At 65.4% G+C, this 53225-nt stretch carries 60 protein-coding genes (1 of these 60 cut by a window edge); 33 read left to right on the forward strand and 27 right to left on the reverse strand.

Features of this window, described 5'->3' with window-relative positions:
- Together AC1RLU_RS09280 and AC1RLU_RS09285 are read left to right on the forward strand one after the other, a co-directional pair.
- Window positions 1-285, forward strand: the final stretch of a protein-coding gene (locus AC1RLU_RS09280) for a DMT family transporter (RefSeq protein ID WP_492795136.1). The gene continues 618 nt to the left of window position 1, outside the view; only the last 285 of its 903 coding nucleotides appear in the window; the start codon falls outside the window, past its left edge; its stop codon occupies window positions 283-285.
- A complete protein-coding gene (locus tag AC1RLU_RS09285; RefSeq protein WP_492795138.1) occupies window positions 282-1463 on the forward strand; it encodes a multidrug effflux MFS transporter in 1182 nt (393 codons plus the stop codon). Before AC1RLU_RS09280 ends, AC1RLU_RS09285 begins: the two co-directional genes overlap by 4 nt.
- Window positions 1464-1486: 23 nt before the next feature.
- Here the strand turns inward: AC1RLU_RS09285 and AC1RLU_RS09290 are convergent, their stop codons facing one another.
- Window positions 1487-2353, reverse strand: coding sequence for an NAD(P)-dependent oxidoreductase (locus tag AC1RLU_RS09290; protein WP_492795140.1), 867 nt, complete (start codon window positions 2351-2353; stop codon window positions 1487-1489).
- A 133-nt stretch (window positions 2354-2486) separates the two neighbouring features.
- Here AC1RLU_RS09290 and map point away from each other — a divergent pair, with 133 nt between their 5' ends.
- Window positions 2487-3239: a type I methionyl aminopeptidase gene (gene map, locus AC1RLU_RS09295; protein ID WP_091855674.1), complete on the forward strand. Its 753-nt coding sequence runs from the start codon at window positions 2487-2489 to the stop codon at window positions 3237-3239.
- A gap of 7 nt (window positions 3240-3246) precedes the next feature.
- On the opposite strand, the gene AC1RLU_RS09300 is transcribed toward map, so the two are convergent.
- The 4 genes from AC1RLU_RS09300 to AC1RLU_RS09315 form a co-directional block, all read right to left on the reverse strand.
- A complete protein-coding gene (locus AC1RLU_RS09300) occupies window positions 3247-3963 on the reverse strand; it encodes an ABC transporter permease (protein WP_091855675.1) in 717 nt (238 codons plus the stop codon).
- Window positions 3960-4670, reverse strand: coding sequence for an ABC transporter permease (locus AC1RLU_RS09305; protein WP_061964335.1), 711 nt, complete (start codon window positions 4668-4670; stop codon window positions 3960-3962). The genes AC1RLU_RS09300 and AC1RLU_RS09305 overlap by 4 nt, the downstream gene beginning before the upstream one ends.
- A gap of 74 nt (window positions 4671-4744) precedes the next feature.
- On the reverse strand, window positions 4745-5518 hold the full coding sequence (locus AC1RLU_RS09310; protein WP_492795143.1) for a transporter substrate-binding domain-containing protein: 774 nt from the start codon (window positions 5516-5518) through the stop codon (window positions 4745-4747).
- Window positions 5519-5717: 199 nt separating this feature from the next.
- Complete coding sequence (locus tag AC1RLU_RS09315) at window positions 5718-6920, reverse strand: MFS transporter (protein WP_492795145.1); 1203 nt, start codon at window positions 6918-6920, stop codon at window positions 5718-5720.
- Window positions 6921-7099: 179 nt separating this feature from the next.
- On the opposite strand from AC1RLU_RS09315, the gene AC1RLU_RS09320 reads away from it, so the two are divergent.
- Window positions 7100-7774, forward strand: coding sequence for a spermidine synthase family protein (locus AC1RLU_RS09320; RefSeq protein WP_091856146.1), 675 nt, complete (start codon window positions 7100-7102; stop codon window positions 7772-7774).
- Window positions 7775-7789: 15 nt separating this feature from the next.
- On the opposite strand, the gene AC1RLU_RS09325 is transcribed toward AC1RLU_RS09320, so the two are convergent.
- From AC1RLU_RS09325 to AC1RLU_RS09335, 3 genes are read right to left on the reverse strand one after another with little or no spacing between them, the layout of a single operon-like run.
- A complete protein-coding gene (locus tag AC1RLU_RS09325; RefSeq protein WP_492795147.1) occupies window positions 7790-8569 on the reverse strand; it encodes a hypothetical protein in 780 nt (259 codons plus the stop codon).
- The gene (gene speB / locus AC1RLU_RS09330) at window positions 8566-9618 is read right to left on the reverse strand and encodes an agmatinase (protein WP_113586031.1); all 1053 of its coding nucleotides are present in this window, start codon (window positions 9616-9618) and stop codon (window positions 8566-8568) included. Before speB ends, AC1RLU_RS09325 begins: the two co-directional genes overlap by 4 nt.
- Window positions 9619-9636: 18 nt before the next feature.
- Complete coding sequence (locus AC1RLU_RS09335; RefSeq protein ID WP_492795149.1) at window positions 9637-10149, reverse strand: GNAT family N-acetyltransferase; 513 nt, start codon at window positions 10147-10149, stop codon at window positions 9637-9639.
- Window positions 10150-10337: 188 nt separating this feature from the next.
- On the opposite strand from AC1RLU_RS09335, the gene AC1RLU_RS09340 reads away from it, so the two are divergent.
- From AC1RLU_RS09340 to AC1RLU_RS09350, 3 genes are all read left to right on the forward strand, one after another.
- Entirely contained in the window at window positions 10338-11423 is a 1086-nt protein-coding gene (locus tag AC1RLU_RS09340) for a TRAP transporter substrate-binding protein (protein ID WP_492795151.1), read from the forward strand.
- Between the two features lie 244 nt (window positions 11424-11667).
- Window positions 11668-12762 carry a TRAP transporter substrate-binding protein gene (locus AC1RLU_RS09345; protein WP_492795153.1) on the forward strand — a complete coding sequence of 365 codons (1095 nt, stop codon included), beginning with the start codon at window positions 11668-11670 and terminating at the stop codon, window positions 12760-12762.
- 137 nt (window positions 12763-12899) lie between these two features.
- On the forward strand, window positions 12900-13283 hold the full coding sequence (locus AC1RLU_RS09350) for a porin family protein (protein WP_113586028.1): 384 nt from the start codon (window positions 12900-12902) through the stop codon (window positions 13281-13283).
- Window positions 13284-13292: 9 nt separating this feature from the next.
- Here the strand turns inward: AC1RLU_RS09350 and AC1RLU_RS09355 are convergent, their stop codons facing one another.
- The 6 genes from AC1RLU_RS09355 to AC1RLU_RS09380 form a co-directional block, all read right to left on the reverse strand.
- Window positions 13293-13919 carry a uracil-DNA glycosylase family protein gene (locus AC1RLU_RS09355; RefSeq protein ID WP_492795155.1) on the reverse strand — a complete coding sequence of 209 codons (627 nt, stop codon included), beginning with the start codon at window positions 13917-13919 and terminating at the stop codon, window positions 13293-13295.
- Complete coding sequence (locus AC1RLU_RS09360; protein WP_061964351.1) at window positions 13916-14383, reverse strand: hypothetical protein; 468 nt, start codon at window positions 14381-14383, stop codon at window positions 13916-13918. Before AC1RLU_RS09360 ends, AC1RLU_RS09355 begins: the two co-directional genes overlap by 4 nt.
- Window positions 14383-14850, reverse strand: a complete 468-nt coding sequence (locus tag AC1RLU_RS09365) for a hypothetical protein (RefSeq protein ID WP_492795156.1) — start codon at window positions 14848-14850, stop codon at window positions 14383-14385. The genes AC1RLU_RS09360 and AC1RLU_RS09365 overlap by 1 nt, the downstream gene beginning before the upstream one ends.
- Window positions 14850-15461: a glutathione S-transferase family protein gene (locus tag AC1RLU_RS09370; protein ID WP_492795158.1), complete on the reverse strand. Its 612-nt coding sequence runs from the start codon at window positions 15459-15461 to the stop codon at window positions 14850-14852. Before AC1RLU_RS09370 ends, AC1RLU_RS09365 begins: the two co-directional genes overlap by 1 nt.
- Before the next feature lie 96 nt (window positions 15462-15557).
- Window positions 15558-16010, reverse strand: a complete 453-nt coding sequence (locus AC1RLU_RS09375; RefSeq protein WP_492795159.1) for a hypothetical protein — start codon at window positions 16008-16010, stop codon at window positions 15558-15560.
- A 99-nt stretch (window positions 16011-16109) separates the two neighbouring features.
- Entirely contained in the window at window positions 16110-16661 is a 552-nt protein-coding gene (locus tag AC1RLU_RS09380; protein ID WP_492795160.1) for a thermonuclease family protein, read from the reverse strand.
- Window positions 16662-16748: 87 nt separating this feature from the next.
- On the opposite strand from AC1RLU_RS09380, the gene AC1RLU_RS09385 reads away from it, so the two are divergent.
- On the forward strand, window positions 16749-18266 hold the full coding sequence (locus tag AC1RLU_RS09385) for a sensor histidine kinase (protein WP_492795162.1): 1518 nt from the start codon (window positions 16749-16751) through the stop codon (window positions 18264-18266).
- 91 nt (window positions 18267-18357) lie between these two features.
- Window positions 18358-19476 carry a D-alanine--D-alanine ligase family protein gene (locus tag AC1RLU_RS09390; protein ID WP_492795164.1) on the forward strand — a complete coding sequence of 373 codons (1119 nt, stop codon included), beginning with the start codon at window positions 18358-18360 and terminating at the stop codon, window positions 19474-19476.
- Here AC1RLU_RS09390 and cobT read toward each other — a convergent pair.
- Entirely contained in the window at window positions 19473-20492 is a 1020-nt protein-coding gene (cobT, locus tag AC1RLU_RS09395) for a nicotinate-nucleotide--dimethylbenzimidazole phosphoribosyltransferase (protein WP_492795166.1), read from the reverse strand. The genes AC1RLU_RS09390 and cobT overlap by 4 nt on opposite strands.
- A gap of 115 nt (window positions 20493-20607) precedes the next feature.
- Between cobT and AC1RLU_RS09400 the strand changes: the two genes are divergently transcribed.
- Both AC1RLU_RS09400 and AC1RLU_RS09405 read left to right on the forward strand, forming a co-directional pair.
- Window positions 20608-21453 carry an adenosylcobinamide-GDP ribazoletransferase gene (locus AC1RLU_RS09400; protein ID WP_492795168.1) on the forward strand — a complete coding sequence of 282 codons (846 nt, stop codon included), beginning with the start codon at window positions 20608-20610 and terminating at the stop codon, window positions 21451-21453.
- A complete protein-coding gene (locus AC1RLU_RS09405; RefSeq protein ID WP_091855687.1) occupies window positions 21450-21626 on the forward strand; it encodes a DUF1289 domain-containing protein in 177 nt (58 codons plus the stop codon). The genes AC1RLU_RS09400 and AC1RLU_RS09405 overlap by 4 nt, the downstream gene beginning before the upstream one ends.
- A 2-nt stretch (window positions 21627-21628) precedes the next feature.
- Here AC1RLU_RS09405 and AC1RLU_RS09410 read toward each other — a convergent pair whose 3' ends face one another.
- From AC1RLU_RS09410 to AC1RLU_RS09435, 6 genes are all read right to left on the reverse strand, one after another.
- On the reverse strand, window positions 21629-22111 hold the full coding sequence (locus tag AC1RLU_RS09410) for a GNAT family N-acetyltransferase (RefSeq protein ID WP_492795171.1): 483 nt from the start codon (window positions 22109-22111) through the stop codon (window positions 21629-21631).
- Between the two features lie 11 nt (window positions 22112-22122).
- Complete coding sequence (locus tag AC1RLU_RS09415; protein ID WP_061964365.1) at window positions 22123-22962, reverse strand: sulfite exporter TauE/SafE family protein; 840 nt, start codon at window positions 22960-22962, stop codon at window positions 22123-22125.
- A gap of 99 nt (window positions 22963-23061) precedes the next feature.
- Window positions 23062-23784, reverse strand: a complete 723-nt coding sequence (locus AC1RLU_RS09420) for a DUF1428 domain-containing protein (protein ID WP_492795173.1) — start codon at window positions 23782-23784, stop codon at window positions 23062-23064.
- Window positions 23785-23877: 93 nt separating this feature from the next.
- Window positions 23878-24630 (reverse strand): DUF899 domain-containing protein, encoded by a 753-nt coding sequence (locus AC1RLU_RS09425; protein WP_492795175.1) that lies wholly within the window; start codon window positions 24628-24630, stop codon window positions 23878-23880.
- Between the two features lie 71 nt (window positions 24631-24701).
- Entirely contained in the window at window positions 24702-25136 is a 435-nt protein-coding gene (locus tag AC1RLU_RS09430; RefSeq protein ID WP_492795177.1) for an SRPBCC family protein, read from the reverse strand.
- Window positions 25137-25159: 23 nt separating this feature from the next.
- The gene (locus AC1RLU_RS09435; protein ID WP_061964374.1) at window positions 25160-25504 is read right to left on the reverse strand and encodes an ArsR/SmtB family transcription factor; all 345 of its coding nucleotides are present in this window, start codon (window positions 25502-25504) and stop codon (window positions 25160-25162) included.
- A 939-nt stretch (window positions 25505-26443) separates the two neighbouring features.
- Between AC1RLU_RS09435 and AC1RLU_RS09440 the strand changes: the two genes are divergently transcribed.
- From AC1RLU_RS09440 to AC1RLU_RS09480, 9 genes are all read left to right on the forward strand, one after another.
- Window positions 26444-27106, forward strand: coding sequence for a GntR family transcriptional regulator (locus tag AC1RLU_RS09440; protein WP_492795179.1), 663 nt, complete (start codon window positions 26444-26446; stop codon window positions 27104-27106).
- A 66-nt stretch (window positions 27107-27172) separates the two neighbouring features.
- Entirely contained in the window at window positions 27173-28150 is a 978-nt protein-coding gene (locus AC1RLU_RS09445; RefSeq protein WP_492795181.1) for a Bug family tripartite tricarboxylate transporter substrate binding protein, read from the forward strand.
- A 55-nt stretch (window positions 28151-28205) separates the two neighbouring features.
- Complete coding sequence (locus AC1RLU_RS09450; RefSeq protein WP_492795183.1) at window positions 28206-29183, forward strand: Bug family tripartite tricarboxylate transporter substrate binding protein; 978 nt, start codon at window positions 28206-28208, stop codon at window positions 29181-29183.
- 126 nt (window positions 29184-29309) lie between these two features.
- Window positions 29310-30362, forward strand: a complete 1053-nt coding sequence (locus AC1RLU_RS09455; protein WP_492795185.1) for a CapA family protein — start codon at window positions 29310-29312, stop codon at window positions 30360-30362.
- Between the two features lie 68 nt (window positions 30363-30430).
- Window positions 30431-30937 (forward strand): chromate transporter, encoded by a 507-nt coding sequence (locus tag AC1RLU_RS09460; protein ID WP_492795187.1) that lies wholly within the window; start codon window positions 30431-30433, stop codon window positions 30935-30937.
- The gene (locus AC1RLU_RS09465) at window positions 30934-31467 is read left to right on the forward strand and encodes a chromate transporter (protein ID WP_492795189.1); all 534 of its coding nucleotides are present in this window, start codon (window positions 30934-30936) and stop codon (window positions 31465-31467) included. The genes AC1RLU_RS09460 and AC1RLU_RS09465 overlap by 4 nt, the downstream gene beginning before the upstream one ends.
- 33 nt (window positions 31468-31500) lie before the next feature.
- Window positions 31501-31977 carry a tripartite tricarboxylate transporter TctB family protein gene (locus AC1RLU_RS09470; protein ID WP_492795190.1) on the forward strand — a complete coding sequence of 159 codons (477 nt, stop codon included), beginning with the start codon at window positions 31501-31503 and terminating at the stop codon, window positions 31975-31977.
- 1 nt (window position 31978) lies between these two features.
- Complete coding sequence (locus AC1RLU_RS09475; protein WP_492795192.1) at window positions 31979-33493, forward strand: tripartite tricarboxylate transporter permease; 1515 nt, start codon at window positions 31979-31981, stop codon at window positions 33491-33493.
- On the forward strand, window positions 33493-34884 hold the full coding sequence (locus AC1RLU_RS09480) for an MmgE/PrpD family protein (RefSeq protein WP_492795194.1): 1392 nt from the start codon (window positions 33493-33495) through the stop codon (window positions 34882-34884). Before AC1RLU_RS09475 ends, AC1RLU_RS09480 begins: the two co-directional genes overlap by 1 nt.
- Before the next feature lie 448 nt (window positions 34885-35332).
- Here AC1RLU_RS09480 and AC1RLU_RS09485 read toward each other — a convergent pair whose 3' ends face one another.
- A complete protein-coding gene (locus tag AC1RLU_RS09485; protein WP_492795196.1) occupies window positions 35333-36421 on the reverse strand; it encodes a LacI family DNA-binding transcriptional regulator in 1089 nt (362 codons plus the stop codon).
- A 225-nt stretch (window positions 36422-36646) separates the two neighbouring features.
- On the opposite strand from AC1RLU_RS09485, the gene AC1RLU_RS09490 reads away from it, so the two are divergent.
- The 4 genes from AC1RLU_RS09490 to AC1RLU_RS09505 all read left to right on the forward strand — a co-directional run bounded on the left by AC1RLU_RS09490 (window position 36647) and on the right by AC1RLU_RS09505 (window position 41448).
- The gene (locus tag AC1RLU_RS09490; protein ID WP_492795198.1) at window positions 36647-38176 is read left to right on the forward strand and encodes an ABC transporter substrate-binding protein; all 1530 of its coding nucleotides are present in this window, start codon (window positions 36647-36649) and stop codon (window positions 38174-38176) included.
- Window positions 38177-38229: 53 nt separating this feature from the next.
- Complete coding sequence (locus AC1RLU_RS09495) at window positions 38230-39171, forward strand: ABC transporter permease (protein ID WP_492795200.1); 942 nt, start codon at window positions 38230-38232, stop codon at window positions 39169-39171.
- A gap of 62 nt (window positions 39172-39233) precedes the next feature.
- Window positions 39234-40058 carry an ABC transporter permease gene (locus AC1RLU_RS09500; RefSeq protein WP_492795202.1) on the forward strand — a complete coding sequence of 275 codons (825 nt, stop codon included), beginning with the start codon at window positions 39234-39236 and terminating at the stop codon, window positions 40056-40058.
- A 43-nt stretch (window positions 40059-40101) separates the two neighbouring features.
- The gene (locus tag AC1RLU_RS09505) at window positions 40102-41448 is read left to right on the forward strand and encodes a class-II fumarase/aspartase family protein (protein ID WP_492795204.1); all 1347 of its coding nucleotides are present in this window, start codon (window positions 40102-40104) and stop codon (window positions 41446-41448) included.
- A gap of 254 nt (window positions 41449-41702) precedes the next feature.
- Here the strand turns inward: AC1RLU_RS09505 and AC1RLU_RS09510 are convergent, their stop codons facing one another.
- A complete protein-coding gene (locus AC1RLU_RS09510) occupies window positions 41703-42497 on the reverse strand; it encodes a DUF4394 domain-containing protein (protein ID WP_492795206.1) in 795 nt (264 codons plus the stop codon).
- A gap of 188 nt (window positions 42498-42685) precedes the next feature.
- On the opposite strand from AC1RLU_RS09510, the gene AC1RLU_RS09515 reads away from it, so the two are divergent.
- Both AC1RLU_RS09515 and AC1RLU_RS09520 read left to right on the forward strand, forming a co-directional pair.
- Window positions 42686-43246, forward strand: a complete 561-nt coding sequence (locus AC1RLU_RS09515) for a sigma-70 family RNA polymerase sigma factor (RefSeq protein ID WP_492795208.1) — start codon at window positions 42686-42688, stop codon at window positions 43244-43246.
- A complete protein-coding gene (locus AC1RLU_RS09520) occupies window positions 43243-43965 on the forward strand; it encodes an anti-sigma factor (protein WP_492795210.1) in 723 nt (240 codons plus the stop codon). Before AC1RLU_RS09515 ends, AC1RLU_RS09520 begins: the two co-directional genes overlap by 4 nt.
- Before the next feature lie 41 nt (window positions 43966-44006).
- Here AC1RLU_RS09520 and AC1RLU_RS09525 read toward each other — a convergent pair whose 3' ends face one another.
- From AC1RLU_RS09525 to AC1RLU_RS09535, 3 genes are read right to left on the reverse strand one after another with little or no spacing between them, the layout of a single operon-like run.
- Window positions 44007-45242 (reverse strand): class I SAM-dependent methyltransferase, encoded by a 1236-nt coding sequence (locus tag AC1RLU_RS09525; RefSeq protein WP_492795212.1) that lies wholly within the window; start codon window positions 45240-45242, stop codon window positions 44007-44009.
- Complete coding sequence (locus AC1RLU_RS09530) at window positions 45239-46042, reverse strand: DUF1365 domain-containing protein (RefSeq protein WP_492795213.1); 804 nt, start codon at window positions 46040-46042, stop codon at window positions 45239-45241. The genes AC1RLU_RS09525 and AC1RLU_RS09530 overlap by 4 nt, the downstream gene beginning before the upstream one ends.
- A complete protein-coding gene (locus tag AC1RLU_RS09535) occupies window positions 46039-47352 on the reverse strand; it encodes an NAD(P)/FAD-dependent oxidoreductase (RefSeq protein ID WP_492795214.1) in 1314 nt (437 codons plus the stop codon). Before AC1RLU_RS09535 ends, AC1RLU_RS09530 begins: the two co-directional genes overlap by 4 nt.
- On the opposite strand from AC1RLU_RS09535, the gene AC1RLU_RS09540 reads away from it, so the two are divergent.
- The 6 genes from AC1RLU_RS09540 (at window position 47336) to AC1RLU_RS09565 (ending at window position 51645) form a co-directional block, all read left to right on the forward strand.
- Complete coding sequence (locus tag AC1RLU_RS09540) at window positions 47336-48127, forward strand: hypothetical protein (protein WP_492795215.1); 792 nt, start codon at window positions 47336-47338, stop codon at window positions 48125-48127. The genes AC1RLU_RS09535 and AC1RLU_RS09540 overlap by 17 nt on opposite strands.
- 31 nt (window positions 48128-48158) lie before the next feature.
- A complete protein-coding gene (locus AC1RLU_RS09545; protein WP_492795216.1) occupies window positions 48159-48527 on the forward strand; it encodes a DUF2147 domain-containing protein in 369 nt (122 codons plus the stop codon).
- 73 nt (window positions 48528-48600) lie between these two features.
- On the forward strand, window positions 48601-49203 hold the full coding sequence (locus AC1RLU_RS09550) for a sigma-70 family RNA polymerase sigma factor (RefSeq protein WP_492795217.1): 603 nt from the start codon (window positions 48601-48603) through the stop codon (window positions 49201-49203).
- On the forward strand, window positions 49200-49826 hold the full coding sequence (locus AC1RLU_RS09555) for a ChrR family anti-sigma-E factor (protein ID WP_061971494.1): 627 nt from the start codon (window positions 49200-49202) through the stop codon (window positions 49824-49826). The genes AC1RLU_RS09550 and AC1RLU_RS09555 overlap by 4 nt, the downstream gene beginning before the upstream one ends.
- A gap of 44 nt (window positions 49827-49870) precedes the next feature.
- Window positions 49871-50626 carry a DUF1295 domain-containing protein gene (locus tag AC1RLU_RS09560; RefSeq protein ID WP_492795219.1) on the forward strand — a complete coding sequence of 252 codons (756 nt, stop codon included), beginning with the start codon at window positions 49871-49873 and terminating at the stop codon, window positions 50624-50626.
- Window positions 50623-51645, forward strand: a complete 1023-nt coding sequence (locus tag AC1RLU_RS09565) for an SAM-dependent methyltransferase (RefSeq protein WP_492795220.1) — start codon at window positions 50623-50625, stop codon at window positions 51643-51645. Before AC1RLU_RS09560 ends, AC1RLU_RS09565 begins: the two co-directional genes overlap by 4 nt.
- Window positions 51646-51663: 18 nt before the next feature.
- On the opposite strand, the gene AC1RLU_RS09570 is transcribed toward AC1RLU_RS09565, so the two are convergent.
- Window positions 51664-52077: a DUF2177 family protein gene (locus AC1RLU_RS09570; RefSeq protein WP_492795221.1), complete on the reverse strand. Its 414-nt coding sequence runs from the start codon at window positions 52075-52077 to the stop codon at window positions 51664-51666.
- Between the two features lie 142 nt (window positions 52078-52219).
- On the opposite strand from AC1RLU_RS09570, the gene AC1RLU_RS09575 reads away from it, so the two are divergent.
- A complete protein-coding gene (locus AC1RLU_RS09575; protein WP_492795222.1) occupies window positions 52220-53065 on the forward strand; it encodes an alpha/beta hydrolase in 846 nt (281 codons plus the stop codon).
- The last annotated feature ends 160 nt before the right edge of the window (window positions 53066-53225 follow it).

A 53225-nucleotide genomic window follows, 5' to 3' on the forward strand; every position in this document is an offset into this window, starting at 1 on the left:
CGGCTGGAAACCGCCTATATCGCGCTCGCCGCCGTTCTGGTGACGATCGGCACCTTCTTCATCATCAGCGCCTTCCGGCGCACCGATGTCGGCGTGATCTCGCAATATCGCTACGCCATCATCGTCTTCGCGACCGTGCTGGGTTACGTCGTCTGGGGCGACGTGCCGGATCTCTACGCCGCCATCGGCGTCGCGCTCATCGTCGGCAGCGGCCTCTACACCATGCATCGCCAGCGCGTGCGGCCGGATTCCAACCTGAAGCTCACGCGAAAGCCGGCGGCGTGACGGCGGCGGTCAAGCCGACACTCGCGATCCTCGTCGCGATCTCGGCGCTGCAGCCGATCGCGCTCAACCTGCTCGCCCCGGCCACGCCGGCGCTCGCCCGGCATTTCACCACGAACTACGCCACCATCCAGCTCACGCTGACGCTGTTCCTGGTCGCCGTCGCCGTAACGCAGCTCATCATCGGGCCGCTATCGGACCGCTTCGGACGCCGCCCCTGCGTCAATGCGGGCGTGGTCCTGTTCGTGCTGGGCTCGGTGCTGGGGGCGCTCGCTCCCTCGACCCATATCCTGCTGATCGCGCGGGTGCTGGAAGGGGCCGGCGGCGGCGCGGTCTTCGCCTTGTCGCGCGCCATCATCCGCGACACCGCCGATCGCGACCATGCCGCGAGCCAGATCGCCACAGTCACCATGGTGATGGTGGTGGCGCCGATGCTCGCGCCCTGGCTCGGCGGCCAGATCGAGACCGCCTTCGGCTGGCGCGCGATCTTCTGGTTCATGACGCTGTTCGGCGTCGCCGTGCTCGTCTTCACGCTCGCGCGCCTGCCCGAGACGGCGCCCAATCTCGGCCGGCAGAGCTCACTGCTCGGCGTCTTCCGCGTCTTTCCGGAGCTCGTGCGCAACCGCGACTTCATGCTGAACGTCGTGGCGGGATCGTCTGCGTCCTCGGCCTTCTTCGTCTTCATCGCAGCGACGCCCTATATCGTCGTCGAGACGATGGGCCGCGGCTCGGACGTCTACGGCGCCTATTTCATCCTGAATGCGCTCGGCTACATGCTCGGCAATTTCGCGATGTCGCGGCTGGCGGTGCGCGTCGGCACGCAAACGATGGTGCGCCGCGGCCTCGTGATTTCCTTCATCGGAACGGCCGTGGCGATGGCCCTGTCGTTCACGCCCTGGTGGTCGCCATTGGCGCTGTTCCTGCCTCTGGCGCTGAACGCGGCCGGCAATGGCATGACCATCCCCGGCGCGACGGCCGAAGCGCTGTCGGCCCGCCCGGAACTGGCCGGCTCGGCAGCGGGATTGTTGGGGGCTGTCCAGCTCGGCTTCAGCGCGGCGCTGACCGTGCTGATCAGCTGGCTCGTGACGCTCTGGCCACAATCGATGAACCTGATGATCTGGCTTCTGACGACGGCGGGCCTCGCCGCCGTCGGTTTCGTGCGGAAACGGCCCGGTCGCTGATATGAGACCGGGCCAGCGTGATCTCAGCCTTCCAGGCGGGCGATCAGGCTCGACGTATCCCAGCGCTTGCCGCCCATCTTCTGGACCTCGGCATAGAACTGGTCGACCAGCGCGGTGACCGGCAGTTGCGCGCCGTTGCGGCGGGCCTCGTCGAGGACGATGCCGAGATCCTTGCGCATCCAGTCGACGGCGAAGCCGAAATCGAACTTGTTCTGGTTCATCGTCTTGCCGCGGTTCTCCATCTGCCAGGAGCCGGCGGCGCCCTTCGAGATGACCTCCAGCATGGCCTCGACATCGAGCCCGGCGCGCTTGGCGAAATGGACGCCCTCCGACAGGCCCTGCACCAGTCCCGCGATGCAGATCTGGTTGACCATCTTGGTGAGCTGACCGGAGCCGGCCGGGCCCATCAGCTTGCACATGCGCGCGAAGCTCGCGATCACCGATTCGACCCGGGCATAGGTCTCGGGCTCGCCGCCGCACATCACGGTCAACACGCCGTTCTCGGCGCCGGCCTGCCCGCCCGAGACGGGCGCATCGACGAAGCCGAAGCCGCCCTGCTTCGCGGCCTCATAGAGTTCGCGCGCGACATTGGCCGAGGCCGTGGTGTGGTCGACGAAGACCGCGCCCTTCTCCATGCCGGCGAAGGCGCCGTTCTCGCCGATCGTCACGGCGCGCAGGTCGTCATCGTTGCCGACGCAGCAGAAGACGATCTCCTGGCCCTTCGCGGCATCGGCCGGGGTCGGCGCCGAGACGCCGCCATGGCGGGAGACCCATTCCTGCGCTTTCGTCGGGTTGCGGTTGTAGACGGTGACCTCATGCCCCTTGGCCTTGAGATGGCCGGCCATGGGAAACCCCATCACGCCGAGACCGATGAATGCGACTTTGGCCATGCCGAGCTCCCGCTTTTCTCCGAAGATGTCCACGCTTTAGCGTGCGCACGCCGGGCGGGAAAGGCGATTGCACGCCATCCGCCCATGCGGCTTTTCCCTTGCGGCCGGAGGACCAGCGGCTTAGCTCCGGCTCATGACGATATCGAACGACGACGAATTGCAGGCGCTGAAAGAGATCGGCGGCATCGTGGCCCGCGCGCTCGCGGCCATGGGCAAGGCGATCGAACCCGGCATGACCACGGCCGAGCTCGACGCGATCGGCCGCGACTATCTCGAACGCCATGGCGCGCGCCCTGCCCCGGAACTCGCCTATGAGTTCCCCGGCGCGACCTGCATCAGCGTCAACGAGGAGGTCGCCCACGGCATTCCCGGCGAACGCCGCATCCTCGCGGGAGACCTCGTCAATATCGACGTCTCCGCCGAGAAGAACGGCTTCTTCGGCGATACCGGCGCATCCTTCGCCGTGCCGCCGGTCAGGCCGAAACTGGAACGCCTGTGCCGCGACGGCCGCCGCGCGCTCTGGGCCGGTATCGGCCAGGTCGGCGCCGGCAAGCCGCTTGCAGGGATTGGGCAGGCCGTCGGGCGCTTCGCCGAGAAGAACGGCTACACGCTGGTGCGCAATCTCGCGAGCCACGGCGTCGGCCGCTCGCTGCACGAAGAGCCGACGGAGATCGCGACATGGCCGGATCGCAAAGAGCGCCGGACCATGACGAACGGGCTCGTCTTCACCGTCGAGCCTTTCCTGTCTCTGGGCGCGGACTGGGCCGAGCATGGCGACGGCGACCGCTGGACGCTCTACAGCGATCCTTGCGCGCCCACCGTACAGTACGAGCATACCGTCGTCGCGACGCCTCGCGGCGCGGTGGTCCTGACCCTGCCGGGTTGAGGCCGGGTCAGCGCAATGCCATATGGCGGCTCAGCCTGATCTCGAGCCTGTCCCAGACACGCCGGATGATCTCGACCAGCACGAGATAGATCAACGCGGCATAGAGATAGATCGAAAGATCGAAGGAGCGGGCGAAGGCCAGCCGCGTCGCCCCCATCAGGTCGAACAGCGTCACCAGCGAGACGATCGCGCTCGACTTGATCATCACGATCAATTCGTTGCCGAGCGGGCGCAGCGCCAGGATCATCGCCTGCGGCAGCACGACGCGGCGCAGGGTCGCCCAGCGATGCAGGCCAAGCGAGAGCGCCCCCTCGAACTGCCCGCGCGGGACCGACTGGATGGCGCCGCGCAGGATCTCGGCCTGATAGGCGGCTGTGTTGATCGTGAAGGTGAAAGCCGCGCAGTAGAACGGCTCGCGGAAGAACCACCACAGGCCAACATCCTGCCAGAACTCGCGGAACTGGCCGAGGCCGTAATAGACGAGGAAGAGCTGGCAGAGCAGCGGCGTGCCGCGCAGGAAGGTGGTGTAGCCGCTGACCGCCATCCGCGCCCAGCGCGGGCCATAGAGCCTGGCAATGGCGAGGCCGAGCGCCAGCACGAAGCCGATGGCGACCGTGATCACCACCAGTTCGAAGGTGACCCAGAGGCCGCTCGCCATCCGGCAGCCGTAGTTCTGCAGGACCTCGCTGCCGACGAGATAACCGGGATATTCGCACCAGTTCATCGCGTCGCTCCGCCGAAGGCGGCCTGGCCGCGATTGGTGCGCTGTTCGAGCTTGTCGATGCCCCAGGCGGAAACCAGCGAGAAAAAGAAATAGAGCAGCATCGCCGTGCCGAAGAACAGGAACGGCTCCTTGGTCACGACATTGGCCCGCGTCGCGATGAACATGATGTCCTGCAGCGTGATGACCGAGATCAGCGAAGTCTCCTTCAGCAGCACCATCCAGTTGTTGCCGAGGCCGGGCAGCGCCACGCGGATCAGCTGCGGGAAGACGACGAGGCGGAAGGCCTGCGCCTTCGACAGGCCGAGCGCCGAAGCGGCCTCGCGCTGGCCCTTCTGGATCGAGTTCAGAGCGCCGACCCAGACTTCGCTGGAGAAGGCCGCGAGCACGAGGCCGAGCGCGACCATGCCGGCGACGAAGGGCGGGATCGAGAAGCCGGTCCAGATTCGCTGCATCAGCACCTGGATGCCGAAATAGATGATGTAGAGCGTCAGCAGTTCCGGCACGCCGCGGAAGACGGTGGTGTAGATCGTCGCCAGCGCGCGCAAAAACACGCTGTCGGAACGTTTCAACAGCGCGATGATCAGGCCGAGGGCCAGGCCGAACGGCAAGGTCGCGAGCGCGACGGATATGGTGTTGGCGGCACCTTGCAGCAGGGCCAGGCCCCAGCCGCCGGCCCCGAAGCCAAGCAGAGCGAATTTGTCGAACATGGGAGGGCCGGCGCGCGAGGAACTGAAGCCCGCCGGCCCGATGCGGCCGGCGGGTGATCATCGTCGATGTCAGATCAGTCGAACTTGAACCACTTGTCCTCGAGCTTCTTGTGCGAGCCGTCGGCCATGGTCTCGGCGATGGCCTTGCTGATCATGTCCTTCAGCGCCGTGTCGGTCTTGCGGACCGCGCCGGCGACGCCGGGACCGTGGATGGCGTCGTCGCGCTTCACCTCGGCGATCTTCTTGCAGCAATCCTTGCCCTTCCCCTTGAGGAAATCGGCAAGGGCGAGCGCGTCGGCGACGATATAGTCGAGACGGCCGTTGAGCAGATCGAGATTAGCCTCTTCCTGGGTCGGATAGAGGCGCGCGGTCGAATCCTTGTAGAATTTCTCGACGTAGTTGGCGTGGATCGTCGAGCCCTGCGCACCGATCGACTTGCCCTTGAGGGCGGCCGGCGAGATGTCGTCCGACTTGGTGGTCTTCGGGCCGATCACCCAGATCGGGGTCTTGCTGTAGACGGAGGTGAAGTCGACCTGCTTCTTGCGTTCATCGGTCGCGTTCATGCCGGCGAAGATGACGTCATACTTGTTGGCCTGCAGCGCCGGGATGATGCCGTCCCAATCCTGCACGACCCAGGTGCATTTCACCTTCATCTTCTCGCAGAGCAGGTTGCCGTAATCGATCTCGAAGCCCTCGAGCTCCTTCTTGGCATTCAGGTTGTTGTAGGGCGGATAGGCACCCTCCGTGCCGATCCGGATCTCCTTCCACTCCTTGGCCTGGGCGAGCGCCCCTGTCGCGCCGACGACCGTCAACGCCGCCGCCGCGATAAAACGAACGAAACTCTTCATGGGACCTCCGCAGATTCAGCCGGCCGGTCTTGCTGTTGTCCCGGTCCGGTTCTGTGGCGACAGATTGGGCGCAGTTTCATTCCACTCGCAAGAGGGAGCGATGCAGCTTTTCGCAGCTTGCGCGTCCAAATCCGCGCCTGGAGCCGAGATGCGACCAAAGAAGCAGGGGTACAGGCGGGGCGGAGACCCGCCGCCCTACTCAGCGGCGAGCGTCGAGAACCGCGACGATCCAGATCGCGAGACCGCCGAGCGCCAGCGCCGCACCGACCCAGCCGGTCGAGGTCCAGCCGTAGCCAGCGGCGATCGCCATGCCGCCGAGCCAGGGGCCGAGCGCATTGGCGGTGTTGAAGGCGCTGTGATTGAGCGCGGCAGCCAGCGTCTGCGCGTCGTCGGCGACATCCATCAACCGGGTCTGCAGCATGGCACCGAGCCCGCCGCCGCTGCCGATCATAAAGATGACCAGCGACACCGCCCAGATATTGCCGGCAGCGAAGGGAAAGGCCGCCAGCCAGAAGGCGCTCCAGAGCAGCATGCCTGCGGTTGCGGGAACGAGCGCCCTGTCAGCCGCCCAGCCGGCGACGAGCGTGCCTGCCGTCAGCCCCAGACCGAAGACCGCGAGCACGACAGGGACCAGCGCGGGCGAGACCCCGGTCACCGCCATCAGCGTCGAAGCGAGATAAGCGTAGACGGCGAAGAGCCCGCCGAAGCCGATGGCGCCGGTCGCGAGCGTCAGCCAGACCTGCCGGCGCTTCAGCGCACCGAGCTCCCGCAATGGGCTCGCGCCAGGCTGCACTGCATCGCGCGGCGCAAACAGCGCGATCAGGAGGGCCGTCAGCAAGGCGAGCGCGGAGACGATGGCAAAGCCCGAGCGCCAGCCCAGGACCTGCCCCATCCAGCTTGCGACGGGAACGCCGATGATCGTCGCGACCGTCAGACCGAGCATGACGCGCGCCACCGACTGCGCCCGCCGGTTCGGCGCCGAGAGGGAGGCTGCGACCAGCGCCGCGACCCCGAAATAAGCGCCGTGCGGCAGCCCGCTCAGGAAACGGAAGACCAGCATCCAATGATAGTTCGGGGCGAGCGCGCTCAGCCCGTTGCCGAGCGCGAACAGGCCCATCAGCCCGATCAGCAGCGTCCGGCGCGGAATCCGCGCCGCCAGCACCGCGATCAGCGGCGCGCCGACGACGACGCCGAGCGCATAGACGCTGATGACGTGGCCGGCCGTCGGCTCGTCGACGCCAAGCCCCGCCGAGAAGTAAGGCAACAGGCTCATCGCCGCGAATTCGGTGGTGCCGATGGCGAAGCCGCCCATGGCCAGCGCGAACAGCACCAGCCCCACCGGGACGGGCGTACGGGCGGATACCGGCGCATCCAGGCTGCGATCGTTCGCGGCGAGTGTCATGACGAGCTTTCACGGAGAAGCAGGCGCAATGCTGCGCCGCAACATGAGATAGCCATGCATCATCGACCGATCAACGTCATGCGTGACGATATTTCATGCAATCAGCGCATATCGTTTTGGCTTCCAGGCGTTCGAGCCGAATGAGCTATAAGGCGGCTTCCCAGACAGGCGAGAGCGACGTGATACCCTGGACCACCCTCGATACCGCAGCGCTGCCGGACGGCAGCGGCGACCTCCGGCTGAAGCAGCGCGGCAGCGAATTCTCGATCATGCTCGGCAGCAACGAGCTGATGAACAGCCGCCTCAGCGGCTCGGAGGAGGCGCTGGCGACCCTGGTCTGCGACCGGCTGGGACAGCGCCGGCAGCCGAGCATCCTGATCGGCGGCCTGGGGATGGGCTTCACGCTGCGGGCCGCGCTCGCCAAGCTGCCTGACGACGCGCAGGTGGAGGTGGCCGAGTTGATCCCCGCCGTCGTCGCCTGGGCGCGGGGCCCAATGGCCGCAGTCTTCGGCGGCAGCCTCGACGATGCCCGCGTGCAGATGCGTGTCACCGACGTCGCCGCGGCCATCGCGGCCGGCAAAGGGCGCCACGACGCCATCCTGCTCGATGTCGACAATGGTCCGGAGGGGTTGACCGTGGCCGGCAACGACCAGCTCTACGGGGCGGCGGGGCTGCAGGCCGCCAAAGCCGCGCTGCGGCCCGGCGGCATCCTCGCGGTCTGGTCCTCGGGGCCTGACCATGGCTTCACCCGGCGGCTGCGCCAGGCCGGCTTCGCCACCGAAGAGGTGACGGCACGCGCCCGCCGCACCGGCGGCGGGGCGCGCCACGTGATCTGGCTGGCAACCCGGCCCTGAAAGGCCGGGCCTGTCTCAATTGACCTTGCAGAAGCCTTCGCAGGGAGCGGCGGCCACGACAGAGGCAAATTCCGCAACCGCCTTCTGCGCTTCCGGCTTCAGGGTCGGGCTCACCGCCTGAAGCGCGCCGACGAGGGCGTTGCGGTCCGGTGGGGCGAGCGCGGCGGCAATGCCCCCGGCATTTTCCGCGAAAGCCTGTGCGAGCAGCAGGCGATTCGCATCGCGCAGCCCGGTGCCGCGCAGCGCCAGCGCCGCGCCGACGACGATCTCCTGCAGGCCGAGCCGCATCTGCCGCAAGCCTTGCGCGCGCGCCTCGGTCTTGTCTTCCTCCTTCAGCCTGAAGGAGAAATCGTTGATCGCCGACAAGGTGCCGCCGGCGGCCTTGAGCAGAAAGACGCGCGCGCGGGTCAATTCATCCTGGAATTCGACGGCGTTCGCGGCCAGGTCCGGTTCCTTTCGGCCCTGCCCCGGCTGGAACAGGGCGTAGACCTGAAGGACGCGGGTCTGCTTCTGCACGATATCGTGCAGCGCCGGGAGATCGGCGGCGCCGTAGGGCGCCTTACCGAGGATCGCCGGCACATTCCAGACATCGGCGAGAACCTTGCCATCGACCGGATCGGACAGGCGCGGAAGAGTTCCCTTGCCATCGTAGAGCCTGAGCAGCGATTCGACGGAAGCGAGGGCCGCATCCAGATAGGCCTGCCCATTGGCCGGCACCTCGGCACGCGCAGCCGGGGCCAGCAGGCACAGCCCGCTCAGCGCGGCGATCCGCGCGATCGATCGAATCCGAATCATGGTCTTCCTTTTCCCGAAGCGCGCGCCTCAGCCAACAGGCAAAGCTCCGTAAAGAGCACCTGGGCCGCACATTGCGCCGTATTGCTGGTCGCGTCGTATTGCGGCGCCACCTCTACGACATCCGCAGCGACGATGTCGCGCCCCTTGAGCGCCCGCAGGATCGCGAGGGCCTCGCGCGGGCTCAGGCCGCCGACTTCCGGCGTCCCGGTGCCGGGCGCGAAGCCGGGATCGAGCGAATCGACGTCGAAGGACACATAGGTCGGCCCGTCGCCGATCACGGCCAGCGCCTTGGCGATCACCGCGTCAAGGCCGAGATCGTCGACCTCATTGGCATGGATCACGGTCATGCCGGATTCGTAGGAGAACTCCCAGAGATATTCGGCGCCGCCGCGGATGCCGATCTGGATGACCCGCTGCGGGTCGAGCACGCCGTCGAGCACAGCCTGCCGGAACGGCCCGCCATGGTGGAATTTCGAGCCCTCGTAAGGGCCGGAGGTGTCGCAATGGGCGTCGATATGGACCATGCCGACCGGACGCTTCGCGCCGACCGCCTTCAGGATCGAGTAGGTGATCGAATGGTCGCCGCCGACGGCGAGCGGCGAGACGCCGGCCTCGACGATCGTCCTGAAGGTCGCCTCGATATCCTCGTGGCAGCTCTCCAGCGAATAGCGCGAGCGGAACGGCACGTCGCCGATATCGGCCGCCTTGAGCATGGTGAAGGGCGCGGTGCCCAGCGCATGATCCATCGGCCCCATGCGCTCGATGGCGCGGACGGCGCGCGGGCCCAGGCGCGCGCCGGCGCGGTTGGTAACGCCGAGATCCATGGGCACGCCGATGATCGCGACATCGAGACCGCCGAGGCCGGGCGCGGCAAGGGCGTCAGGGCGATAGGGCGCGCCGAGGAAGGTCGCGACATCCGCGAAGGGCCATTTGCGCTGGTCGCCGGTGAACTGGCCGGCAGCCACCTTGGCGAAATGCGGGTCGCGGATTTCGCCGCCACCGCTGCCGGAATAGCGCTCCCGCAGCTTCGCGAGCCTGTCCTGATCCATATTTCCCGCTCCGCTTCGTCAGCCGGGAATGCGTTCGAGCATCACCACCGGCCCGTTCTGGTAATCGACCTGTCCGAAGCTCTTGTAGCCGAGCTTGTGCGCCACACGGAAGGAGGCAAGATTCTCGGGCGCGATGATGCAGACGCTGCGCTGCTCGCCATGTGCGGCGGCAAACCAGCGATGCGCGGCCGCCGCCGCCTCCCCCGCATAGCCCTTGCCGTGCGCCTCGCCGGCCAGAATCCAGCCGGCCTCCGGCGCATTGTCGAAATCCGGGGAGAGACCCCTGCAACCGTCGAACAGGCCGACCTCTCCGACGAGGGCGCCGCTGCGCTTCTCGACGACCGCGAACATGCCATAGCCACGCAGGGCCCAGTGGCCGACGATGCGGGTCAGCCGATGCCAGGCTTCCTCGCGATTAAGCGCCCGGCCGCCGAGAAAGCGGACGATGGCGAGATCGCTGCGCATCGCATGGATCGCTTCGAGATCTCCGATTTCGGGACGGCGCAGGCGCAGGTTTTCGGTCTCGATCATGCCCGCTTTAACCACTGCCGCAGAAGCCCGCCAAGATGGGGATGGAAACTAGCCGAAAGTCGCAGGAATCGGCGATGAAATCCCTCGCACTTGGAAAATCCATTCGCTACAACCCGATTCCGAACGCCGGGCGGCAGAACCTGTTTCGAAACGCCCGCATCCGCCAAACATCCGAGGAGAATGTCTAGATGAAGCGTCGTCAGTTTATCCAGACCGCCGCGGCTGGCGCTGCCGCGACCGCCGTCGCCATGCCGGCCGTCGCCCAGTCGAACCCGGAAATCAAATGGCGCCTGGCGTCGAGCTTCCCGAAGTCGCTCGACACGATCTATGCCGGCGCCGAGATCATGGCCAAGATGGTCTCCGAGTTGACCGACGGCAAGTTCCAGATCCAGGTCTTCGCGGCCGGCGAAATCGTTCCGGCGCTGCAGGCCCTCGATGCGGTCACGAACAACACCGTCGAGATGGCCCATACCGTCTCGTATTACTATGTCGGCAAGGACCCGACGTTCGCGATCGCCGCCTCGGTGCCGTTCGGCCTCAATGCCCGCATGCAGAACGCCTGGCTGTTCCAGCATGGCGGCAACGAGATGTTCAACGAGTTCTACAAGAAGTTCAACGCCTACGGCCTGCCCTGCGGCAATACCGGCGCGCAGATGGGCGGCTGGTTCCGCAAGGAGATCAAGTCGGTCGCCGACATCCAGGGCCTGAAGATGCGCATCGGCGGCATCGCCGGCTCGGTGCTGCAGAAGCTCGGCCTCGTGCCGCAGCAGCTCGGCGGCGGCGACATCTATCCGGCGCTCGAAAAGGGCACGATCGACGGCGCCGAGTGGGTCGGCCCCTATGACGACGAGAAGCTCGGCTTCGCGAAGGTCGCGCCGTACTACTACTATCCGGGCTTCTGGGAGGGTGGGCCGACCGTCCACGCCTTCGTCAACCTGGAGAAGTGGAACGCCCTGCCGAAGGCCTACCAGGCCGCGCTGACGGCCGCCTGCACCTATGCCAACACGCAGATGGCGGCGAAGTACGACGTGGTGAACCCGCCGGCGCTGAAGCGCCTGGTCGCGGCCGGCACGCAGCTGCGCCCCTTCCCGCAGGACGTGATGGAAGCCTGCCTCAAGGCCTCCAACGAGCTCTATGCCGAGATCTCGGCCAAGAACCCGGACTTCAAGAAGGCGATCGAGACCATGGCCGCCTTCCGCTCCGACCAGTATCTCTGGTGGCAGGTCGCCGAACTCAGCTTCGACGTCTTCCAGGTCCGCACGCGCGCCCGCTGAGCGATCAGGCGCCACGACGGCTCATCGACAGGAGGCCCGGCGAAAGCCGGGCCTTTTTTCATCGAAACGGCGGAAACGCGCGGCTTCATCGATCGCGCTTCGAAAAGGTTCGCAGCCGACTCATGACGAATTTGCATGATTGCCATGCAAATTCCTCTTGCGCCCGCCAACAGACCTGCTTTCCTCACAGGCGTTCGCGACGACCGGAAAACCGGCGCGCATGGCCTTGGGGAGGGCAAAATCGATGAGTCGTCGTCATTTCCTGAAGGTTGCCGGGGCCGGGGCTGCTGCCGGGGTGATCGCGAGCCCGGCCATCGCGCAGTCCATGCCCGAGGTGAGATGGCGCGTCACATCATCCTTCCCGAAATCGCTCGACACGATCTACGGCGCATCGGAGGTGCTGGCGAAGGCGGTCTCGGAAGCGACGGACGGCAAGTTCCAGATCCAGGTCTTCGCGGCCGGCGAGATCGTGCCTGCCCTGCAAGCCGCGGACGCGGTCACCAACGGCACGGTCGAGATGTGCCATACCGCATCCTATTACTATGTCGGCAAGGACCCGACCTTCGCCTTCGGCACCGCGGTGCCGTTCGGGCTGAATTCGCGTCAGCAGAACGCCTGGTTCTACCATGGCGGCGGCAACGAGCTTCTGAACGAGTTCTACAAGAAGGCGAACATCTACGCCCTGCCTGGCGGCAATACCGGCTGCCAGATGGGCGGCTGGTTCCGCAAAGAGATCAAGACGGTCGCCGACCTGCAAGGCATCAAGATGCGCATCGGCGGCTTCGCCGGGCAGGTGGTGAGCAAGCTCGGCGTCGTGCCGCAGCAGATCGGCGGCGGCGACATCTATCCGGCGCTCGAAAAGGGCACGATCGATGCGGCCGAATGGGTCGGCCCGGCCGATGACGAGAAGCTCGGCTTCAACAAGGTTGCGCCCTACTACTACTATCCCGGCTGGTGGGAGGGCGGCGCGGCGCTGCATTTCTTCATCAACGACAAGAAATGGGAGGAGCTGCCGAAGACCTACAAATCGCTGCTCACCACGGCCGCCGCCCAGGCCAATATCGACATGCAGGCGAAATACGATGCCCGCAATCCGGCCGCGCTGAAGCGCCTCGTCGCCGGCGGCGCGCAGCTCAGGCCGTTTTCGCAGGAGATCCTCGAAGCCTGCCTGAAGTCCTCGAAGGAGGTCTATGCCGAAACCTCCGCCAAGAACCCGGACTTCAAGAAGCTCTACGATTCGATGGCGGCGTTCCGCGGCGACGAATATCTCTGGTTCCAGATCGCCGAATACACGTTCGACAATTTCCTGATCCGCTCGCGCGTTTCGAACCTGCTCTGATCCAACGGAGCCGTGGCGCGAGGGACACTCACCCCGGCGCAAGCCGGGGTTTTCTATTGGCGACCGAGAGCCGGCGGCCTTGCCACAACTACGCCTTGCTGGCTCAGTAGCAGGGATCGTCGCCCCGGATTCCAGCCATGCTCCGCACTGCCCTTGCCCTGCTTCTGTCCGGCCTCGCGTCCGCAGCCTCGGCGCAGTCGATCGGCGAGCCGCTGCCGCGAAAGCCCGCGCCGCATGAAGCCTACGCCAAGCCCGCTCCCAAGCCCGGCGCCGCCGCCCGCCCCTGCCCCGAATACGGTGCCGGCTTCGTCCGGGTGGAGGGCTCCGCATTCTGCGTGCGGGCCGGCGGTTCGGTCCGCGCCGAGTTCGGCAAGAGTTCGCGCAACGGCTACGGCAGCCGGGCCGATGGGCTGGTGTATCTCGAAACCCGGGGAGAGACGGCGCTGGGGCCCGTCCGTTCGGTCGTCGGCGTGCGCGGCCAGGTCAATCGCGGGCTCGATTCCAGCCCCTTCCGCTACTGAACCAATCTGTCAGCGCAGCAGCCGCGCCACCTCTTCCCGCAGGACCGGTACGAGCTCGTCCTCGAACCAGGGGTTGCGCTTGAGCCAGGCATTGTTGCGCCAGGACGGGTGCGGCAAAGGCAGGACGCGCGGCAGGACCGGCCTGGCGAGGATCTCGCGCCAGTTGGCGACGGTGGCGGAGAGATTGGCGGCCTCCTTCGGGCCGAGATGCCAGTTCTGGGCATAGCGCCCGATTGCCAAGACGAGCTCGATCCGGGGCAGCGCCGCGAAGACGCGGGTTCGCCAGGTCGGCGCGCATTCCCGGCGCGGCGGCTTGTCGCCGCCCTTGGCGTCGAGGCCGGGAAAGCAGAACCCCATCGGCACCACGGCGACCTTCGCCGCATCGTAGAAAATCGTCTCGTCGATGCCGAGCCAGCTCCTGAGGCGCACGCCCGAGGGGTCGGTGAAGGGCCGGCCGCTGGCATGGACGCGCGTGCCCGGCGCCTGGCCGGCGATGCAGATCCTGGCCGTCACCGATGCCTGGATGACCGGGCGGGGCTGATGCGGCAGGGGCGGCAGGTAGCGAGGCTCGTCGCGGCATATTCGGCAGGCACGCAGCTCCGCCAGCACCTCGTCGAGCCGCTCCGTCGCGTTCATCGGCGCGCCAGCCGCGACCGGCCCGGCACCTGCGAGATCAGCCCGTCGCAAACCCAGTCGGATTTCCTCGCGGCGTAGCCGTAGGGATCGCCCTTCTCGACGCGGGCGAGGCCGTTGATGCGGCCACTCGGGCGACTGCGGATGACGATGAGGTCACCGCTGGTCTCGATGGTGAAGCAATAGGTGCGGCGCTTCTCCTGCGGGCCGTAGTAATAGCAGACGGCGTCCGGGGTCGTGATCCAGCAGGCATCGGTGTTCGGCACGTTGCGATTATGCCCGCTCGCCCGGCCATCGGCGTGATGATATTCGCTGAACGGCAGGTTGCTGCCGGAATAGCGGCCCGAGACGGTGTTGCCCTCGAAGAGCTGCCTGATCTGCTCGCCGCTCAGTCGCTCGACAGCCGCGGCCTGGGCCGCCGCCAGCAGACTCAAGGCAAGAATCGCGAGGCCTGCAAACCGGGACATCAGCGCCGCGCCAGTTTCCGGCTCATCGGGGGCTCGCCCCCCCGCGAGATCAGCCCGTCGCAATACCACGGCGTGCCGTTATCGGTATGACCACGGGGATTGCCGGGCTCGATCTTGGCCAGAGCATTGACCATGCCGTTGCCGCTGTTGCGCAGGACATAGAGATCGCCGCTCATCTCGACCGAGAAGCAATGCACCGTCCGGTCGCTCTGCGGGCCGTAATAGTAGCAGATGCGGTCAGGCTTGGTGATCCAGCAGGCATCGGTATTGGCCTGCCAGCCATTGTGGCCGAGCGCCTGGCCATTCGGGTCGTGATACTCGGTGAAGAAGCCGCCATTGGTGTAGCGGCCGGAGACCGTGTTGCCGCGAAAGGCGCGCTCGATCGCCTCGCCGCTCAGCCTTTCGGCGGCCGACGTTGGAACGAACGAAGCCAGGGCGGCAAGCAGGGCCAGGGCCAGGCGAAGCATCAGACCGTCCAGCTCGGCCGGGCCGACAGCGCGCCATGCCAGCGGCGGATATGGACGAAATCCTCCGGCAACGGCACGCGCGACGGCTTCATGAAGTCGATGGCGATGCCGGCGGTGATGTCGGCCACCGTCAGGGCCTCGCCGCAGATGAAGGGATTGGCCGCGAGCTGCAGCTCGATCAGCCAGAGATGGTCGTCCATCTGGTCACGATTGGCTTCGGCCCATTCCGGCACCTGGTCCTCCAGCTCCGCCATCGAGGGGTGGCTGTGGCGGAAGATCGCGGCGACGCTGGCGAACAGGCCAAGCTCGACGCGCCGGTTCCACATCTCGATGGTGGCTTGTTCCTTCGCATCCCGGCCAAACAATGGCGGCTGCGGGTGCAGCGCCTCGAGATAGCGGCAGATCGCGATCGTCTCGGCGAGCGCGGTGCCGTCGTCGAGTTCGAGGACGGGCAGGCGCTGGGCGGGGTTCAGCCTGGTGAAGGCCTCGGTCCGGTGTTCCTTGCGGGCGATGTCGACCGGCACGAGCTCCGGCAGCGGCACACCCTTCTCCGCGAAGAAGATGCGGACCCGCCGTGGATTCGGCGCCCGTCCGCCATCATAGAGCTTCATCGAACAGCCTCCGTGTCGGAGGGCACCCGATCACGACGGCGGCGCAGCGGTCAACCATGTTGAGCGTATGCGGCGTGGGCGGACACCGGGAGCGGCTCAATCTCCCTTGGTGTCGTGAAAGATGTCCCTGATCGCCTGTTTCACAAGGGCCGGGCAGCCGGACACCCGGTCGACGCGAGGGTAGTCCACCCCCTCTTCAACGACGAGATCCATGTTGATCGCGTATATCGTATAGAGCTTCCCGTTCGTGTTGGCGGGAACCAGATTGATCTTGCCGTCAGCCGTCAGGCCTGCCCGGCATTTCTGGTAGGCCCGGATCGCCGTGACGAGCTTGTCGCCTTCCCTGCCAGTGCAGGGCTCGCCGACGGCGATGGATTTGATCGCGGCGTTCAGCTCCGCGAAGGGACTGCGCCTCGCCAGAATCTTGAAAGCAAACTGGATGAACTGGACATCCTCGCTCTTGTTGGCGCCGTTCAACCCGACCGAGCCGCTCAGATTGAAGATGAATTCGGGGTGGCCGAAGAAATTATAGGTGAACGGCGCGACCATGTTTCAATCCTCCCAGCCCGGCGCTTCCGCCTGACCGGAAGATCGCAACTGCCGCGGAACAGGACGTCCGTCATTTGAACGATTTGCGATGGGCTCTTCCTAACGGCCCTGGCTGCGGCGCCAGGCCTCCGGGCGCTCGAACTGCGTCGCCCAGATGCCGCGACCGGCCGCCCGCGCCGCGTCCTCCTCGGCGTGATAGGCGCCGTAGGATACCGCGTGGCCTTCGCGCACCAGCGTCGCGTTGATGTCGATCTCGCCCTGCCAGCAACGGGCGAGCCCGCGGCCGTAGCGGTCGGCCTTGCCGATCTCGCAACGCGTGACCCCGCGCGCGAACAGCGCCTGCAGGGCGCGCCGCGCCTCACGCCCGCAGGCCACCCGTCTGCCGTCGCGCGCGGTGCAGCTCTGGCGGTATTCGGGCGCGTCGATCCCCTCCAGCCGCAGTTCCTCGCCGAGCAGGCGCGCCGAATCGCCGTCGATCGCCTGAGCCGCGCCGATAAGCTCCCGCGCCGGACCGAGGCGGTATTGCAGGATCGCGCCGGCGAGGCCGAGAAAACCGAGCAGGCCGAGCGCGACCACGAAGTCGACCGGCCGGCCGACACGGCGCCAGCCGAAAGGTCCATAGCGGGAGCGACCGAATCCGAAGGGTGCCATCAGGAAGAGCTTAACGATTTGGTGTCCATGATGGCGAGCCGGCCCCTGCATGTCGCAGCGGCCGAATGAGGATACACGCTCCCGACCATGACGGAAGTGACGGCCGAACAGGTGCAGCGCGGGCGCGGACCCGACCCCTCGGCCGTGGCGCGCCGGAAGCTGGTCACGCGCGAGGTCAGGTCCGCGCGCGAACGGCTGACCTCGTCGACCGGGCTGGAACGCGCCTTCGACAACGAATTGCTGCGTGTCTTCGCGCAGTACCGGATCGCCGGCTCGGCCGGCACGTTCGTTCTGGTGCTCGGCATCGCCGCCGCCGCCTGCCTCTGGCTGCCGACCCCGATCGTCGCGGTGTGGAGCGGCGCGGTGCTGCTCACGACGCTGATCATCGTGCTGATCGCGCGGCGCTTTCTCGCCCAGGTCCCCGACGACGTCCGGCTGAAGCTCTGGCGCCGGCTCTTCGCCTTCGCCGAGGGCCTGCACGGCCTGGCCTGGTCGCTGCTGCTGCTCTTGTTCGTCCCGGTCGACGCGCCCGGCGCCAAGGTCTTCGTCACCACCGCCCTTTTGATCGTCAGCGCGCTCACGGTGATGCTGTCGGCGACGATCCCGATCGCGGTCTATGCCGGGCTGACCCCGATCATCGCCGGGATCATGGTCTTCTTCTGGGACCGGCGCGACATGGACAGCGTCACCATGGCGCTGATGGCGGCCTCGGCCCAGCTCTTCTTCATCTTCCTCGCCAACCGCCTCTATGCGAGCTCGGTCGATTCGATCGTCTTCCGGGCCGAGAAGGACGCGCTGATCGCGGAACTGGAAACCGCCAACGCCAATTCGGACGAGGCGCGGCGCAAGGCGGAAGAGGCGAACCTCGCCAAGTCGCGCTTCCTGGCCACGATGAGCCACGAATTGCGCACCCCGCTCAACGCCATCCTCGGCTTCTCCGAGGTGATGAAGAACGAGATCTTCGGCGAGCATGCCAATGCCGCCTACAAGGAATACTCGGGCGATATCCATGGATCGGGCCAGCATCTGCTCGATCTGATCAACGAAATCCTCGACCTGTCGCGGATCGAGGCCGGCAAATACGAGCTGAACGAGGAGGCGCTCTCGCTGCCCAGCATCGTGGAGGACTGTCAGCACATGCTGGCGCTGCGCGCCAAGGCGAAGGGCCAGAGCATCCGCGCGCTGGCCGAGCCGCAATTGCCGCGCGTCTGGGCGGACGAGCGCGCCATCCGGCAGGCCGTGCTCAACGTGCTCTCGAACGCGATCAAGTTCACGCCCCAGGGCGGCGAGATCACGATCAAGGTCGGCTGGACCGCAACGGGCGGGCAATATGTCTCCGTCGCCGATACCGGACCGGGCATCCCCGAGAACGAGATCCCGATCGTGATGCAGAGCTTCGGGCGCGGCTCGCTCGCGATCAAGACCGCCGAGCAGGGCTCGGGGCTCGGCCTGCCGATCGTCAAGGGTCTGATCGACCTGCATGGCGGCGGCTTCCATCTCAAGTCCAGGCCGCGCGCCGGCACCGAGGTCACGATCACCCTGCCGGCCGAGCGCGTGATGGACACGCTCGCCGCCCTGCCCGAGCCGAAGACCCGCGCAGCGTGATCGCGAGCGCCCGAATCTCGCCCCACCCGTCGGCGACATCCTTTCACCGCCTCGTCGAAGCATTTCCTCCAGCCTCTCGGACTATCGGACCATGAACCGGAAAACGCGCGTCGCCGTGCTCTATGGGGGCAAGTCGGGCGAGCATGAGGTGTCGCTGAAATCCGCGGCCTCCGTCCTGCGCTATATCGACCGCGAGCGGTTCGAGCCCGTTCCGGTCAGCATTGACAAGCAGGGCCGCTGGCAATGCCACGACCTGCGCCGGATCGAGACGGCCAATACCGAGAGCCTGCCGATCCCCGCCGATTCACCCGCGATCCGGCTGGAGCCGCAGGGCGGGCGCACCGCCATCCTGCCGGCCGACAGCACGGCACCGGCGATCGCGCCGGTCGATGTCGTGTTTCCGGTGATCCATGGCCCGCTCTGCGAGGACGGCGCCATGCAGGGCCTGCTGGAGCTGGCCGGCGCGGCTTATGTCGGCTCGGGCGTGCTGGCCTCGGCTGTCGGCATGCACAAGGACATCGCCAAGCGGCTGGCCGCGCTCGCCGGGCTGCCGGTAGCGCCCTATCTCGCCTTGTCGCGCCGCGACTGGCGGCGCGACCCGGCAGGCTCAGCCAAGGTCGCGCAGGGGCGGCTCACGCTTCCGGTCTTCGTCAAGCCCTGCAACATGGGCTCCAGCGTCGGCGTCCATAAGGTCAAAAGCTGGGAAGCGCTCGGCTCCGCGCTGGACGACGCCTTCCAGTACGACACCAAGGTTCTGATCGAGCAGGGTATCGACGCCCGCGAGATCGAGGTCGCGGTGCTCGACGGCGATCCGCCGGTGGCGAGCGTCGCCAGCGAGCTCAATGCCGGCCCGCAGCACGAATTCTATTCCTACGAGGCCAAGTATCTCGACCAGGACGGCGCCAGCGTCGACCTGCCGGCGAAGCTCGATGCCGAGCAGATGGCGCGCGTGCGACAGCTCGCGATCGACGCCTTCCTGGCGCTGGAATGCAGCGGGATGGCGCGCGTCGACTTCTTCCTCGACCGCCAGAGCGGCGCCTTCTTCTTCAACGAGATCAACACGCTGCCGGGCTTCACCGCGATCAGCATGTATCCGAAGATGATGGAAGCCTCCGGCCTGCCCTACCCCGCCCTCATCACCCGCCTGATCGAGCTGGCGCAGGAGCGCCATGCCGAGCGGGCGGGCCTGAAGACGGACTACGAAGGCTAATCCTTCCGCGCGACCTGCGCCTGCTCGAAGGTCGCCATGCCCGAATGGACCGCCGCCGCCGCCTTGACGAGGCCGGCGGCGAGCGCCGCGCCGGAACCCTCGCCGAGGCGCATGTCGAGCGCCAGCAACGGCACCTTGCCGAGGCGGGTGAGCACATCGGCATGGGCACCTTCGGACGAGAGATGGCCGGCGATGCAATGGTCGATGGTGGACGGCTCGATCGCGTGCAGGATCGCGGCGGCAGCCGTCACCACATAACCGTCGAGGATGACCGGGATACGCTGCGAGCGAGCGGCGATGATCGCACCGCAGATCGCCGCGACCTCGCGCCCGCCGAGGCGGCGCAGCACTTCGAGCGGGTCCTTGAGATGGGCGCGGTGCAAAGCGAGGCCGGCTTCCACCGCCGCAACCTTGCGCTTCAGGCCCTCGTCGTCGACGCCCGTGCCGCGGCCGCACCAATGCGCGGCGTCGCCGCCATAGAGCGCGGCATAGATCGCAGCCGCCGAGGTGGTGTTGCCGATACCCATCTCGCCGAGGCAGAGCAGGTCGGTGCCACCGACGAGCGCTTCCATGCCGAAGGCCATGGTGGCGACGCATGCCCGCTCGTCGAGCGCATCGGTTTGCGTGAAATCGCCGGTCGGCAGGTCGAGCGCGAGATCGAAGACCTTGAAGCCGAGATCGTAGGCCGCGCAGATCTGGTTGATCGCCGCGCCGCCTGCCGCGAAATTCTCCAGCATCTGGCGCGTCACCGCCTGCGGATAGGCCGAGACGCCTTGCGCGACCACGCCATGGTTGCCGGCGAAGACGCAGACGAGTGGCCGGTCGACCGCGGGCTTCCCCTTGCCCTGCCAGGCCGCGAGCCATTCGGCGATCTCCTCCATGCGGCCGAGGCTGCCGGCCGGCTTGGTCAGGTTGGCATCGCGGGCGCGGACCGCATTCGCGGCTTCCATGTCGGGACCGGGCATCGCGGCGATGAGTTCGCGGATATCGTCGAAGGGCAATCCGGAGGCGGCCATGCTCAAATCCATCACGCGAGGGCGCCGCATCAGCGCATCGGCATGGCGGCAGGATTGACGCTGCTGCTATAGGGTCGGAGGCGTGAAGACAATCGAATGGAGCAGCGCAGCGGACATGGCTGAGGCGGAAACGACGATCGAGACGCCCCCGCCGGACTGGCCGGGCTGGGGAATCGCGACCGCGATCTGCCTGCGCTTCTGGTCGCGCCTGCCGGTGCCGTTGCTGCCAGGCGAGAGCGACGGCCACGCCATCCCGGATTTCCGCGAGGTACCGCGCGCCCTGCCCTTCGCTGCACTGGCCATCGCCGCGCCGGCCGCGCTGATCGCGCTGGGCGCGGGGCTGGCGGGCCTCAGCGGCTTCGTCGTCGCGGCGCTCGCGCTGACCGCGCTCGCTCTGACGACCGGCGCCTTCCACGAGGATGGGCTCGCCGACAGCGCCGACGGCCTGTTCGGTGGGCATACGCCCGAGCGCCGGCTGGAGATCATGAAGGACAGCCGCATCGGCTCCTATGGTGCGCTGGCGCTGGGGCTGTCGCTGCTGCTGCGGGCGAGCCTGATCGCGATGATCCTCGACCGCTCCGGCGCCTGGGCGGCGGCGGCGGCGCTGCTCGTCGCGGCCCCCTGGTCCCGCGCCGAGGGCCTTTTCATGCTGGCAACCCAGCCGGCTGCACGCAGCAGCGGCGCGGCCGCCGCCGTCGGCCAGCCGACCGTGCTGACGGCGCGGATCGCGCTGGGCTTGAGCCTCTTCCTCGCGACCGGGATCGGGCTTGCGGCTGAACTGCCGATCGCCGGCCTGCTGATCGGCTTCGGACTGGCGCATGGCGCGGCGGCAGTGCTGTCGCGCATGGCGCGGCGCCTGATCGGCGGGCAGACCGGCGATATCCTCGGTGCGGCCCAACAGCTTGCCGAGATCGCGATCTATCTCGGCCTTGCGCTCGCGATCGCGTGGCCCGGGCGGTGAACGGCGCCTCGACACCCTGCATCAAGGTCTGCGTCATCGATCCCGCGAGCAAGCTCTGCGAGGGCTGCGGCCGGACGCTCGCCGAGATCGCGCAATGGGGATGCCTGAGCGAGGCCGAGCGGCTGGCGATCATGGCAGTGTTGCCTGAGCGATTGGCCGATCGCAAAGGCTGAAATTAGTCCTCGACCGCGCCGGCCAGACCGACCAGCGCGTCTCCAGTCAGGCGATAGAACACTTTCTTCGGATAGGCAGCCGCACCGAGCCCGTCATAGAAGCGCAGCAGCGCGGCGTCGTCGGCATCGGCTGTCCAGTCGATGCGGCGATGACCGCGCTCCAGGGCGAGCTCCGCCAGTGCCGTCATCAGCTTGCGGCCGAGTCCGGCGCCCCGTGCGGCATCGGCGACATAGATCTCCTTGAGGAAATAGCCGGTCTTCAGGCCCGGTCCCGGATAGAGATTGCAGGCCGAGGCGAAGCCGAGGACCGTCTCGCCCTTGACGGCGATGAGGATATCCACGCCGGCCGGCAAAGCCGCGAGCCCCGAGAGGATCTCCTCGGACGCCGGGCACGGCACGCTGTAGTGCCCCTGCATCTCGACCATCAATGCGGCCAGCGCCTCGTGGTCCTCGGGCTGCAGCAGCCGGATCGCGATCTCGCTCATCGCCGTTCGCCTCAGTGGATCAGCGACCAGACGAAGCGGCTGGCGACGACGAGCAGGAACAGGCCGAAGGCAATCTCGAGGCGGCGCTTGGAGAGCCGATGCGCTAGCCGCGCGCCGATCGGCGCCGTCCAGATCGAGGTCGGGATGAACAGGATCATGCCGATCAGCGAGACATAGCCGAGCGAGAGCGGCGGCAGCGTACCCAGGGCCATCTGCGGCCAGCCGGCATAGATGAAGCCGAGGGCACCGGGGATCGAGATCAGCACGCCGAGCCCCGAGGAGGTCGCGACCGCCTGATGGATCGGCCGACCATAGAAAGTCATGAACAGGCTGGAGAGCTGGCCGCCGCCGATGCCCATCAGCGCCGAAAGCACGCCGATGATGCCGCCATAGGCGACCATCAGCGGCTTGCCGGGCATGTCCTCGCCGAATTTCCAGCGATCCGCCGCGAAGAGCAGGCGCAGCGCCGAGACCGTCGCCACCGCCACGAAGACGATCTTGAAGAGATCGGCGGGCGCGAAGCGAGCGATCCAGCTGCCGGCAAGCACGCCGACGATCACCGGCACCGCCCAGACCTTGAGGATCGAGAGATCGACCAGCCCCTTGGCCCGGTGCGCGTTGAAGGAGCGGATCGAGGTCGGGATGATGATCGCGAGCGAGGTGCCGACGCTGAGCGGCATGCGGATCTCCTCGGCCACGCCGATGACGCGGAAGATCTCGTAGAGCACCGGCACGATGACAGCGCCGCCGCCGACGCCGAAGACGCCGGCCAGAAGCCCGGTAACCGCGCCGGCCAGCACGAGCGAGACGGCGAGGAAGGCGAGATCGCCGAGGGGAATGCCAGCAAACATGACGAGAGATCCGGTGAAGCCGCCCGATCTCTCGGCTATTTGACCAGCGGGGGCAAGATGCCCTCCGCATGGCCGTTGCGTGAATCCGGTGCGGCGGGCTCAGCCGCGACCGGTATCGAAGATCGGCGCAAAGGCACCATAGACGACGCGCTTGCCGTCGAAGGGCATCTTCAGCGCCTCCATGCGCGGGTCCGCCATCATCTTGCCCCAGGCGGCGGCGCGCACCTCCTTGGACGGCCACTCGACCCAACTGAACACGACCGTTTCGCCGGCTTCAGCCTTCACCGCGCCCTTGAAATCGGTGAGCTTGCCGTCCGGCACGTCATCGCCCCAGGCATCGACGATGCGGCGGGCGCCGTATTCCTTGAAAAGCGCCGCGTGCTTGGCCGAGAAATCGCGGTAATCGGCCTTGCTCTCGTCGGGCACGGCGACGAGGACGCCGTCGAGATAACCCATCGCGCCGCCCTCGCCCTCGTCGAGGATCGGGGCGAAGCCGCCATAGATCATGCGCTTGCCGTCGAAAGGCATGGCCTCGCCCATCGCCTTCATGCGCGGATCGCTCATGATCTTCTCGTTGGCGGCATCGCGCGTCGCCCGGTCGGGATACTCGAACCAGGAGAAGACCACGACCTCGTCCGGCGTCGCCTTCACCGCCCCCTTGAAATCCGTCACCTTGCCGTCCGGGACATCGTCGCCCCAGGTCTCGACATGGCGCCGGACACCGAATTCCTGGAACAGCGGCGCCGCATCGGCAGCCTGCTTGCGGTAGGCCTCCTTGTTCGCCGCGGGAACCGCGAGGACGAAACCATCGACATAGGCCATTGCATCTCTCCTTGCTCGCAGTCGCCGGCGGCGGCCGCATCCAAAATGTTGATATCAACCCTACGGACCCGGAATGGGTCCGCAAAACCGCTGTCAGTCGCTGCAGGAACTCACCGCGAGCTCCGGCTGGAAGCTCGCTGCGCCCAGCGGCTTGTCCGGATAGCGGTCGTGATGGCGGACCCAGTCCATGATTCCGACCTCGTTGCGCCCCTTCGGGGTCATGTCGAGGAAGTTATGGGCGCCGATCAGGAGGTCGCCGCCGCGGGCATAGGTCGAGTAGGTGTGGAAGATCTCGCCCGCGTCGTTGCGATAGAAGACGCTGAAGCCCGGCATCTCGCCGCCCTGCCCGTCATGCATCGCGTAATTGTATTCGTAGCGGCCGGCCGCCTTTTCCTCCGGGCTCGGCGAGACGTGGAAATCATAGTTGAAGTCGCTATTGGCCGATGAGACCCAAGGGAAATCCCAGCCCATACGGTGCCGGAAATTCTGGAACTCGGCATAGGGCGCCCGCGAGACCACGACGAGGCTGACGTCATGGTGCCTGAGATGCCGGTTGGCGCCGTCGAAATGATCGGCCAGGAACGAGCAGCTCGGGCAGCCCTCCCGGGCGCCCGGCCCGAACATGAAGTGATAGATGATCAGCTGGCTGTTGCCGGCGAAGAGATCGCCCAGCGAGAGCCCGCCATCCCAGCCTTCGAAGGTGTAGTTCTTCTCGACCCTGACCCAGGGCAGCGCGCGCCGCTCGGCCGAAAGCGCGTCGCGCCGCCGGGTCAGCTCCTTCTCGTCGGCGAGGTGGACTTTGCGCGCGGCAAGCCACTCCTCACGGGATACGATCCTGTGTTCCATCGTCTCCTCTCCTCTGCTGTCCGCCGGCGGGGTGCCGGCGGCTTCTTCGGCGTGCTTCCACACGCAATCGCTCAGGCGAAATAGGCCTCGAGCTTGACCATGGTCCCGGTCCAGCCATGGGTGTGACCACGGACAGCGGCATCGTCGGCGAGATTCTCGTGCAAAAGCGTCAGGATCGTGCCGTCTCCGTCCGGCTTCAGGGTGACGGTGACGCGCGAGACGCGCTCGGGTGTCGTGATCCATGACCAGCTGAAGACGAGGCGCTCGTTCTCGACCACCTCGAGATAGCGGCCGAGAACCTCGTGGCGCTCGCCAGTATTCTCGATCATCACGATATGATAGGCGCCGTCGACGCGCGGATCGATCTCCGCCTCCTGCGCCACGACATTCTCCGGACCGAACCAGCGGACGAGCAGGTCCGGGTCGGTCCAGGCCTTGTAGACTTCGGCCGGCGACGCATTGAGGCGGCGCTTCATCGTGAGGCTGGGTGTCACCGGTTGATGCATGCGCCCTGTTCCCTCTCCCGTCCTCAACCTTCGCCCTTGCGCCGCGCTTCGAGCAGCGCCTCCAGCGCATCGAGCCGCTCGGTCCAGAACCGCTGATAGCGCGCCAGCCAGCCCATCGCCTCCTCCATCGGCTCCGCATTCAGGTGGCAGGACACGGTGCGCCCGGCCTTGGTCCGCGTCAGCAACCCGGCATCCGAGAGGACGTCGAGATGCTTCATGATCGCCGGCAGCGAAACCGGAAACGGTTTCGCGAGCTCGCTGACGGACAGCCCGTCCTCCCGCTCCAGCCGCGCCAGCAGGGCCCTCCGCGTCGGATCCGCCAAGGCGGAGAAGGTCCGGTCGAGCTGCGCGTCCTGAAACTTAACCATCGAGTTAAGCTTAAGCAGCAGCGACTATACGTGTCAAGGACGGGCGATTGTGCCTCTGCCCAGTTGTCCGGTACGCGAACTTTGTCGGCCCAGGAGGGAAGCTCGTCGGCAATTGTCCGCGTAGTGTGTCGGTACGCGCCTTTTCAGGGCTTAGGCGCCTGTCAGACTGAGCCAGTCTCCCTCGTTTATCGTCCGAGCATCGGATCCAGTTCGGCGTGAAGGATGGTTCGCCGGCGTGTCAAAGCCGCGCCCACGATCGGCCTGATGGCCTCGCCTCGTATCGTCCTGTCGGATGTCATTCAGTATCCCTCGCGACCGAAGCTGGCCGAAAGCGAGGTTGAGGCGCCCCACCAGCCCACTGCTCGCACATGGCATGGGCAGCCTGCTTCGCTACGGCAGCCCGATATGCGGGTTTACGTCACCAATTTTGCGGAGCAAATTCCTTCAGCGCGAGAGCACGACTCTAGTGAGGCGGCCCATCTTCTGCACGAACAGAACGGCTCGGGACAACGACTAACGGGCAACGTCTCCCCTGGGATGGCAGGCCGATGCCCGCGTAAGCGCGGTCTGGGCTCGATGGGATGCCCCGTCATGATCATTCGAACCAGGATTGCTTAAACGCGCCAACTCCCGACATTCAGTCGATGCCGGAAAGCGGACGTATCAGAATGCGATTCTTGGCTTCAGCTTCCGATCCACGGCGGTAGCCACACGCATCTTTGCTCGCCTGGTCCCTTTCGGCTGCTCCGCACGCAGGAACGGGGGGCCGGGGGTCGCTCAGACCGCTGCGGGCTGCATGGGAGCCGCGAGGAAGTGCGCTCTCAAACGATCGACCTTTAATGCTTGGCACGGCCGACGGTGGCTGATCGACCGTGCCTGCTTCTCTTAGGCTCATGAAGCCTGCTTGACAGAGTGGCATACCAGTGGAATGGTGCCGCCATGCCACTAGCGATTGCCCGCGAACAAAGTTCGATTTACGAAAAGCTGAAGGAACTCATCCTCGATGGGCGCTTCACTGCCGGCGAAGCGTTGAGCGAGCGCGGGCTCGCCGCAGAACTGGGCGGAAGCCGCACTCCAGTCCGCGAGGCAATTCTGCGCCTGCAGCAGGAAGGTCTCGTGGAGGTTCTCGAAGGTCGCGGAACCTACGTGGCGTCATACTCGGTGGACGACGTGGTGCAGATTTACCATGTCCGAATGGGCTTGGAACCGCTGGCGGCGCGACTTAGCTGCGTCACGCTCAGGCCGGAGCAACTCGACCCCTACGAAGCGGATTTGAAGCACTTCCGCAGCAACCCAGAGACCCGCCGGGACGACCCCGATCGATGGCGGCGCGTTGGGCGTGGTTTCCACGAGCTGTTCATCGAGGCATCGGGAAGCCGGAGGCTGATCCAAATCCTCGAGGGTATGCGTGATCAGATCGAACTGGTTCGCGGTTGGGGCCGACTCGTTGGCCCTGATGGAGATCATCGCAGCACCATCGAGGAGCACCTCGACATCCTGGACGCGCTGCGCGCGCGCGATCCCGATCGCGCGGAAACTGCCGTCCGAACGCATTTGCAGAACGGTCTGAACTACAGGCTCGGGGGATTGCGACTGCCTTAGCCAGCACCCTGACCAAGAAAAGAACCCGGGGGAAACACCTCGGAACAAATAATGTGGAGGAACATCATGCGTATGACCGCGCTTGCGGCGTTGCTGACGCTTGCCCCGATCATGGCAACGACGGCCACGGCAGCCGAACCGTTCAAACCTTCCGGCCCGGTATCAATCGTGACCCAGTCGGGTCCGGGCGGCGGCAACGATGTCTTCGGACGCGCGCTGATCGCCGTTATGGAGAAAGAGAAGCTCGCCACCGTCCGCTACCTAGTGATCAACAAGGTGGGCGGCGGCAGCACCAACGCCATGAACTACATCAAGGAGAAGGCTGGCGATCCACTCACGCTCGGCCTTTTCGCCAGCGTCTTCATCAGCGACCCGCTGGTGCAGAAGGAGGCGACGACCACGATGCAGGAAATGACACCGATCGCCAACCTGATCGTCGAACCTGCCTTGATCGTGGTTAAGTCCGATTCACCGTTCAAGAACCTCAAGGACTTCATCGAGGCAGCCAAAGCCAGCCCTGGCAAATACAAGCAATCAGGTGGCTCGCCGCTCGCCCGCGATGCCGTCGTCCGCCACGTTCTCATGTCGGCAACGGGAGCGCAGTGGTCGCTTATCTCTTTCCCAACGGGTGGCGAGCGGATTTCCGGCGTGCTTGGCGGGCATACTGATGTGATGATCATCGAGGCGAGCGAGGCCGGCGAACTGGTGCGCGCCGGCAAGTTGCGGCCGATCGCACAGGTCTCGGACAAGCGCATTGCCGGCTTCCCCGACGTGCCCACGATCAAAGAGGCCGGCTACGACGTAAAGCTGCCCCCGCAGGCACGTGGCATGGTTGGGCCTCCTAACATGCCCAAGGAAGCGGCGGAGTACTATGCTGCCTTGTTTCTGAAGGCGACGCAGACGGAAACCTGGAAGAAGTATCTCGCCGAAAACCAGATCGAGGACGCCTATATGGCGCCTGCTCAGCTCAAGGCATTCTTGGACGACTATACCAAGCAGATGCGCGGCATCATCAAGGCTGCTGGCATCGAAGTCGTCCGCTAGCGACGCCCCGGGCCGCGCCCGACAATCGAACCAATAATCGAACAAGGGGAAACTCATGCGTGCTCTTCGCACCGTGGCGCTCTCGGCTGCGCTCGTCCTGATGGGCGCGACCGCAGGAGCGGCCACAGAATTCAAGCCTTCTGGTGTTGTGAACGTCGTCGTACATGCCGGGCCAGGCGGCGGCAACGACACCTTCGGCCGCGCACTACTCACCATCATGGAAAAAGAGAAGCTGCTGCCGGTACGGTTTCAGGTTCTCAACAAGGTTGGCGGCGGAAGCGCCAATGCGATGAACTACATGAACGAACGCAAGGGCGACGACCTGACAATCGGTCTGTTCACCAGCGTCTACATGATCAATCCGCTGGTGCAGGCGGACGCAACCACGACGATGGAAACGCTGACGCCCATCGCCAATCTGATCTTCGAGCCCGCATTGGTCGTGGTCCGCGCCGACTCGGCCTTCAAGACGCTGAAGGATTTTGTCGAAGCGGCGAAGGCCAATCCGAACAAGTACAAGCAGTCCGGCGGCTCCGTCCTGGCCCGTGAAGCGATCGTGCGGCAATTGTTGATCTCCAAGACCGGAGCACAGTGGTCGTTCATTTCTTTCCCCACGGCCGGCGAACGGATCTCCGGCGTGCTCGGCGGTCACACCGACATGATGATGATCGAACCCAGCGAAGAGGCTGGCCTCATTCGGGGCGGAAAGCTGCGCGCAATCGCGCAGATCGCGAGCAAGCGCCTCGATGGCTATCCGGACGTACCGACCCTGAAGGAAGCTGGGTTCGACATCATTGACGTGCCTCAAGCGCGTGGCGTCGTCGGCGCACCCGGCATGTCCAAGGAAGCGATCGCCTATTATCAGGATCTGTTCCAGCGCGCAGTGAAGACACCGTCCTGGCAGAGCTACCTCAAGGAAATGCAGCTTGAGGATGCGTTCATGCCCGCTGAGGGGCTGAGTGCGTTCACCAAGACTTACACTGACCAGAGCCGTGAGATCCTGAAGTCTCTCGGGGTCAAGATCGTCCGATAGACCGTCGGATCGAGAAACCGGATCGCCAGTTGGCGCCGAGCAGGGCGCGCTGCGATCCGGACGTCACATGCCCGACCCTGCGGTTGCGGCGCCACTCTTGGCCTTCGTTACGACTTCGGTTCTCACATGACACAGACACTTCTTCTCGTCGGTGACATCTTCGTTCAGCGAGACGACCCCCCGAGCGTCTTCCAGCATGTCCGGCAGCTGCTCAGCAACGCCGATTTCACGCTGGGTAATCTCGAAGGCTCCACGTCCGACGCAGGCGAGCCTTGGTCGATCAAGGAAAGCAACTGGAAGGCGGATGCTCGGCAAGTGGAGGCCGTAGGATCGGCTGGCTTCGACGCACTCAGCGTCGCCAACAATCATATGCTCGACTTCGGATATGCCGCCCTGTTCGAGACGCTTGGCCATCTCGACAAGCTCGGCATCGCCCATACCGGCGGCGGTCGCAACCGCGCCGAGGCCCATGCGCCAGCGATCGTTGAAAAAGATGGCTGCCGGGTGGCGCTTCTCGGCTACACCTCCGTCTTCATTCCGGAATGGGCCGCCGGCGAGAATAGCCCCGGCCTGGCCGTAATGCGCGCACGCACCTCCTACGAAGCGCCGCCGCGGGTGTTCGAGGTGCCGGGGGACCCGCCAATCGTGCGGACCGCAATGATCCCGCAGGACAAGGCGCGTCTCGCGCAGGACATCGAGCAGGCGCGTGCTGCAGCCGATATCGTCGTCTGCGCATTCCATTGGGGCGTGTCCCGCGGACACTTGAAGATAGCAGAGTATCAGGTCGAGCTCGGCCACCATGCTGTGGATTGCGGCGCTGACCTCGTGTTTGGCCATCACCCCCATGTGCTTCAGGGCGTGGAAGTCTATCGCGGCAAGGCAATTTTCTATTCGCTCGGCAACTTCACCTTCGCGCAGTACAACCCCGCGAAGGGGCACGAAGCCGAGACGGCGATCGTCCGCTGCACGATCGAAGGCCGCCGGATCGTTAGCGTCGAATATCTGCCGGTTCGGTGCGACGGCAATATTGACCCACATGTCCTGTCCCTGTCCGACGGGGCGGCCGTGATTGATATGATCGCCAAGCGCTCGGCCGCTTTCGAGACGAGGTTCGAGGCGGCCGGCGACGCGATACGTCTTCCTGAGGCGCAAGTGCTTTCGCCGGGTGCGGAGCGGTGACTCCCCCTGCCTCACCTGGTCAGCAGGAGTCTGGGAGGGAGCGTGTCTCCCTCCTCGATCTCGCGCTCGTGCACGGCAAGATCGGGCTGATGTCCTTCGGCGGCGGCATGAGTGGCTTGGTCTACCGCGAGGTTGTCACGCGCAAGAGATGGATGAACGACGAGGAATTCCTGAGCGGGCTCGCCGTTTGTCAAATCCTTCCTGGCGTCAATGTCGGCAATCTCGCGGTCTACGTTGGCCAAGCCATGCGCGGTACTCTGGGCGCGTTCGCCGCATTGGGCGGCATGCTATTCGGCCCGTTCTTCATCGTCATCGGCCTGGCCTTGGTCTATGACCGGCTCGCGAGCATCCCGTGGATCAGCGCCGCACTTGACGGGGTGGCCGCTGCCGCCCTTGGCCTCCTGCTGCTCGTCATCGTGAAGGCTGGCCGGCACGCGGTCCGCAAATGGTTCGGCCTGCCCGTGCTGGCAACCGTGGTCATCGCAATAAGCGTGCTGAACTGGCCGATCGTGCCCGTGGTGCTTGTGGTCGCGCCCGTCAGTATCGCGCTCGCCATCTGTGGGCTTGAGACATGAGCCAAGAGCCTCATCTGGGCCTGATCCAGGTCATTGCGCCTCTATCCCTTGTCACCATCGGGGGCGGCGCGAGCGTAATCGCCTCCGTGCAGCATCAAGCGGTCGACATCCAGCATTGGATGACGGCACGCGAATTCGTCGATCTCTTCGCCATCGCGCGGGCGGCGCCCGGACCCGGATCCATGCTGTTCACGCTCGTGGGTTGGAAAGTTGCCGGCTGGTCGGGCGCTTTGGTGGCGACTGTCGCGATGTTCCTGCCCTGTCTCGTGTTGTGTCTGATCGTCGCCAGAACATGGGCGAAGCATAAGGGCAAGCGCTGGCATAGCGCTGTCGAGGCCGGGCTGGCGCCCGTCGGCACTGGCCTCGTCACAACCGCCTTCATCTCTGTGCTCCGCATCATCGATGCGGGCCCGCTGGCCCTGATCACAGCGGCCGCAAGCGGAGCACTGCTTCTGTGGCGCCCGCGCCTATCACCTCTCATCCCAATCGCGATCGCGGGCGGCTTGTTCGCCGTCTTGTGGGCGCACTGACGCGCCGGGCGATTCTCACAAGGAACGCAGCCAATGAGCCTTCGATGGAAAGACCGCAACGTCATAGCGGGACTCGTCCTGGCAGCGCTAGGCGTCTACATCATCATCGTTGCCAGCCGCTGGACCCTGTTCAGTAGCGAAGGCCCAGGACCCGGCTTTTTCCCCGTCGGCTACGGGCTTCTGATGCTGGGCTTGTCCATCACCCTTATCATACAGCGCCTGACCGCCTCCGACGCTTCGCCCCCGCAGACTGTCGCCCCCATTGATCGCGCTGGCTTCCAAGCCGCGCTGCTTACCTGGCTGGCGATCATCGCGTCCGTTCCGCTCATGTGGCTGCTCGGTTTCACGGTCGGATTCGGGCTGCCGGTGCTGTTCATAATCAAGGTGGTCTTCGGCCGCAGTTGGCGCACCAGCCTCATCACCGCAGTGAGCATCGCCGTAGGCCTCTACCTCGTCTTCCCGGTCATGCTGAGCGCGCCGCTGCCCGTCGGCCGGTTCTGGAGTTTCTGATATGAACGCTTTCGAAGGCTTGCTTCACGGCTTCGGCGTCGCGCTCCAGCCGATGAACATCGTCTGGTGCTTCGTCGGATGCTTCCTCGGCACGGTGATAGGCATCCTGCCTGGTCTCGGCCCCGCGGCAACAATCGCGATCCTGCTACCGCTGACCTACAACATGGATCCGACCGGCGGCATCATTATGCTGGCAGGCATCTATTACGGTGCCAAGTACGGTGGCTCGACCACCTCGATCCTGCTCAACATGCCCGGTGAAGCGTCTTCCGTGGTCAGCTGCATCGACGGCTATGCCATGGCTCGCAAGGGGCGCGCCGGACCAGCGCTGGGCATCGCAGCGATTGCGTCCTTCATCGCAGGCACGATCGGGGTCGTGATCCTATCACTGCTGGCACCACCGATTGCGGAATTCGCGCTAGCCTTCAGCTCGCCCGAATATTTCGCGCTAATGCTCATGGGCCTCTCGCTCGTGGTGCTCCTCGCAGGCGACAGCATGGTCAAAGCCATGATGTCCCTGGTGCTCGGCCTATGGCTGACAAGCATCGGGACCGACCTCTTCACCGCTCAGTCTCGCTTTACATTTGGGCAGAGCTCGCTACTCGGCGGCATTGAGTTCATGACGATCGCTATCGGCCTGTTCGCCGTGACTGAGATTATCCTGAGCATTGAGTCCAGAGAGAAGAACGAGCTGCTCAAAGTTCCCAAGGGGCTGCGCAATCTCATGCCGAGCTGGGAGGAGCTGAAGCGCTGCCGCTTCGCCTTCGTGAACGGCTCAATAACCGGCTTCATCATCGGGCTTCTGCCGGGAGCGGGTTCCTCAATCGCGTCATTCGTGTCCTACGGTATCGAAAAGGCCGTATCCCGCCATCCCGAGGAGTTCGGCCATGGAGCGCCCGAGGGGCTCGCAGCTCCGGAGGGAGCCAACAATGCCGACACTGGGGGCGCACTCCTGCCGCTGCTGACGCTCGGCATCCCCGGCGGCACCTCGACTGCTATCCTGCTGTCCGCCCTGGTGCTGTGGGGCGTAAAGCCCGGCCCACTGATGATGACGGAATCCCCCGACATCTTCTGGGGCCTGGTTGCCAGCATGTATGTCGGAAACATCGTCCTTCTGATCATGAATCTGCCCCTGGTAGGCGTGTTTGCGCAGATCTTGAGGGTGCCCATCTATGTCCTGCACCCGATCATCCTCGGCGTTGCCATCGCAGGCGCCTATAGCGTCTCAGGCAACATGTTCGACATCGGCCTGCTCGTTGCATTCGGCTTGCTCGGTTGGGTGATGTCGAAACTGCAGTTTCCGACTGCGCCGCTGATCTTGGGCTTCGTCCTCGGCGATGCGCTTGAGCGAGCTCTGCGGCAGTCCCTGACTATGTCGAACGGCGACGCGATGATCCTGATCGACAGGCCGATCTCCGCAAGCCTGTTGATCGTCGCCACTCTCATCCTGGTCTCGCCGCTGTTACGTCGGTTCAACCGTCTGCGCGTGAGAGCCATCACCGAAGGGGAAGCGTGATGCGTGAAGGAACTCCCGTAGTGGCCGAAGCAGATCACGTCTCGCCGACGCGCGAATTGGCTCGCTTCGGCCACTCCATGACGTTTGAGTCCATTCCGACGGCAGTGATTGACAAGGCGCGCGACGCTTTCATCGACACTGTGGGCGTATCAATCTACGGCTCAACTTTGCCTTGGGGTCGGATGGCGATCGACTATGCACTGCTCTACGGGAGCGGCGGCGCATCGACGATCCTCGGCGTCGACGGCAAGGCAGCCACTCCCTTCGCTGCCTTGGCCAACGGCGTTCTTGCCCATGCTTTCGAGATGGACAATCTGCGCCAGCCGAGCGCCGGCGTGCATCATGGCTCGACCCTGGTGCCTCCCGCGCTGGCAGTCGGGGAGGAAGTTGGCGCGAGCGGCCGCGACATTCTGGCGGCTTTCGTGGCCGGCTCGGAGGTCATGTCGCGGATCGGGCTCGCTGCCGACAACACGGCCGAGAAGGTCGGCTTTCATTCGCCTGGCATCACCGGCACCTACGGCGCAACGATCGTCGCGGGCCGCCTCCTTGGTCTGACCGAAGAGGAGATGGTCCAAGCCTTTGGCATCGCCGGGTCGTTATGCGGCGGCCTACTCGCCTTCACCAAGGCTGGTAACGGCGGAATGGTGAAACGCCTTCACACGGGCCGCGCCGCCGAGAGCGGTGTTCTGGCGGCGCGTCTGGCAAAGAGCGGCTTCACCGGCCCAGACGTCATACTTGAAGGCCGATACGGCGTCTTCGAGACTTTCACGAAAGGAGCCAAGATGGAAAGGCTCCTCGATCGACTGGGCAGTCATTGGGAGACGCTTCGGATTTGCGTTAAATGCTATGCCTGCCACATCACTGCACATACGCCGGTCCGACTGATGGAAGACCTGATGACGGAGCATCGGTTCACCGGTGCTGACATTGATGCAATCAGGGTTGCCACCAGCGAGAAGGTGTTGAGTCACCACGACATCGTCGCTCCGCGCGACGTAGCCACGGCGCAGTACAGCCTGCCCTATTGCCTAGCCATCGCAGCCTACCGCGATCCGCGCAAGGCGGAATCCTTCCGGGATGCGCCGCAAGACGATCGCGCTATCCAGGAGCTGGCACGGCGCGTGGCGTTGCGCCTGAATCCCGAGAGCGAGACCCCAGGCCGCGCTTGGGCGACGGTGCTCGACCTGTCGCTAAAGGACGGCCGCCAGCTGACCGCGCAGGGACACGATTTCCGCGGTGCGCCCGACAACCCCATGACCGCTGATGAGCTCGACGCCAAGTTTCTCGAACTGTCCGCGAGCATCGGTGCGGAGCGGGGGCGCGGGTTGCTAGAGCGCCTTCACGGCGTGGCCAATGTTAAGAATATTAGCGAGCTGCTGTCAGGAGTTTGAGCGGAAGGCCGACCGGGCGCGTCAGTTTGGACGCGCTCGTCGCATGCACAGTGCAGGCACAAGCTACCACCCTCCGCATCACATCGGGCATCACCATTTCTTTGCGGAAACGTCCTTCAGGATCGCGTGTCGAGTATCTGCTCGGCCAGCCTCCACTTCAGCTTGGCGTTCTTGTCATCGAGAAGGCGCCGGGCCTCAGCCATGTCCATCTCGCCAACTACCGCTCACGAGAGCTAAAGCCAGGAGCGGGCATTGGCCTTCCACTGGAAACCGGACATTCCGTAGTGTTCGGCTCTCGGCCGAAAGCTACTCAACTGGCCCGAATGAATGGGCGAAACGCCTAAAGCCCCAGCCGAGGAGTCAGCCGCTCCCACAGCCGAGGGCCCCTGTACCAGAATTGCTGCGACGATCTTATCGCCACTACGGGCCGGTTATGAATTGATACTGCCTATGGCTGCGCAGTTGTGCCCCGCTCGACAACACCCTCGGGCGGCAGGCGCAAGACCTCGGGACCATTGTCCTGAGGTGTTCCCAGGCGCTTCAGCAGCGCGATCGTCTCCTCCACCATGTCGTCGATGGGCAGGCAGACGGTCGTCAGGTCATGCGAAGGCCAGGCCGCGAGTGCGATGTTCTGGCAGCCGACGACCGCGAGCTGCCCGGGAATGCGTATGCCCAGCCTGCTGCGCGCGCCATCGATGAAACCCAGCGCCAAAAGGTCACTGGCGCAGAACAGGCAGTCGATCTCCGGCAGCATGGCTTCGGATGCGATCAGCGCCCCGAGGCCGTCCTCATAGCCGAAGCCGGTCGCGTTGATGACCTTCGGTTCGCCCAGGCCCCGCTTCTTCGCCTGGACGGCGAAGCCGGAATGCCGCTCCACATTCGTCGTGGCGTCGTTGCCGGAGGAGAGGAATGCGAGCCACCGATGCCCGCGATCGATGAGATAATCCGCCACGAGTGCCCCTGCCGCTTCATTGTCGCAGCCGATGCCATAGGCCTCGGGGTCGCGCGATACCCTGTTAAAGTAGATCAGCGGAACGCCCGATTTCTTGGCCTGGTCGATTGCGGCGCCTGACAGCAAACCCGAGAAAACCAGAATCGCGTCGGGGCTATAGGCGAGAAGTTTTTTCAGGCTCGCATCGAAATCCTGAGCATAGCTTCCCGGGATCAGCATGAGGGACATGTCGATGCGATGAATCCGCTCCGAAAATTTGGCGAGGACTTCGGAGTAGATCGGCGAATTCACGCTCGACATGATCACGCCGATGATCCGTGTCCGGCGCGTCGCCAGGCTTCTCGCGAGAACATTGGCTCTGTACCCGAGCTCTTCCGCCCGGCGAAGCACCAATTGCCGGGTTTCTTCCGAGATGATCGCATTCTGCTGGAAGGCCCGAGCAACGGTCGCCAGGGAGATGTCCAGGTCGAGTGCGATATCCTTGAGCGTAACCCGACCGTAGCTCCGCCTTGAGCCCACTGCGCCCGATCCGCTGCTGGCCAACGCAAGAGTGTCACCATCAGTTCGAGCGTCTTGCTTCTTCACCTGTGCCCTCGCAGCGAATTTGTCGACGGATCAGCGCCCGCATATCGCAACGGAGAACGTTCGCCGGTCAATCGAACCTTAGCGTGAAGTCCGGGAATAAAAAAGAGAGCGCTCTCATTGACAGTGAGAGCGCTCTCTTTTTAAGTTTGCGGCAGGTGATGCGCTTAGCTCGCCGGCCATAAGAGCACCCGCGGCATGCAGGGTACCGAAGCCTTGGAGGAATAGATGAGACGTTTTGCCGGAGCCTTTGTTGCGCTTGGCGTTGCAATAGCGTCGACCGCCGTCGCCCAGGAGGGTCCGAAGCGCGGTGGCGTTCTCGTGCAGTCCATGGACGTGGAGCCGGCATCTCTGGACCCCGCTTTTGGAAACGCCCCGGGGCGAGATCGAACGGTCTATACTCAGATTTTCGAGAACCTTCTGGTCCAGGACGAGAAGGGCAACCTCATGCCGCAACTGGCGACGAGCTGGGAGATTGCTCCCGACCAGCTGTCGATCACGTTCAAGCTCCGCGAAAACGTCTCCTTCCACGACGGGACGCCGCTCGACGCGGAGGCCGTCGCCTTCAACCTCAACCGGATCATCGACCCCAAGGCGAAGACGCGGGCGCGGCAGTTCGTCTCCGACATGAAATCCGCCACCGCGGTCGACCCGTTCACCGTTCGCGTCGACTTCACGGAGCCTTCCGCTTCGGTGATTTCCGGCCTCGCGAATGAAGCGGGGATGATCTCGTCGCCGAAGGCGATCCGCGAGCTCGGCACGGATTACGGCCGCCGCCCGGTCGGCACGGGGCCGTTCGTCTTCGAGAGCTGGACCAGCGGCAACCAGATCAAGGTCCGGCGCTTCGACGGCTACTGGGGCCGCGACGAGAAGGGCGAAAAACTCCCCTATCTCGATGGCGTCACCAACCGCATCATCGTCGACACCGCCTCGAAGATCGTCGAGGCGCGCGCCGGCACCGTGAACATCACGGATGCGATCCAGCCGAAGGACTACGCCCAAGTCGAGCGCGACCCCAACCTGATGCTCGAGGAGAGCCTCGGCAGCAACCTGCAGATCCTGTCTTTCAACCTGACGCGCGCGCCCTTTAACGACGAGAAGCTGCGCCGCGCCTTCGTGCACGGCATCAACAGGGCCCTGATCGAGAAGGTCGCCTCCAGCGGCCAGGGGCTCGTCCTGAAAGGGCTGGAGCCACCCCAGTCACCGATTTTCGGCGAGACACTGCGCGATTACGACTTCGACCCGGCAAAGGCCAAGGCGGCCTATCAGGCATCGGGGCACAAGGGCGTCGTCAAGCTCTCGATCATCCAACGCGATCCCGATACCCGTATCGCCCAAGTCATCCAGGCCCAGATGGCGGCCATCGGCGTGCGGGTCGAGATCGAGTCGCTGGAGCGCCTAGCCTGGGGCGACAAGATCTACAGTCACAACTACGATATCGCCCTGCACCGCATGTCCGCGCCTAAGGTCGACCCCGACGTCAATTTCGGCGCCTATTACGCAAAAACCGCAGGCGCCAACCACAGCGGCCACAAGGACGAGAAGATCTTCGAGCTGATCGCGCAGGGGCGCAAGACGCTCGATCCGCAGGCCCGGAAGGCGATCTACGTCGCGTTCCAGCAGCATCTCCTCGACAATGCCTATCAGTTGCCTCTGACCTCGGTCCGGGATCGCGGCATCATCCGCAAGGACGTCGCCGGCCTTCGCCAGGAGTTCAGCGGAGCCTATCTGTTCGACCGCGCCTGGCTTCGGAAATAGTCCATGCGCCGCTTCGCTGCCCAGATCGCCTCCTTCGGACGCGCGAGGCTTCGGTGATCGTCTTCCTGCTCCGACGCATCATTCAGATCATACCGGTGGTACTCGTCATGTGCGCGGTCGTCTTCGCGACCTCGTTCATGCTGCCGGGCGACCCGACGCTGACCATCCTCGGCGAGAATGCTCCGGCTGCAGCCAGGGCTGCTCTTCGCGCCGAGATGGGGCTCGACCGCCCGGTCCCGCTCCAGTTCGTCGACTGGCTCGGCCGGGCACTGACCGGCGATCTCGGCAAGTCCTTCAAGACCGGCGAGCCGGTGATGGACATGCTGCTGACCCGCGTCCCGGTCACTCTGGAGCTCACCGTCCTGGCTATCCTTCTGGCCATCGGCATCGGCGTGCCGCTCGGTATCGTGGCGGCGCTCCGCCGCAACAGCTGGATCGACACGCTGGTCAGCGTGCTGTCGGTGTCGAGCCTGGCGATGCCCTTCTTCTGGGTGGGCATGCTGCTGATCATGCTCTTCACCCTGCGCCTGGGTTGGCTTCCGCCGTCCGGCTACGTTCCATTCCTCGAGGATCCGCTGCGTAACCTGCAGCTCATGGTCATGCCGGTGCTGACCGTCGGCACGGCCTATGCCGCCTTGCTGATGCGCCAGACACGCGCTGCCATGACCGAGGTTCTCTCGCAGGATTTCGTGCGGACAGCCCGCGCGAAGGGCATGGCGGAGCCGCGCATCATCGTGCGCCATGCCCTGCGCAACGCCCTGATCCCGATCATCACGGTGATCGGTCTCCAGTTCGGCGGACTGATCGGCGGGGCGGTGGTGACAGAAACGGTCTTTGCTCTTCCCGGCCTCGGCCGGATGATCACCAACGCGATCTTCGAGCGTGACTACATGGTCGTCCAGGGTGCGATCCTCGTCATCGTGGTCGGCGTCATCCTCGTGAACCTGGTGACTGACGTGGCCTATTCGCTCCTCGATCGGCGGGTCGAGCTATGAGTATCGTTTCGGAAGCAGGCCGACCCGCGCAGTCATCGGGAATGCCTTCTCGCAGTGGTCAGATGCTGGTGGCCCTGCGCAAGCTGTGCCGCCATCGCTTGGGAAGCATCGGCGGGACAGGTCTTCTCATCCTGCTGAGCTGCGCGGCTTTCGCCCCCTGGATTGCACCGTTCGACCCCAACGAGATCGATTACGAGGCATTGCTGGAAGCGCCGAGCGCGCGCCATTGGTTCGGCACAGATGAGTTGGGACGCGATGTCCTATCGCGTGTGCTCTACGGAAGCATGACCTCCCTCAAGGTTATGGCGCTCGCGATTTCGGGGGCGCTGGTTTTCGGCGTCACGCTCGGGATCATCGCCGGCTTCGTCCGGGGCTGGTTCGACGACGTCGCGATGCGCGTCATGGATGGGCTGTTCGCGTTTCCGACCATCATTCTCTCGCTGGCGATCGTGGCTGCGCTCGGCCCGAGCCTGACCAATGCCATCATCGCGATCGCCATCGTGAACATCCCGGACTTCGCGCGCCTGGTCCGAAGCGAAGTCATTACGGTGCGGCAGCTCGATTATGTCCAGGCGGCGCGTGCGATGGGCCAGACCAACGCCCGGATCCTCTGGCGGCATGTCTGGCCGAATGTGCGCGGCAGCGTGATCGTCTACGCCTCGCTGAAGGCGGCAGCCGCGATCATCACCGAAAGCGCGCTCTCCTTCCTGGGGCTGGGCGTCCAGCCGCCGGATCCGACCTGGGGCTCGATGCTGTCGGGCGCGATGCAATACAGCGATGCCTGGTGGATCGGTATCTTTCCCGGCCTCGCGATCTTCCTGACCGTTCTGTCGCTCAACCTGCTCGGCGACGGCCTGCGCGACGTGCTCGACGCCCGCACCAACTGAGCGCCCAAACTTATCCTATCCCGTCTCGTGAAAGGCCGACCCCATGCAGGACAGTGCATCAACCGCAAACCGCGTCAAGGAGCCGGGAATCCGGCCCCTCTTCACGCTTGAGAGCCGCTGGCAGGCCTGGCTCGACGTGGAGGCTGCACTGGCGCGCGCGCAAGCGAAGATCGGCATGATCCCGCCCGGCGCGGCCGAGGCGATCACGAACGCCGCGAAGCTGGAACTGCTCGACAGCGAGCGCATCCGGGAAGGTTTCCTGCGCACGGCTCACACGCTCGTGCCGCTCGTCTGGGAGCTCGGACGCGTCGTCGGCGAGCCGCATGGCGGCTGGGTCCACTGGGGCGCGACCACGCAGAACATCGTCTCGACGGGCGACCTGCTGCTCATCCGCCGTGCGCTCAACACGATCAGGGGGCAGGTCCACGAGATCCTGGCATCGATGGCGACGCTGGCCGAGAGCGGCGCTGATATGGTCATGGCGGGGCGCACGCATGGTCAACACGCCGTGCCTATTACCTTCGGCTACAAGGTGGCGACCTGGATCGACGAACTCCTGCGTCACTTGGACCGCATGGACCAGGCCGAGCCCCGGATCATCGCAGCCATGCTCGGCGGCGCTGCTGGTACATTCGCGTCGTTCGGACAGGAGGGACGTGAACTTCAGGCGCTGCTGGGCCAGGAGTTGAACATGCCGGCTATGGATGTCCCGTCGCGAGCGGTCGGCGACCGCGGAGCGGAATACGTTTGCCTCCTCGGTATGCTGGCCGCAACCTCCTCCAGGGTCGGCCGCGAGGTCTACACGCTGATGAAGACCGAGTTCGGCGAACTTGAGGAGCCTGTTCCGGCTGGTACCGTTGGCAGTTCGACGATGCCGCAGAAGCGCAATCCCAAGCTGTCGCAGGATGTCGTCAGCCTCGCCGCAGAGATCAGGGCCATGGTGCCTCTCGCGCTTGAGGCCATGCAGACCGAGCACGAAGCGGATCGCACGACAGATGTGCTGATGCAAACGGTCGAGGCGAATGTCAGCGTCACGACCGGAGATATGCTAGCCCGTCTGATCACGATCATGGGTGGGCTTAAGCTCGATCCCGAACGGATGCGCAGGAACCTCGACCTCAGCGGCGGCATGATCATGTCCGAAGCGGTGATGTTGAGCCTGGGAAAGACGCTCGGGCGACAGCATGCGCACGACGTCGTCTATGATGCCGCCCAATCGGCTGCGACCACGGGAGCGGATTTCGCCCAACTTCTGTCGAGCGACGAAGCGGTCAAGGCGCGCCTGACAGCCAAAGAGATCTCCGATCTTCTGGACCCGGCCGCTTACACCGGGTTGTGCGCAGACATGGCCAAGGACGCCGCCCGGAGGGTCAGAGCGGTCTCGGCATAGCGCGAAGCGCAGCCAAAATCCCGCAGCTCTCGCCAGCAAAGCTGCGAAGGGGCGCTGAGCGCGCTTTCGCAGCACCGGCCTGCCAATCGCTTGTCGCAAATCACGGAGTGATCCGCGACCGACGCGCCAATTGCCGACATTGGCTGGCTGCCCGGAATCAGACATTTCAAGCAGCGCATGTTCGCCTGAAGTGCGGGGCCATGGCGACCCCGACGCCCGCCAGAAGGCCGGCGTCGGCTTCATCTCAAACGAGGCTACATTGCAGGGAGGACCGCGATGTCCCTCGCTGCGGCGCTGAGCCCGGTCACCTTTCCGACGGTAGTGGCCTTGCCGGTCTTGAGATCGACCTTGTGAAGCGCACCGTCGGCGAGCAGCCAGCCGGTATTGGAGCCGTCGCGGCCCGCCTCGATGTCGAACGCGATCTCCTTCGGCATGACGCCGAGCTTGCCGACCGCGCCCAACACGCCGTCATTGGGCGGTGCCTGCTTGATCAGGCCGCCGATCTTGCTGTCGATGTTGTAGAGAGTGGTTTCCTTCGTGCCCTTGACGGAGTTGGTGTAGGCGCCGGCGACGATCATCGGGGCTTCGCCCTTGTGCATGTCGGTCTCGGCGAATTTCAGCTTTCCGTCGACGGTCGTCTTGCCGTCATCGACGTTCACGCGCAGATTGGTGCCGTCGGAGCCGATCACCCGCAGCCGGTCGGCCGCCGGATTGAAATCCACCGTGGCCATCGCGCTGGCCGATAGCACGGTGTCCATTTTGGACTTCGTCGTCGCCTTGCCCGCCTTGTCGACCGTGTAGATCGTGCCGTCGGCGCCGAGGGCGTAGAGCATGCCGTCCGCCGGCCTGACGTCGATGCCGGCGATCTTGCCGGCAATGCCGGTGACCTTCATCGAAGCGCCGGCCTTCAGGGTCGCGGTGTCGATCATCGTGAGCGTATCGTCGCCGGTCAGGGCTGCGAGCATGGCGGCTTGGGCGAACCCGCCGCCAGCGAAGCCAGCAGCCAGGATCGTCGAAACGGTGAGGGCGAAACGGGTCGTCTTGGTCATCTTGTCCTCCGGTTCTGTCGGGCGCCATGGCATGAATGCCGGTTCGCGGCGCGCATGCCGGATAGAGCCGGGCCATCGCGCTGGATGCGCCGGGAAAAATAAATCGGGCATGGTGCATCCAATGCCCCGGCGACTGCGTATCCTCCCGTTGCCTGCTTTGGCCGGCGTCGCCGAGAAAAGGAGACCAAATGGCCGGCAGCGCCGCGCAGTCGCAGGGGTCGGAGATCGAGCAGGCGCTGGCGGCCTGCGCAGGCGGCGACAAAAACGCGCTCCGCCGCATCTACGACCAGGAATGCCCGCGTATGATCGGCGTGGCGCAACGCATGCTGAAGCGCCGAGCCCTGGCGGAGGAAGCGGTGCAAGACAGTTTCATCCTGATCTGGCGACATGCGGCGCGCTTCGATCCGCAACGCGGCTCCGGCCTGACCTGGATTTACGCCATCCTGCGCAACCGCTCCCTCTCGATCCTGCGCGACGAGCGGCGCATGGAGATCGACGAAAACCCTGTCGCCGTGGAGGCGGCCAGCGAGGATGACGATCCTGAAACCGTGATCGCGAAGCTCTCGGACGCAAAGGCCCTGCGCGGCTGTCTTGAGACATTGCCAGCGCCGCGGCGCGGGATTGTGCTGCTCGCTTTCGTTCAGGGGCTGAGCCATGGCGAGATCGCGGGCAGGCTTGGCATGCCGCTCGGGACGGTGAAATCGTGGATCCGCCGCTCTCTGATCGCGCTCAAGGAGTGCCTCGGATGACGCTGGAACCCGATCACGAGATTCTCGCCGGAGAATATGTGCTGGGCTTGCTCGACGGCGCCGAAAAGGCCGCTTTCGAGAGCCGGCTGGCGGATGATGCCGGGCTGGATGCCGCGGTGGTGCGCTGGCAGACACGGCTGGCGCCGATCGATGCAGCCGCGCAGAGGGTCGAGCCATCGGCAGGGCTCTGGCAGCGCATCGAAACTGGGCTCGACGGAACCGGCGCTTCGCGCGGGGCCGCGGCTTCACGGCCTGTGCGCAGTATCCGGTTTCCGCAATGGTGGGACAATCTGCGGCTCTGGCGTGGTGCCGCTCTTGCCGGCGTCGCCGCGGCGGTTCTGCTCGCCATCGGGCTCGTCACGGCCCTTGATCGCGCCCGTCGCCAGCCGGTGATGGTCGCCGTTCTGCTGACGGACACGAATATCGCCGCGGCCGTGGTGAACACCTTTGCCGACGGACGTGTCGAGCTGCTGCCACTTCAGGATATCGCAGTGCCGCAAGGGCGCGCCCTTCAAATCTGGACGCTCTGGGACCGGGCGGCCGGGCCGCGCTCGGTCGGGCTCATCGACCGCGCCCGCGCCGTCCCGCTGCGGCTGGACAATCTGCCGCTCGGCGCCGACCAACTCTTCGAGATCACCGTGGAGCCGGAAGCCGGCTCTCCGACAGGACGTCCGACGGGACCGATCGTCGCCAAGGGACTGACCGCGCGGCGCCTCTAGCCGTAGGTGGGGCGGAGCGCCGATATGGAGCGGCGCTCCCGTCAGCGGCCCTGCAAGGCAAGCAGGTTGACGTCGATCGTCCCCGCGCGAAAACCCGCTTCGCAATAGCAGAGATAGAACTCCCAGAGCCGGCGAAACGGCTCGTCGAAGCCAAGCGGCGCGATCTCGGTCCAGCGCTCCAGGAAGCGGCGGCGCCATTCCTTCGCAGTCAGGGCGTAGCTGTCGCCGAAGTCGAGCTGTTCGACCACCCCGAGCCCAACTGTCTCGGCGCTGCTCTTCAGCACCGGAACCGATGGGAGGCAGCCGCCAGGGAAGATGTAGCGCTGGATGAAGTCGGTGCCCTGCTGATAGTCCTCGAACAGGGCGTCGTCGATCGTGATCGCTTGCAGGACGACGCGGCCGCCGGGCCGCAGCGAGCGGCGAAGCGTCGCGAAATAGGACGGCCAATAGGCGCGCCCCACCGCCTCGATCATCTCGATCGAAACGATGCGGTCGAACTGGCCGGAAATGTCGCGGTAGTCCTGAAGCCGCAGGCTGACGCGATCGGCAAGGCCGGCTTCAGCGATGCGCCGTTGCGCGGCGTCGAGCTGGGCCGGCGACAAGGTGATGGCCGTGACGCGACAGCCTTCGCTGGCCAGCCGCTCGGCCAGCGCGCCCCAGCCACAGCCGATCTCGAGGATATGCTCGCCGCCCGAAAGACCGAGCATGGCGACGATCCTGTCGAGCCGGCGCCGTTGGGCGGCCTCGAGCGTTTCGCTCGGTGCTTCATAGAGCGCGGAGGAGTACATCATGCTGGCGTCGAGCCAGTGGCCATAGAAGTCGTTCCCGAGATCGTAATGCGCCGTGATGTTGCGGCGGCTGCCGCGACGCGTATTGGCGTTGAGCACATGCCGCAGGCGGTTGAGCAGACGCGTCGGCCAGGCGCCCGAGACCAGCTTGCGCAGGGTCGCATCGTTGCGCGCGCCGAGTTCGATCAAGGCCGTGAGATCCGGCGTATGGAGGTCGCCGTCGCGATAGGCTTCGGCCAGCCCGATGTCGCCGTCGATCAGCAGGCGGCGCATCGCCCGCCAGTTGACGAGGATCATCGTCGCCTGCGGCCCGGGCGAGGCTTGAGCACTGCAATGGCGCTCGCCATCCGGTGTGAAAACCGTCAGACGGCCGATCTTGATGTGGGACAGCAGCCGGCGCAGGAACCAGCGCGACAGGCCGACGCCGCGCGGCAGCGCCAGCGGCTGTTCGACCGTCCGAAGATGTTGTTCAGTCTCGGGCTGGCTCATGGCTGCATCGATTCTTTCGCGTGAGGCGTCGCGGCGCTGCCAAGAGTGAAGGGTCGCTCCGGCGCGGCCGGATGAGGTCGCCAGGGAATCCGCTTCGCCAGCAGCCGCAGCGCGTGCCAGTGGATGGCGGCGGTGACCTTCAGCGTGAGCAGCGGATGCGTCGCGAGCAGCCGCAGCAGGGCCGCATCGCTGAGCTCCGTTCGCTTACCGCTCAGCACGGCCGTGATCAGGCGGCCCTCGGCGTCATGGCCGTCTATGGCGACGGAAATGCGCTGTCCGGGAGGGGTGACCGCGAAGGCGTAGCGCATGTCGAGGTTCATGAACGGCGAGACGTGGAAGACCTTGTCGGCCTCCTGCCGAAGCGCGCCTCCCGTGGAATCGGCGGGCGCGACGTAGCTGTGGGTCTCGCCGAAGGTGTTGTGCACTTCGTAGACGGTGGCGCAGAGGCTGCCGTCGCGGCGATAGCAGAAATAGGTGCTGAGCGGGTTGAACGCGTAGCCGAGGATACGCGGCATGGTCAGCAGCCGGATCGGGCCGCCATCATGCGCGATACCGGCATTCGCCAGGACGGCTTCGATCTGCGGCCGCAGGGGCCGGCCGCTGCGATCCCCGTAATCCGCGTCGCGAAATGCGTAGAGATTGAAACGGTTGCGCGAGAACAGCGCGAGCTTCGCGGCCAGTCGATCGATCTCGTCGAGATCGAGGAGCATCCAGAAGACGCGGTAGGCCAGCGCATGGGGGCGGGGCCGGAACCGATGATGCCTGACACGGCCGACATAGAGGGCGGATTGCCAGTTCATGCGGCTTGCTCCAGCCGAGGCCCGATTGGAATGCGCCCGGACTCATTGCGAACCCGCCAGGGCCGACGAACGCCGCCGAGTTCCTCGGCCACTGCGAGCCCGGCCTGCAGGCCGTCCTCATGGAAGCCCGATCCGACATAGGCACCGCAAAACCAGCTTCGACGTGTGCCCTGAAGCCACCAGAGGCGCTGTTGCGCGTCGAGAGCCGCCGCGTCGAAGAGCGGATGATCATAGATCTCCTCATGGAGGACTGCGTCCGCACGCAGCGTGTCCGGCGGGTTGAGCGTGACGAAGAGAGGCGGCTCGTTCGGCAAGCCTTGCAGCCGGTTCATCCAGTAGGTGACCGCGCAGGCGGCGTCCAGCCGGGCGCGGTCGCCGATATGGTTCCAGCTCGCCCAAGCGCGGCGTCGCTTCGGCATCAGCGCTTCATCGCCATGCAGCACGGCGCGGTTGCGGCTATAGCGGAACGCGCCGAGCGTTTCGACCTCGGCCTGGTCGGGATCGGCCAGCATGGCAAGCGTCTGGTCGGCATGGGAGGCGAAGACGACCTGGTCGAAGGTCTCGTTCCAACCGTCGCCCGTCAGAACGACATCGTCGGTTCCACGCCGAACCTGCCTCACCGGCGAGCCGAGCCTCACTTCTCCCGAAAAGGCGGTGCGCAGCTTCTGCACATAGACGCCGCTACCGCCGGTGACGGTGCGCCAGATCGGCCGGCCGGCGAGCTGGAGCAGTCCATGATTGTGATGGAAGCGCAGGAAGGCGGCGGCAGGATAGGACAGGATTTCCGAACAGGGGGCCGACCAGATCGCTGCCGCCATTGGCAGGAGGTGGTCGTCCCGGAAGGCGGCCCCATAACCGCCGGCGGCGAGATAGTCGCCGAGTGAAACATCGGCCGCACCGCCCGCCAGCGTGTCCCTGGATGCGTTCCGGTAGAAGCGGGTGATATCCTGCAGCATCGCCCAGAAGCGCGGGCGCACCAGATTGCTGCGCTGGGCGAACAGCCCGGCGACGCTGGTGCCGCTATATTCGAGCCGGCCGCCATCGAGCGATACAGCGAAGGACATCTCGGTCGGCCGCGTGGCGACGCGAAGATGCTCCATCAGCGCGATGAAATTCGGATAGGTCGCCTCGTTGTAGACGATGAAGCCGGTATCGACCGCCGTTTCGCCGCCGGCACCCGCAATGCGAACCGTGTTGGCGTGACCGCCTAGGCGAGGAGCCGCCTCGAACAGCACGACGTCATGGGCCTGCCCCAGCAGCCACGCCGCCGAGAGGCCGGAGATGCCGGCACCGATGACGGCGATCCGCATCGCCTTTCCTTGTGCCCGCTCCATCGTCGCGTTTGCGCTTTTCATGACGGGTATACGCGGCAAGGTCCGGACTGGATTTGCCGCGGCGCGACCAAAAACGCTCGGGGCCTGTGACCCGCCGTCGGGCTTCCTGCGTAAGCGAGGAAAGGCCGGGAGATTCCGCGAGGGCTGGACGATGTCGATGAATCGACTGAAGCGGGTAGTCGCCGCAATCGGCGCCTATGCAGCGCATCCCGATCCGCGGGCGGCGATCGCCAACACCGTCGCGCTCGTGATCGTCTCGAACCAGCCGTTCTATCCGCTGTATCTTTACTGGGCGGTCTCGCCCGTCATCGCGCCGTCCTATGTCACTTTCCTGTCGACGCCGTTCTTCGCGGCCGTGCCGGCCGCCATGCGGTGCAGCTCCTTGTTCGGGCGATCACTGCTTCTCATCGCCGGCATCGGCAACACATTGCTCTGCCGCGCCGCTTTCGGTCTCGCCTCCGGGGTCGAAGTCTTTCTGTTTCCCTGCCTGATGCTCGCGCTGATGCTGTTTTGCCGCCCGGAGCGGGGCTTCGCACTCGGCTTCGCGGCGCTCGCCTTCATCGCCTATCTGCTGCCGGCAACGCTGCTCGGCGCGCCGGCGCATCTTTACGCGCCCGGCGAATACGCCGCCTTGCAGCGCCTGAACTTTCTGAGCGCGGCGTCCCTGACCGCGCTGATCGGATGGCTCTTCACCGCGCGCCTCCACACGATTTCGCGTGCCGATGAAACCGACGACGGCCGTGGAGCGTAGAGGTCGAGACATTGGCTGAAAGGGCATCGTCATGAAGCGTCTTCTGCTCGCTCTCGCTCTGGCTTCTTTTTCAGCCGCGAGCGCGGCTGCCGCTGGCCTCGACGGGACATGGTTGCGCGATGACGGCAATGCGCGTGTGCGCATCGCCCCATGTGGCGACAAGATCTGCGCCACCAATCTCTGGATCGGCGACACCAGCAAGGGCGAGGCGGCCGGCGACAAGCTGGTCATGACGCTGGCTCGCCAGCCCGACGGGACGTTCTCGGGCAACGCCTACGATTCCAAGCGCGACTGGACCTACTCGATGACGATCACAGTGACGCCGGGTACGCTCACCACGCGCGGTTGCATCGTCGGGCGCCTGATCTGCCGCGACGTGAACTGGAAGGCCGCCGAGTGATGGCGGGTGACCTCGTCCCGGTGATCCGGAGCGGTTCCGGCCGCGTATCTCATACATGGTCCCCGCTCTCGCCTTGACTGTCGACGGCATGCGCGAGGTGGGAGCCAGCGCTCAAGGAGGTCGTTTCATCGTCTTGTTCGACCCCAACAGACTGATTGCCGCCATTGCGCGCTCGGGGGACCGGGCCGCTTTCGCCGCGCTGTTCGACCATTTCGCGCCGCGCGTGAAGGGGTTGCTGATGCGCGGCGGAGCCTCGGCCGAGCTCGCCGAGGAGGTCGCGCAGGAAACGCTGCTGACCGTCTGGCGCAAGGCTGCCCTGTTCGACCCCGCCAAAGCGAGCGCTTCGACCTGGATCGCCACCATCGCGCGCAACCGGCGCATCGACATCGCCCGTCGCGAAACGCGCTCGCGGCTGTCGCAAGCTTACGAGATTTTGGATGAAGAAGCCCCCGAACAACCCGATGCGATGCTATCCGGCGCCGAACGCGACGCGCGCGTGCGTGCTGCAATGACCCAGCTTTCTGTCGATCAGTACCGTGTGGTGGAACTCGCCTTCCTGGAAGGCTTCAGTCATCAGGATGTCGCCGATCGCCTCGCCATCCCGCTGGGCACGGTGAAATCCCGCCTGCGCCTGGCACTGTCGCATCTGCGCGGCCGGCTGGAGGATCTGCGATGAGCATCGGGCATCGCCCATCCGATGAGACGCTCACTGCCTTCGCCGCAGGGCAGCTCGACGAAGGCTTGGCGCTGGTCGTCGCCTGCCATATCGAGGCGGATCAGGAGAGCCGGCGCCGCCTGCGGGAACTCGAGGCCGTACAAGGCGCACTGCTGGATGCGGTCGAGCCCATCCCGATGGCTTCCGGCCCAAATCCTCCGGCCACCGCAGCACGAGCCGAGCCAGGGCCGGCTGCAGCCGTCCCGATGTCCGAAACCGGAATGCCGAAGGTGCTGCGCCCCTATGGCCTCGGTCCCTGGCGCCCGATCGGCATCCGCATCGCCATGCGCCGCGTCGAGGTTCCCGGTGCGGGCGCGCGCGTCTTCATGCTGCGCGCTGGGCCGGGGATCGCCTTGCCGCATCACAAGCATACCGGGGTCGAATGGACCACGATCCTTGCCGGTGCTTACGAGCACGAATACGGGCGCTATGCGGCCGGGGATTTCGACGAGGCCGATTCCGAGCACGATCACACGCCGCGCGTCGATCCCGTCGAGGGCTGCACCTGCATCGTCGCGATGACGGGGAGCGTGCAGTTGCAGGGCTGGCTCGGCCGGCTGCTGCAGCCGCTGGTGCGGTTTTGACGATCGCCTCCTTCATCGTGGCTGTTGTCTTCGTGGCCTTGGCCATGTCCGCCTTCATGGCCTTGGCGACGATGGTCGAGCGCCGCACCGGCAACTCCGGCTGGATCGACGTGGTCTGGACCTTCGGACTGGGCCTGACGGGTATCGCCGCCGCCTTGCTGCCTTTTGGGGCGGGGCCGATGCCACGACGCCTCGTCGTGGCCGGGCTCGCATTCGCCTGGGCGCTTCGGCTCGGCCTGCATATCGCGCGACGGACGACCGGCATCACCGAAGATCCCCGCTATGCGAAGCTGAAGCGGGACTGGGGAAGCGCTGCGCCGCAGCAACTGGCCCGGCTGCTGCAGATGCAGGCGGTGGTCAGCATTCCCCTGGGATTGGGAATCGTCCTCGCGGCACATAGCCCCGCGCCAGCGCTGGGCTGGCGGGATTTTGCCGGTGTCGCCGTGTTCGCCGCCGGCCTTGCGGGAGGCGCCATCGCCGATGGGCAATTGCGGACCTTCGCACGCTCGGGAGCGGGCGGCGTCTGCGACTCTGGCCTGTGGCGCTGGTCGCGGCACCCCAACTACTTCTTCGAGTGCCTGCTCTGGTGCTCCTATCCCGTGATCGCGCTCGCGACCGGCTACCCCTGGGGCTGGCTTGCCTTGCTGGCACCGGCCTGCATCACGCTGCTGCTCACCCGCATCTCCGGCATTCCGCCCCTGGAAGAGCACATGCTCGCCAAGCACGGCGAGGCCTATCGGGCCTATCAGCATCGAACCAGCGCCCTGATCCCGCTGCCGCCGAAAGGAGCGACGTCATGACGATCATGCAGAAGCTTTCGACCTGGGGCGAAGGGCTGCCCGTACCCGATGCCGTCAGCCGCATGGTGATCGCGTCGCTGGTCGGGCGCACGGCGCGCTCGCTGGCAGCGCAATCGGCCGGTGCCGCGGCCTTCGCCCGCGACATGGCGGAATTTCCGATAGCCGTTCATACCGACGCCGCCAATGCCCAGCATTACGAGGTGCCGGCCGCTTTCTTCGATCAGGTTCTCGGCCCGCGGCGCAAGTATTCCTGCTGCTATTACGCGGATCCCGGCGACACGCTGGCCGCGGCGGAAGACAAGGCGCTGGAGCTGGCCGCGGAGCATGCCGATCTCGCCGATGGGCAGGACATCCTCGAACTCGGCTGCGGCTGGGGTTCGCTCTCGCTGTGGATGGCGGAGCGCTATCCGCTGGCGCGGATCGTATCGGTCTCAAACTCGGCTTCGCAACGCGCCTATATCGAAGAGCAGGCGCAGCGCCGTCATCTCTCCAATCTCCGCGTCGTCACCGCCGACATGAACGAGTTTGGCACGGAGGAGCGCTTCGATCGCGTCGTATCCGTCGAAATGTTCGAACACATGGCGAACTGGCGCGAGCTGCTCGGGCGGGTTCGTGACTGGCTGAAGCCGGACGGCCGGCTCTTCATCCATGTCTTCGCCCATCGGCAGGGCTGCTACCGTTTCGACACCGCCGATACGGGCGACTGGATCGCGCAGCATTTCTTCACAGGCGGCCTGATGCCGAGCGCGACGCTCGCGCACCAATTCCCCGATCTCTTCACCGTCGAGGCCGAATGGCGCTGGGGCGGCGAGCACTATCGCGCGACGGCAGAGGACTGGCTGGCGAATTTCGATCGCAACCTCGCGAAGATCGATCCGATCCTGCGCGAGACCTATGGTGCGGATGCGTCGCTCTGGCGTCGGCGCTGGCGGCTGTTCTTTCTGGCCACGAGCGGACTGTTCGGCCATGAAGGCGGCGATGTCTGGGGCGTTCATCACTACAGGTTGCGCGCGAACTGACGGATTGGCCGACTGGGGCTAGAACCAGCCCCAGTCGGCCGCCCGGCGGACGACGCCATAGGCGATCCATGTGCACAATCCGACGACGACCGTGCCGTAGACGAGATCGACGAGCGTGATCGTCAGCGTCCAGGGGCGCAGCGTGGCGTAGTTCGTCAGATCGTAGGTCGCATAGGCGAGCAGGCCGATGAGCGCGCCATTGAGCAATGCGGCGCCCGCGCTGCCGTCACGCAGCGCGGGCATCAATGCGAAATAGACGACCCCGAGCGGGAAACCGAAATAGAACAGCGCGGCCGGCCAGTAGCGCACCTGCTCGACGATGAGATCGCCGAGCGCGGGCCGATAGAGCCTTGCCGTCATCGTGCCCAGCCAGATGGCGTCGCAGATGCCGAAGGCGACGATGAAGGCGATGTAACCGGCGACGAAGCGCATGGCGATCTCCAGTTCTGCAGGGACATACGTGGGGAGAGCCGGCGTGGTTCAGTATCGTCCGTGGACCCTGCGCGCCGCACCGCAAATCCAACGCAACGAAAGCAGCGTATAGATCGCGATGCTGCTCCTGCCATTGGCGACCATGACAATCGAAATCTCCAGGCGCACGATCCTGCCCCTGTTTGCCGGGCTCGGCCTTCCCGGCTGCGCCATCCTGCGTCCAGGCGGCTTGATCGAGGGCGCGCGGGACGTCGCCTACGGCCCTCATCCACGACAGCGAATGGATATCTATGTCCCCGATGGCGGCGCAAAGGCTCCGAGGCCGGTCGTCTTCTTCATCTATGGCGGCTCATGGGCCAACGGGGCCAAGGAAACCTACGCATTCGTGGGAGAGGCGCTTTCCGCTCGCGGCTTCGTCACGGTGATCGCGGATTATCGTCTGGTGCCGGAGGTCCGTTTTCCAGCGTTCATCGAGGACGGGGCGCTGGCCCTGCGTTTCGTGCGCGACAACATCGCCCGCTTCGGCGGCGCACCGGGAGCGCTGCACCTGATGGGGCACTCGGCAGGCGCCTACAACGCGATGATGATGACCTTGGACAAGCGCTACCTTGCCGCGGTGGGGCTAGGCGCCGGCGACATCCGCTCCATGGTCGGGCTGTCCGGGCCCTATGATTTTCTGCCTTTCGAAATCGATGTTACAAAGAATGCCTTCGGGAACGCCCGTTTCCCCGCCCAGACTCAGCCGGTCAACTTTGCGCGTCGCGACGCGCCACCGATCTTCCTTGCGACAGGCTCGGAAGACACGACCGTCCTGCCGCGCAACAGCGAGAGCCTCGCGCAGGCGCTGAGAAAAGCAGGCGCCAAGTCGGTTGCGCTCAAGATCTATCCGGGGCTCGGCCACGCGGGAACGGCAACTTCGCTTTCTCGGCTGTTGCAATGGCAAGCGCCGGTCCTCGGCGATGTCGTCGCGTTCTTGAATGCGACCTGAGACAATCCAACGACCGGGGCTGAGCGACAACACCAGGAATATCGGCGGCGTCATTCCGAACCGCCCGATAGCGGACGTTGTCAGCGTCAGCAATGGGCCAATTTCGGAAGCTGCCCTCCCAGAAGCGAGCCGAGGCTCAGTTGACGCAACCCGCCCGCCG

This window comes from Allobosea sp. GW822-FHT05A11, assembly GCF_058800455.1.

Bases quoted from the DNA above. Each gene is read 5' to 3' on its own strand.
- AC1RLU_RS09290 (WP_492795140.1), bottom strand. From the start codon at position 2,353: ATGGCCAAAGTCGCATTCATCGGTCTCGGCGTGATGGGGTTTCCCATG.
- map (WP_091855674.1), top strand. From the start codon at position 2,487: ATGACGATATCGAACGACGACGAATTGCAGGCGCTGAAAGAGATCGGC.
- AC1RLU_RS09300 (WP_091855675.1), bottom strand. From the start codon at position 3,963: ATGAACTGGTGCGAATATCCCGGTTATCTCGTCGGCAGCGAGGTCCTG.
- AC1RLU_RS09305 (WP_061964335.1), bottom strand. From the start codon at position 4,670: ATGTTCGACAAATTCGCTCTGCTTGGCTTCGGGGCCGGCGGCTGGGGC.
- AC1RLU_RS09310 (WP_492795143.1), bottom strand. From the start codon at position 5,518: ATGAAGAGTTTCGTTCGTTTTATCGCGGCGGCGGCGTTGACGGTCGTC.
- AC1RLU_RS09315 (WP_492795145.1), bottom strand. From the start codon at position 6,920: ATGACACTCGCCGCGAACGATCGCAGCCTGGATGCGCCGGTATCCGCC.
- AC1RLU_RS09325 (WP_492795147.1), bottom strand. From the start codon at position 8,569: ATGATTCGGATTCGATCGATCGCGCGGATCGCCGCGCTGAGCGGGCTG.
- speB (WP_113586031.1), bottom strand. From the start codon at position 9,618: ATGGATCAGGACAGGCTCGCGAAGCTGCGGGAGCGCTATTCCGGCAGC.
- AC1RLU_RS09335 (WP_492795149.1), bottom strand. From the start codon at position 10,149: ATGATCGAGACCGAAAACCTGCGCCTGCGCCGTCCCGAAATCGGAGAT.
- AC1RLU_RS09340 (WP_492795151.1), top strand. From the start codon at position 10,338: ATGAAGCGTCGTCAGTTTATCCAGACCGCCGCGGCTGGCGCTGCCGCG.
- AC1RLU_RS09345 (WP_492795153.1), top strand. From the start codon at position 11,668: ATGAGTCGTCGTCATTTCCTGAAGGTTGCCGGGGCCGGGGCTGCTGCC.
- AC1RLU_RS09350 (WP_113586028.1), top strand. From the start codon at position 12,900: ATGCTCCGCACTGCCCTTGCCCTGCTTCTGTCCGGCCTCGCGTCCGCA.
- AC1RLU_RS09355 (WP_492795155.1), bottom strand. From the start codon at position 13,919: ATGAACGCGACGGAGCGGCTCGACGAGGTGCTGGCGGAGCTGCGTGCC.
- AC1RLU_RS09360 (WP_061964351.1), bottom strand. From the start codon at position 14,383: ATGTCCCGGTTTGCAGGCCTCGCGATTCTTGCCTTGAGTCTGCTGGCG.
- AC1RLU_RS09365 (WP_492795156.1), bottom strand. From the start codon at position 14,850: ATGCTTCGCCTGGCCCTGGCCCTGCTTGCCGCCCTGGCTTCGTTCGTT.
- AC1RLU_RS09370 (WP_492795158.1), bottom strand. From the start codon at position 15,461: ATGAAGCTCTATGATGGCGGACGGGCGCCGAATCCACGGCGGGTCCGC.
- AC1RLU_RS09375 (WP_492795159.1), bottom strand. From the start codon at position 16,010: ATGGTCGCGCCGTTCACCTATAATTTCTTCGGCCACCCCGAATTCATC.
- AC1RLU_RS09380 (WP_492795160.1), bottom strand. From the start codon at position 16,661: ATGGCACCCTTCGGATTCGGTCGCTCCCGCTATGGACCTTTCGGCTGG.
- AC1RLU_RS09385 (WP_492795162.1), top strand. From the start codon at position 16,749: ATGACGGAAGTGACGGCCGAACAGGTGCAGCGCGGGCGCGGACCCGAC.
- AC1RLU_RS09390 (WP_492795164.1), top strand. From the start codon at position 18,358: ATGAACCGGAAAACGCGCGTCGCCGTGCTCTATGGGGGCAAGTCGGGC.
- cobT (WP_492795166.1), bottom strand. From the start codon at position 20,492: ATGGCCGCCTCCGGATTGCCCTTCGACGATATCCGCGAACTCATCGCC.
- AC1RLU_RS09400 (WP_492795168.1), top strand. From the start codon at position 20,608: ATGGCTGAGGCGGAAACGACGATCGAGACGCCCCCGCCGGACTGGCCG.
- AC1RLU_RS09410 (WP_492795171.1), bottom strand. From the start codon at position 22,111: ATGAGCGAGATCGCGATCCGGCTGCTGCAGCCCGAGGACCACGAGGCG.
- AC1RLU_RS09415 (WP_061964365.1), bottom strand. From the start codon at position 22,962: ATGTTTGCTGGCATTCCCCTCGGCGATCTCGCCTTCCTCGCCGTCTCG.
- AC1RLU_RS09420 (WP_492795173.1), bottom strand. From the start codon at position 23,784: ATGGCCTATGTCGATGGTTTCGTCCTCGCGGTTCCCGCGGCGAACAAG.
- AC1RLU_RS09425 (WP_492795175.1), bottom strand. From the start codon at position 24,630: ATGGAACACAGGATCGTATCCCGTGAGGAGTGGCTTGCCGCGCGCAAA.
- AC1RLU_RS09430 (WP_492795177.1), bottom strand. From the start codon at position 25,136: ATGCATCAACCGGTGACACCCAGCCTCACGATGAAGCGCCGCCTCAAT.
- AC1RLU_RS09435 (WP_061964374.1), bottom strand. From the start codon at position 25,504: ATGGTTAAGTTTCAGGACGCGCAGCTCGACCGGACCTTCTCCGCCTTG.
- AC1RLU_RS09440 (WP_492795179.1), top strand. From the start codon at position 26,444: ATGCCACTAGCGATTGCCCGCGAACAAAGTTCGATTTACGAAAAGCTG.
- AC1RLU_RS09445 (WP_492795181.1), top strand. From the start codon at position 27,173: ATGCGTATGACCGCGCTTGCGGCGTTGCTGACGCTTGCCCCGATCATG.
- AC1RLU_RS09450 (WP_492795183.1), top strand. From the start codon at position 28,206: ATGCGTGCTCTTCGCACCGTGGCGCTCTCGGCTGCGCTCGTCCTGATG.
- AC1RLU_RS09455 (WP_492795185.1), top strand. From the start codon at position 29,310: ATGACACAGACACTTCTTCTCGTCGGTGACATCTTCGTTCAGCGAGAC.
- AC1RLU_RS09465 (WP_492795189.1), top strand. From the start codon at position 30,934: ATGAGCCAAGAGCCTCATCTGGGCCTGATCCAGGTCATTGCGCCTCTA.
- AC1RLU_RS09470 (WP_492795190.1), top strand. From the start codon at position 31,501: ATGAGCCTTCGATGGAAAGACCGCAACGTCATAGCGGGACTCGTCCTG.
- AC1RLU_RS09475 (WP_492795192.1), top strand. From the start codon at position 31,979: ATGAACGCTTTCGAAGGCTTGCTTCACGGCTTCGGCGTCGCGCTCCAG.
- AC1RLU_RS09480 (WP_492795194.1), top strand. From the start codon at position 33,493: ATGCGTGAAGGAACTCCCGTAGTGGCCGAAGCAGATCACGTCTCGCCG.
- AC1RLU_RS09490 (WP_492795198.1), top strand. From the start codon at position 36,647: ATGAGACGTTTTGCCGGAGCCTTTGTTGCGCTTGGCGTTGCAATAGCG.
- AC1RLU_RS09500 (WP_492795202.1), top strand. From the start codon at position 39,234: ATGCTGGTGGCCCTGCGCAAGCTGTGCCGCCATCGCTTGGGAAGCATC.
- AC1RLU_RS09505 (WP_492795204.1), top strand. From the start codon at position 40,102: ATGCAGGACAGTGCATCAACCGCAAACCGCGTCAAGGAGCCGGGAATC.
- AC1RLU_RS09510 (WP_492795206.1), bottom strand. From the start codon at position 42,497: ATGACCAAGACGACCCGTTTCGCCCTCACCGTTTCGACGATCCTGGCT.
- AC1RLU_RS09515 (WP_492795208.1), top strand. From the start codon at position 42,686: ATGGCCGGCAGCGCCGCGCAGTCGCAGGGGTCGGAGATCGAGCAGGCG.
- AC1RLU_RS09520 (WP_492795210.1), top strand. From the start codon at position 43,243: ATGACGCTGGAACCCGATCACGAGATTCTCGCCGGAGAATATGTGCTG.
- AC1RLU_RS09525 (WP_492795212.1), bottom strand. From the start codon at position 45,242: ATGAGCCAGCCCGAGACTGAACAACATCTTCGGACGGTCGAACAGCCG.
- AC1RLU_RS09530 (WP_492795213.1), bottom strand. From the start codon at position 46,042: ATGAACTGGCAATCCGCCCTCTATGTCGGCCGTGTCAGGCATCATCGG.
- AC1RLU_RS09540 (WP_492795215.1), top strand. From the start codon at position 47,336: ATGACGGCGATCCGCATCGCCTTTCCTTGTGCCCGCTCCATCGTCGCG.
- AC1RLU_RS09535 (WP_492795214.1), bottom strand. From the start codon at position 47,352: ATGCGGATCGCCGTCATCGGTGCCGGCATCTCCGGCCTCTCGGCGGCG.
- AC1RLU_RS09545 (WP_492795216.1), top strand. From the start codon at position 48,159: ATGAAGCGTCTTCTGCTCGCTCTCGCTCTGGCTTCTTTTTCAGCCGCG.
- AC1RLU_RS09555 (WP_061971494.1), top strand. From the start codon at position 49,200: ATGAGCATCGGGCATCGCCCATCCGATGAGACGCTCACTGCCTTCGCC.
- AC1RLU_RS09560 (WP_492795219.1), top strand. From the start codon at position 49,871: ATGTCCGCCTTCATGGCCTTGGCGACGATGGTCGAGCGCCGCACCGGC.
- AC1RLU_RS09565 (WP_492795220.1), top strand. From the start codon at position 50,623: ATGACGATCATGCAGAAGCTTTCGACCTGGGGCGAAGGGCTGCCCGTA.
- AC1RLU_RS09570 (WP_492795221.1), bottom strand. From the start codon at position 52,077: ATGCGCTTCGTCGCCGGTTACATCGCCTTCATCGTCGCCTTCGGCATC.
- AC1RLU_RS09575 (WP_492795222.1), top strand. From the start codon at position 52,220: ATGACAATCGAAATCTCCAGGCGCACGATCCTGCCCCTGTTTGCCGGG.